Raw genomic sequence first — 56693 nt, 5'->3', positions numbered from 1 at the left:
GCTGACCAAGGGTTCGGTCGTCGCTTCCGATGCCTTCTTCCCCTTCGCCGACGGGCTTGTCTCAGCCATCGAGGCCGGCGCCACGGCGGTCATTCAGCCGGGCGGCTCCATGCGGGACGAGGAGGTGATCGCCGCCGCCAACGAGCATGGCATCGCCATGGTCTTCACCGGCATGCGGCATTTCCGGCATTAACCCCGGTCACTGGCTTCCGCCGCCGGATAGGGCGTTCCTGCAAGGATCACCAGTCCGGCGACAAAGAAGGTGATCAACATGGCCATGCCAAGTCGCGGCGAGCCGCTCAGCGCCGTGACACTCGCCACCAGGAATGGCGCGAGGAAGCTCGTCGCCCGTCCGGCGAGTGCGTAAATGCCGAAATAGCGGCCCGCCTCCTCGGCGCTGACGCTGCGCGCCAGATAGGAGCGCGACGAGGCCTGCACCGGGCCGAAGGCGATGCCGATAAAGAGGCCGAACACCAGATAGGCTTTTTCGGCAGCGGTGGCGAACAGGCCACCATTGTCCTCGCTGGAAAAACGTAGCAAGCCGAAGAGCGTATAGTCCGGCCCCGTGGAAACGATGCCGATAGTCGCGGCGAGGAGCAGGAACAGCGACAGGATCACCACCGTTTTGGAGCCGAAAAGCGTATCGATTCGGCTCGCCGCGAGACATCCGAAGATAGCCACCACGTTGAGGATGATGCCGAAAAGCCCGATCTCGGTAATCGACCAGCCGAACATGGCGGCGGCAAATCCGCCCCCCAGCGCCAGCAATCCGTTGACCCCGTCCTGATAGATCATCCGCGCGATGAGAAAACGGAAGATGTTCGCCCGCTGCCGCACCTCCCCGAGCGTCGCCTTGAGTTCGCCGAGACCCCGTTTCACCGCCGCGCGAAGCGGCAGCCCCTTCACGCCATCCGGCGTGAACAGGAACATCGGCAGGATGAACACAAAATACCACAGCGCCGAAATCGGCCCTGCCGCCCGCGCATCCTCGCCCTTCGCCGGATCCAGCCCGAACAGCGGGTCGAGGCCGATCAGCGTTTTCCCCGTCTGCGGCGAGGCGGCCAGGAAAGCGACGATGAAGATCAGCACAATCATGCCGCCGAGATAGCCGAGCCCCCAGGCAATATTGGAAATCCGACCGATCTCGTCCTTCGAGACGAGCCGCGGCATCATGGAATCGTTGAAGACGATAGAAAATTCCGCCGCCACGGAGGCCATCGAGAAGGCGATCAGCACCCATAAGATATTCGATCCGGGCGCAGCGAACCACAGGAGCGACAGGCTGAAGATCTGGATCACCGCGAAAAAGCCGATCCATGGCTTTCGCGCGCCGGTTTGGTCGGCAATGGCGCCCAACACCGGCGAAAGAACGGCGATGACAAGGCCGCCCAGCGCAATGGCATAGCCCCATGCCGCTTGCCCGACCGCCGGATCAGCTGCCATTCGCGAAATGAAATACGGCCCGAAAATGAATGTCGTAACCACGGTGAAGAAAGGCTGGGCTGCCCAGTCGAACAGCATCCAGCCCCAGATGCCGCGCCTCGGGACACCGGGGTTCGTCGCGCCTCCATGCACCGCTTCGTTGATGGTCATGTCCCCTCCGGTCCTTTGTGACGGAACCGGAGGCTCCCTTCAAGCAGCCAGATCAGACATCAATCCCGCAGCCACGGCAAGCCGCGAAACGGTGAGATCGCCGCCTTCCGCCAGGGCGGTCATGCGCTGGCGTATCGCCTCCACCTGTGGATTGCCGCCGGCGAGCCATGCCGCCGCAGGGTCCTTCTCGCCGCCGAAGCGCGCCAGCGCCGCAATGGTGATCGCCCGCGTGGCCTGAGCGATCGTGTCATTGGCTCGTGCCAGCGCCATCCCGTCATAATAGTCGGTGATGGGAATAGTCCGCGCCGCCTCCTCGATCCGGCCGAGACGGAAGACCTCGGTGATGGTAAAATAGGTCCGCGCCGCGGCCATCAGATCCGATTTTGAGAGATGAGCAATGAGGGCGATGTCGGGCACGACGGACGCGATTTGCAGCCGGGCGAGTCGGGCGGCGAGGTCCGCCGGCGCGCCCTTTGCCGCGAAGCTGGCGGTATCGTCGGCAATGACGCCCGCCATGAAATCCGGCATCAGCTTGCCAAGGCGCGGCTCGAGAATGCGGCGGGCATTGCGGATCGCCTCGACGAATTCGGCAAGCGTCGCATTGGAACTGTCATTGCGAAGCACCCAGGCCGTCGTCCAGTGTAGCATCCGCGAGACCTCGGCATAGAACTCGTTTTGCACCGTGCCGGGCACCTGATTGTCCAGCCTGTCAATGGCGTCGAACACGTCATCGAGTTCGAAGCCGTCGCGCACCGCCACATAGGCGCGCAGAATCTCAGCCGGGAGATTGCCCGTCATGTCCTGCAGCCGGTTGACGAAAGTCGGCCCGCCGCGATTGATCGCGTCATTGCCGAGGAGGGTCGCGATGATGTCGCGTTTCAGCCGATGGCTTGCGATCTCCGGCGCATAGGTCTTTGTCATGCGCTTTGGAAAATAGCCGAACAACTCCGGCTCGAAATAGGGATCGTCGGGAAGGTCGCTTTCAACGATCTGGTTGACCAGCACGATCTTGGCATAAGCGAGAAGCACGCCCAGTTCCGGACGAGTAAGCGCTATCCCGCGCGCCTCCCTTTCGCTGAGTGCCTGATCGTCCGGCAAGGTCTCGACCTTGCGGTCGAGGAGCTTCTGTCTTTCCAGATCGGCCATGAACCGCGCCTGATAAGGCAGATCTGCAAGCCCGCGACGCTCCGCCAGCGAAATCGCCAACGGCTGCAGGTAATTGTTGCGCAGCACCAGCGCGGCGACCTCCTCGGTCATCGCGGCCAGCAGACGATTGCGCGCCGGACGCTCCAGTTGGCCCGTACGCATCGCCGCCGCGAGTGCGATCTTGATATTGACCTCGACGTCGGAGGTGTTGACCCCGGCCGAATTGTCGATCGCGTCGGAATTGCAGCGTCCGCCGGCCAGACTGAACTCGATGCGGCCACGCTGCGTGACGCCGAGATTGGCGCCCTCGCCGATAACCTTGGCGCGCACTTCGCCACCGGTGATGCGGATCGCGTCGTTGGCGCGGTCGCCGACCTGGGCATCGCTTTCGCTGCTGCCACGAATATAGGTGCCAATGCCGCCGAACCACAGGAGATCGACCGGCGCCTTCAAGATGGCATTGATGAGTTCCTGCGGCGTCACATTCGTCTTGCCGATGCCCACCGCCTGCGCGGCCTGCGGCGACAGCGAGATCGTCTTGAGCGTACGCGAATAGATGCCGCCGCCCGCCGACAGCTTGGATCGGTCGTAATCCTGCCAGCTCGAGCGCGGCAGGTCGAACAGGCGCTGGCGCTCGGCTATCGCACCAGCCGGATCGGGCTCCGGATCGATGAAGATATCGCGATGATCGAAGGCGGCGATGAGCTTCGTCTGGCTGGAAAGCAGCATGCCGTTGCCGAAGACGTCGCCCGACATATCGCCGACGCCGGCAACAGTGAACGGCGTCGTCTGGATATCGATATCCATTTCGCGGAAATGCCGCTTCACGGCTTCCCAGGCACCGCGAGCCGTGATGCCCATCTTCTTGTGGTCGTAACCCGCCGATCCGCCCGAGGCGAAGGCGTCGTCCAGCCAGAAATCATGCGCCTGGCTGATGGCGTTCGCCGTATCGGAGAAGGTTGCGGTGCCCTTGTCGGCGGCAACGACGAAATAAGGATCGTCATTATCGTGGCGAATGACATTTTGCGGGGGCACGACCCTGTCCCCGACGATATTGTCGGTGACAGAGAGAAGGGTCGAGATGAAGATGATATAGGCGGCGCGCCCGGCTTCGAAGATCGCATTGCGGTCTCCCACCGGCAGGCGCTTCGGATAGAAGCCGCCCTTCGCGCCGACCGGCACGATCACCGCGTTCTTGACCTGCTGCGCCTTTACCAGACCAAGCACCTCGGTGCGGTAGTCCTGTGCGCGATCCGACCAGCGGATGCCGCCGCGCGCCACGGGGCCAAAGCGCAGGTGCACGCCTTCGACCTCCGGCCCATAAATGAATATCTCGCGCCAGGGCCGCGGTTCGGGCAGACCCTCGACCTCGTGTGGATCGAGCTTGAACGCGAGCGTCACGCGCGGCGAGCCGTCTGCCTCGGGTGCGAACGCATTGGTACGCAGCGTCGCCTCAATGAGATTGAGGAAGCGGCGCACGATCTGGTCGTCGTCGAGGCTCGGGACGGATTGCAATTCCAGATCGACAGCATCGCGAATCCGCTTTTCCGCGCCTGTCTTGGCGTCCTCGCCGGCGCGCGCCGGATCAAACCTCAGATCGAACAGATTGTGGAGATTACGCGCGATATCAGGATAGCGATTGAGTGTCGCGGCGATAAAACCCTGCGAATAGGCGATGCCGGCCTGCTGGAGATAGCGGCCATAGGCCCGCAGGATCATGATCTCGCGCGCCGATAGCCGCGCCGTCTGCACCAGCGCATTGTAGCCGTCATTGTCGGCGGCCCCGTCCCACACCGCGCGGAACGCCTCTTCGAGAAGCGCGCCATCGTCGCTCAGATCGACAGGAACCCCGAACGCATTGACGAGTTGCATGTCATGCACATGCACCTTGATCCCATTGTCTCCGGGCAGTTCGAAGGTCTGCTCGCTGATGACCTGGAATCCCATGTTCTCCAGAAGCGGCACGCGCCGCGACAGCGCCACCGCCGCCCCGTAATGATAGATTTTCAGCGATGCCGCATCCGCTGCGTCGGCACGATGCTTGTAGAAATCGACATAAAGCGGATTGTCCGGCGAAAGCGCGGCGATGCGCTCCGCATCGACCAGGGCCTCGGTGGGCGTAAAGCTTTCGCGGTAGGAATCGGGAAAGCTCGACGCCAGCGCGGCTATATTGACGCCACAAACGACCGGAGTCCCCGAAAACGCCTCAGCCGCTTCCTGGACCGCGTCTTCCCACGTGCGCACGATAGCGCGGATTTCCGCCTCAAGCGTTTCGCGCGCCACCTCGGGCACAGGGCCTTCCGCACGGCGGACGATGAAGTGGATACGCGTCAGCGTTCCCTCGATGAAGGAGGGGTGGAAATCGATGCTCTGTCCGTCATAGACGCGCATCAGATATTGGCTGATCTTCTCGCGAACGATCGAATCGTAACGGTCGCGCGGCACATAGACCAGGACGGAAACGAACCGTCCGAACGGATCGATGCGCGGCAGGGCGCGCACGCGCGGACGCTCGCCCAACGCAAGGATGTTTTCCGCGTTGGCCACCAGCGTATCCACATCGATCTGGAACAGCTCGTCGCGCGGATAATCCTCCAGCACATTGAGCAGGGCTTTGCCCGAATGGTCCTGCGGATTGAACCCGAGTATCTTGATGACCGCATCCACCTTGGGGCGCAGATAGGGTATCTTGGTGACAGAACGCGTATAGGCGGTGGAGGTGAACAGGCCGACAAAGCGCAGTTCTCCCGTGACCTCGCCCTTATCGTCGAAGGTCTTGATGCCAATGTAATCGAGATAGCCGCGCCGGTGCACCCTTGAGCGGGTGTTCGCCTTGGTGACGATGAGGGCTTCCGGCCCCTCGAGAAAGGCCAGCGTCTCGCTCGTTGCCGTCGTGCCGGTGTCGCCGCGGCGCAGCACGCGTACCGAAGGGTCGCTCAGGATGCCCAGTTGCGGTTTATCGGCATGCACGAGCTCTCGCTTCTTGCCCTTGCCGCGGTAGTCATATTCGCGCATGCCGAGAAAGGTGAAATTGTCGTCGCGCAGCCATTCGAGAAACTCGATCGCCTCGGCGACATACTTCTTCTTTCCAGGCGGTGGATTGGTCTTGTAGGCCTCGATCGCCTTGTCGAGGCGCTTCAGCATCGGCTTCCAGTCCCGCACGGCGGCCTGCACCTGACCGAGCACCGTCTTCAACGAAGAGGCCAGATCCTCGCGCGTGGACTCGTCGAGCATCGGCAGATGGATCTGCATGACGCTGACCCGGTCCGTGCCCTTTGCTTCCGGACCGGCCGACGCCTCGCCACGAACACTGACGCCGTTTTCGCCATGCACCACGTCGAGCACCGGATGCAGCACCAAATACACTGTGCTGATCCTCTGGCTGATCTCGCCCATGACCGAATCGAGCAGGAACGGCATGTTGTCGTTGATCAGCGTGACGATTGTCACAGGCCGCCCGGCACGCAGCACTTTGTTTGTGCCATCGACGGAAACTACGCTGTTGCCCTTGCGGTGTCTGGAGAGCTCGGCGAAGGCCAGGCGGGCTGATTCCTCCAGGGCAGCGCTGTCATATTCAGCAAGGTCTTCTGGCGGAGCCCATTCGAACAGCAGAGCCGCGAAATCCTTCAGCCCCTCCTTCTTGTCAACCTTCCTCGCGACTGCCCCAAGTTCCCGTTCCTGCCTGGCTGACACTTCCATACTCCCGTGGGAAAAAATTACGTCGCAAGCCTATCAGATCGGTTTGCGGTTGCGACCACAAACTGCCTCCGCAGAGTGAACTTGCCATGACAAAGCAAGAAAATGAGGCAAAAAATATCGAGAACGAAAGAAAAACTGTGCGAAAAAACGGTTTTTGCCCCGCAATTTCGCCGCGCCTGAATCTCCGGTCAGAGTTCGACCAGATGGTCGTTGAGCTCATTGACCTGGTCGGCTACCGGCGGAAAATGCCTGGCAAGCAGGTCGCCTGATTTTTCGATTGCCGCGACAAAGCCATCAGCCACCTCGGCGCGCGATGCATGGTGGGTGAGGATGGCGACGATGCCGTTCCATTCCTCCTGCTCGACCTTGGCGTTAATGCCCGCGTCGGCAATCACCTCGGCATAATGCTCGGCCAGCGAAACGAACAGGAGAACACCGGTTCGTTGCGACGTGACATGGATATTGCGCGCCAGGAATTGCTGAACCGCGTTAAGATGAGCGCGGCGATAGCGGATGCGGTGCGGCACCAGCACCATGCGCACCGCTGGCGCCAGCCATAGCACAAGCACGACGGAGACGAAGGCCGCCAGAATCGCCAGTCCGAAGACCGGTAGGGAAACATCGAACCAGTACCAATGCGCCAGAAGCGCTACGATAATCGCGGCAATGATGATGCCGCACGCCGCGACAAAACCCGCGGCATAAAAATAATCGTCGCTGCGGCGCGCCAGGACGGCATAGATCTCGCCACTGGTTTTTTCTTCCGCGCTGCGAATCGCCTCCGCGATGCGGGCGTGATCGGAAGCATCAAGAGATTGCTGCATCGACATATTTCTCTCCTACCAGCTTCCGGATGCGCCGCCGCCGCCCGACGAACCGCCGCCGCCGGAAAATCCACCGCCTCCGCCGAAGCCTCCACCACCTCCGAAACCGCCGCCGCCCAACCAGATCCCGCCGGCGCCAAGGCCACCGATTGATCTGCCGGTCTGCATGCCGAGCCATTGATAACGCCCTGGCCCGATCTTGCGGCCGAAGATCGGCGCGAGCAGCGCAAAGCCGAATCCGCCGAAGAAGATGAAAGCCCAGAACGCCATGAAAATCACGGAAACCCAGTCGATCCCCCCGGAGGATTGCGCCTGGATATTGCTCTGCGCCCGCGCCTGTAATTCAGCGGCGTCGCCCCCGAGAACCGTCAATATCCCATCGACCCCCTTGGAGATTCCGCCTGAATAATCGCCCTGCCGGAAGGCGGGAACAATCGCGCTCTGGATGATGACGCTCGACAGCGCATCAGTCATCGTGCCCTCGAGCCCGTAGCCGACCTCAATGCGCACCTTCCGGTCATTCGGCGCAACCACGAGCAGAATGCCGTTGTTCTCTTTCTTCTGCCCCAGTCCCCAACTGCGAAACAGTCGGTTCGAATAGGATTCGATATCCTCGCCCCCGAGGCTCGGCACGGTGACGACAACGACTTGATCCGAAGATTTGGCCTCAAAGGCTGCAAGCTTCTCGTCAAGCGCCGCCCGCGTCTGCGGATCGATGACATTGGCCGCATCGACGACCCGTCCGGTCAGCACGGGCAATGCGGTATCCGCCACCGCGATGGCGACGGATAGGACAAGCGCCATCACGACGCCTATCGCCATGCGCGCCACCATATGAACCCATCGTGCGGAACCCCGGCCGACAGGTATCTCTCGGGTAAATGTCACGGCAGCGCCACCCGTCAGTTGTTGAAGTTGACCTTCGGTGCCTGCTGGGCGGCCTCATCGATGGCGAATGTCGGCATGGGCTGGTTGTTGCGGAACCAGATCCACTTCCAGATCATCGTCGGGAAGGTCTGCAGGGACGTGTTATAAACGCGCACGGCCTCGATATAGTCACGCCGCGCGATCGCGATGCGGTTTTCTGTGCCTTCGAGCTGTGACTGGAGCGCCAGGAAGTTCTGGTTGGCCTTCAGATCGGGATAATTCTCGACCACCGCAAGCAGGCGCGACAGAGCCCCGCTCAGATTGGCCTGGTTCTGCTGGAATTCCTTGAAAAGTTGCGGATTGTTGAGCATCTCGGGCGGCAATTGCACCTGCGTCGCCTTGGCGCGCGCATCGACCACTGCGGTCAGCGTATCCTTTTCATGCGTCGCGTAGCCCTGAACCGTCGCCACAAGATTGGGAATGAGGTCGGTGCGGCGCTGATACTGGTTCAAGACGTCGCTCCAGGCCGCCTTGACTTGCTCCTCCTGGGTCGGAATTGTATTGAAGCCGCATGCTGACAAAAGCGGCACCAACACGGCAAGCAAAAGCGCAGGAAAGAAGCGGCGACCGAATGGCCGCAGATTGGCAACAGCTGACATGCATATCTCCTGATAACGACCCCCGGATTTCGGCCTCCGGATTTCGGCCTTTGACGAAAAAACGCAGCACCATCCCCAACACAGTAGCGCGAGAGTAACCGTATTCGCCGTCAAAGAAAACAGCCAAGTATTTGCCATACCGGCATAAAAATATGCATGGTGACTCCGAGCGAAATATTTATGTCGAATAAGGGGTTATAAGGGAGAAAACGCAGCGATGACTGGACGCCACGAGGGCGACAACGGCAGGGAAACGGAAGCCCGGCACATCCTGGACAGGATCAGCCGCGAATCCACGGCCGATCACGGCATGGTGGCGCGTAATATCAAGCGCACGAAGAAGCACCTGTCCGCTGACGATGCCGATTCGTCCGACAGCATCGAGCTGTGGGGAACGCGCATAGGGCGGGCGCTCGGCCTGCTCCTGATTATGGCTGCAATCGTCTGGATCCTGATCTATCTTGCCCGCACGTCTTGAAATGCCATTTTCTTCCTTCCAGCGTAAAGACGCCACAACACGTCCAGCAGGCCCCATTTGATGAACAATTCCAAAGTGTCGGACGCCAATGCCGTCATTGTCATTTCCAGCCATGTCGTGCGCGGCTCGGTCGGCAACCGCGCCGCCGTCTTCGCGCTGGAAACGCTGGGCCATCCCGTATGGGCTGTTCCGACGGTAATCCTGCCGTGGCACCCCGGACATGGTCCGGCGACGCGCATCATCCCCGACCAGAAGCAATTTGACGCGCTGATCGCCGATCTGGAACGTGCGCCCTGGCTGGGCGAGGTCGGAGCCGTGCTGTCCGGTTATCTCGGCGAGGCTTCGCAGGCGGCAAGCGTCGCCAGGCTAGTTGGCGCGGTCAAGGCAACGAACCCCCGTGCCCGCTATCTCTGCGATCCTGTAATCGGCGACGAAAAAGGGCTCTATGTCCCGGAAGCCACAGCGATCGCCATTCGCGACCGCCTGATGCCACTGGCCGACATGGCGACGCCAAACCGCTTCGAGCTTGCCTGGCTGACGGGCGTACCGCTGGAGGACAACAAGACGATCATGGAAGCGGCGCTTGAGGCAGGCCCCGCAACGATGCTAGTCACATCCGCGGTCCCGATGATGACGGGCAGCACCGGCAACATCCTGTTGACGCCGACTTTGGCGATGATGGCGGAACACCGCCATGTCGATGGACCGACGAATGGTCTGGGCGATCTGACCGCGGCTCTTTTCCTTGCGCGCACCATGGCGGGCCTTTCCCATGAAAAGATCCTGCAGGGAACGACATCGGCCGTTTTCGAAATCATGGCCCGCGCTGCCAAGCGCGGCGCCGACGAATTGATGCTCGAAGCCGACGCCGCGAGCCTGTCGACGCCTATGGCCATGGTGCAGATCCGCCGGCTCATGCATCCGACGAGAGGCCTGAAGACCTAGGCGTTCTAAAAGGAATTGATCTTCTTCTCGACCGGCGCTATTCCACAGACATGACCGATCTTCCCGATAATGATCTTCCCCACGCACTTCTCACTGGTTATCGCAATTTCATGTCAGGGCGCTTCGCGAACGAATCGCTGCGCTACAAGGAATTGGCCGAACAAGGGCAGACGCCGGAGACGATGGTCATCGCCTGCTGTGATTCACGCGCCGCGCCGGAAATCATCTTCGACACCCGCCCGGGCGAGATTTTCGTTGTGCGCAATGTGGCCAATCTGGTGCCCCCCTATGCGCCGGACGGTGAATATCACTCCACATCGTCCGCACTCGAATTTGCCGTGCAGAGCCTCAAGGTCAAGCATATCGTTGTACTCGGCCACGGCCGCTGCGGCGGCATCAAGGCAGCGCTCGATTCCGAAAGCGTGCCTCTCTCGCCGAGCGACTTCATCGGCAAATGGATGAGCCTCGTCGCGCCTGCCGCCGAAACGATCGCGGCAAATACGCTGATGACCTCGGGCGAGCGGCAGACCGCGCTGGAGCGCATCTCCATCCGCTATTCCATAGCCAATTTGCGCAGTTTCCCCTGCGTCGATATTCTGGAGAAGAAAGGCCGCCTCACGCTGCATGGCGCGTGGTTCGACATCTCCACCGGTGAATTGTGGGTCATGGACCGCAAGACCGGGGATTTCATCCGCCCATCCGGGGAGTGACACATCTTCCGGCGCTGAAACGCTGCTTGCCGGATATGCCTATCGCGAGTCTCGCATCGTGATGGACGGGCGCCGCACGGTTCATCGCGCAGCGCCCTATAAAACTCAGCCGTCGATTTCCTTGCCGATGATGGCAATGGCCCGCTGATAGACGCTGGCGTCGTTCCAGCCCTGAAGAGCGCCGAAATTGACCTGTCCCGGCTGATACCCGCCGCCCCGCTGCCAGCCATGGCCGCGCAGGAAGTTCGCCGTCGAGGCAAGGGCATCCGCCTTGGAACGCGCCATGTCGATATGTCCGTTGCCGTCCCCATCGACGCCGAATTTGAGCACGTTGGCCGGCAGGAACTGCGTCTGGCCGATCTCGCCATGTGCGGCGCCGATCGCCGAGGGGCTCAGATCTCCCCTGTCGATGAGTTTGAGCGCGGCATAGAGCTGTTCCGTGAAATAGGCGGAACGGCGGCAGTCATAGGCCAGCGTCGCCACTGCGGAAAGCGTGTTCTGATTGCCCAGGAAGTTGCCGAAACCTGTTTCCATGCCCCAGATCGCGATCAGCGGCCCGGCGGGGACGCCGTAACGCTGCTCCAGGCTGGCAAAGAGCTTGGCGTTCTGCTTTTTAATCGACTTGCCGCGATTGATGATCGCCTGCCCACCACGTTTCTGCATGAACTGGTCGAGCGAGAGCTTGAAGCTCTTCTGGTTGCGGTCGGCGGAGATTGTCTTGGTGGCATAGCGGGTCTCGTCCAGGGCGTTCAAGGCCCGCCCACTGATGCCCCGCGCCGCGGCCTCCTGCTTGAACTGCTGCACCCAGGCAGTATACCCGGCAGCATTGTTGCCGCACGAGGCGGCCTCGGCATTGCCCGTAGCGGCCAACATGCCTGTTGCGAGAATTACTAATGCTACGGCCATTTTCGACCGGCTTTTGGCAAGCAGCGCCATTCTTTTCTCCTTTGGGGGTGATTCGACCTCGACGCGAATTTGCCATTCATCCTGTGAATTGTCACGGTACCCGGAACAGGTTGCAGTCTCCCTATGCCGTGAAAAACCGCTCCACCTGAAGAAAATCCCTTAGACCTATTGCTTATTGCATAGTGGTTAATTTTATTTACCAGCATGTGCAGGCATATACCCGCCTGGATCTGGCGACGACGAGGGAGGACGCTATGTCGAACGGATTTCTTGCACTATTTGCATTTCTGCCAATTCTGGTGGCCGGCTTGATGCTGGTCGGGTTTCGTATCCAGGCGCGGATTGCGATGCCCATTACCTATGTTCTGACCATCATTATCGCCATGACGGTGTGGGGCATGAGCGGTAACCGCGTGATCGCGTCCACGCTCCAGGGACTTATCCAGACGATCGGTCTGCTCTGGATCATTTTCGGGGCGATCCTGCTCCTCAACACGCTCAAGCATTCCGGCGGCATTTCCGCGATCCGTTCCGGCTTCGCACAGATCAGCCCGGACCGCCGCATCCAGGTCTTTCTGATTGCCTGGCTGTTCGGCTCCTTTATTGAGGGTGCATCGGGTTTCGGCACGCCGGCTGCCGTGGTGGCGCCGCTGATGGTCGCCATCGGCTTTCCCGCCCTTGCGGCCGTCACCTTCGGCCTGATGATCCAATCCACGCCGGTGTCTTTCGGCGCGGTCGGCACGCCGCTCATCGTCGGAGTCCAGTCGGGCCTCAATCGCGAGGCGCTGACGGCGCAGTTGCAGGGCATGGGATCGAGCTGGGAACAGTTTTTCCACATCATCACGTCGGAAGTGGCGATCCTGCACGCGATCTGCGGCACCTTCATGCCGCTGTTCCTGGTCGTCATCATGACGCGTTTTTTCGGACATAACCGCTCTTGGACTGAAGGCTTGTCAATCCTGCCTTTCGCGCTTTTTGCGGCCTTTGCCTTCACCATCCCCTATGTGCTGAGCGCGGTTTACCTCGGCGCTGAATTTCCGTCCATGATCGGCGGTCTCGTTGGCCTGACGCTTGCAACGCTCGCGGCACGTGCCGGCTTCCTGATGCCGAAGGACAAATGGGACTTCGCTCCGCCCTCGCAATGGCCTTCGAGCTGGATGGGCAGCGTCGAGATCAAGCTTGATCAATTGACGTCGAAGAAGATTCCGTTGTTTCTGGCATGGACGCCTTACGTGCTTCTGGCGGTTCTCCTCGTAGTCAGCCGAACGGTGCCATCCGTCGGCAATGCGCTGAAGTCGGTAACATTCGCCGCCAAGGATATCATGGGCGAAACCAACATAAGCGGCGATTTCGCTCCGCTCTTCCTGCCCGGTGGGCTTCTGGTCATCGTCTGCCTGATCACCTTCTTCCTGCACCGCATGAATGCCGGACAATTCGCCAAGGCATTTGGCGAAAGCACCAAGACCCTGCTCGGCGCAGGGTTCGTGCTGCTCTTCACCGTGCCTATGGTACGCGTGATGATCAATTCCGGCGTCAATGGCAACGACTTGGCCAGCATGCCGCTGATGGTGGCCGACTGGGTGGCGACGGAAGTGGGCAATGTCTATCCCTTCTTCGCCCCGTCGGTCGGTGCATTGGGCGCATTCCTCGCCGGATCCAATACCGTATCGAACCTGATGCTTAGCCAATTCCAGTATGGCGTAGCGGAAGGGCTTGGTATCTCCGGAGCACTCATGGTGGCCGGTCAGTCGGTGGGCGCCGCAGCTGGCAACATGATCGCCATCCACAATGTCGTGGCAGCCTCGGCGACGGTCGGCCTGCTTGGACGTGAAGGCACGACGATGCGCATGACTATTATTCCGACCATCTATTATGTGGTGCTGGCAGGGACGCTGCTGATGATCGGGCTTTACATGCTCGGCATTGGAGATCCGCTCGCAGGCGCACAGTAATAGAAGAGGAGATTGGCCCGGTGCCGGCGCCGGGCCAATTCGCGGCCGAAATTGCGGGGCTTTGCTTGACTTTGCCGTGCTTTTCCTGTTTAAGCACGCCATTCATCCGCGACGAGCAGAGACTCTCGAAGCAGCCGACCGGGACCCAATTGGTCTAAACAGATCCCGGAGGTCCACACCCGACAGCGCGATGCGCCCTCGGGTGTTGTTTTGCTTTGGCCTGTTCGGGACTATTGGGCTTCGGCGCGGAACGACCTACCTGTTGCGACGGACTTGCCGTTGCACGGGTAAGAAGGAAAACTGATGTTTGAAACTCTACAGGATCGCCTCGGCGCGATATTGAACGGCCTGACCGGCCGCGGCGCCCTGTCCGATCAGGACGTGGCGGCGGCGCTGCGCGAAGTTCGCCGCGCGCTGATCGAGGCCGACGTCGCGCTCGACGTGGTGCGCGGCTTCACGGATCGCGTCCGCGAGAAGGCCGTCGGCGCGGAAATCCTGAAGAGCATCAAGCCCGGACAGATGGTCGTCAAGATCGTTCATGACGAGCTGGTCGAGATGCTCGGCTCCGAAGGCGTCACCATCGATTTGAACGCCCCGGCTCCGGTCGTCATCATGATGGTCGGCCTGCAGGGATCCGGCAAGACCACGACGACGGGCAAGATTGCCAAGCGCCTTGCGGAGCGACAGAAGAAGAAAATTCTGATGGCCTCGCTCGATACGCGCAGGCCCGCCGCGCAGGAGCAGCTTCGCCAGCTTGGCATCCAGACCGGCGTCGATACGCTGCCCATCATCGCCGGCCAGTCGCCTGTCGAGATCGCGGCGCGCGCCGTCCAGGCGGCAAAGCTCGGCGGACACGACGTGGTCATTCTCGACACGGCGGGCCGCACTCATATCGACGAGCCGCTGATGGTCGAGATGGCCGACATCAGGAAGAAGGCCAATCCGCATGAAATCCTGCTCGTCGCAGATGCGCTGACGGGACAAGACGCCGTCAATCTCGCCCGCTCCTTCGACGAGCGCGTCGGCATCACGGGCATCGTTTTGACCCGCATGGACGGCGACGGCCGCGGCGGTGCTGCATTGTCCATGCGTGCCATCACCGGGAAGCCGATCAAGCTCATCGGCACCGGCGAAAAGATGGATGCGCTGGAGGAATTCTATCCCCGCCGGATCGCCGACCGCATCCTCGGAATGGGCGACATCGTCTCGCTCGTCGAGAAGGCCGCTGAAAACATCGACGCCGAAAAAGCGGCCGCGATGGCGAAGAAGATGCAGTCCGGCAAGTTCGACTTGAACGATCTTGCCGACCAGTTGCGCCAGATGCAGAAGCTCGGTGGCATGGGCGGTATCATGGGCATGATGCCCGGTATGGCCAAGATGAAGGATCAGGTCGCCGCGGCGGGCCTCGACGACACCATGTTCAAGCGCCAGCTCGCCATCATCGGCTCGATGACGGCGGCCGAGCGAAGCCATCCTGATATGCTCAAGCACAGCCGCAAGCAGCGCATCGCCAAGGGCTCCGGCACCAACGCCGCTGACATCAACAAGCTCCTGAAGATGCACCGCCAGATGGCCGACATGATGAAAGCCATGGGCGGCAAGGGCAAGGGCGGCGGAATGATGCAGAAGATGATGGGCGGCATGGCCTCCAAGATGGGCCTTGGTGGTATGGGCGGCGGCCTTGGCGGTCTCGGGGGTATGGGCGGCGGAATGCCTGACCTCTCGAAACTCGATCCCAAGCAGCTCGAAGCTTTGCAGAAGCAGGCCGAAGCCTCCGGTTTGGGCAAGGGCGGGCTTCCCGGCCTTGGCGGCGGTTTGCCCGGCCTGCCCGGCGGCCCGCGTCTTCCCGGTCTTGGTGGACTTCCCGGTTTGCCGAAGAAGAAGTGACGGATATGAACGACAAAAGCCTGCCCGAGCTTTCCGCTCTGCGTGCCTCGATCGACAATATCGATGCCGCGCTCATTCACATGCTGGCCGAGCGCTTCCGCTGCACCCAGGCAGTGGGCGTTCTGAAAGCCGAATACGGGCTCGCTCCTGCCGACCCGGCCCGTGAGAAACAGCAGGTCGAGCGGCTGCGCCGTCTGGCGCAGGAGGCGAGCCTCGACCCCGATTTTGCCGAGAAGTTCCTCAACTTCATCGTCAAGGAAGTGATCCGCCATCACGAGAATACCGCTGCTGAACGCAGCGCCAGTTAAAAATGCCACAACCAAGCACCGCCGCAAGGCGGTACATGAACAGACCAACAGGAGAATGAAATGCCTTTGAAAATCCGTCTGGCCCGTGCGGGCTCGAAGAAGCGTCCTTACTACCACATCGTCGTTGCCGACGTCCGTTCGCCGCGCGATGGCCGCTTTATCGAAAAGATCGGCGCCTGGAACCCGACGCTGCCGAAGGATGCCGAGCGCGTCACCCTTGATGCCGACCGCATCACCCATTGGCTCGGCCACGGCGCACAGCCCACCGACCGCGTCCTGCGCTTCCTCGATCAGGCAGGTCTCGCCAAGCGCCCTGCCCGCAGCAACCCTGAAAAGGCACTGCCAGGCAAGAAGGCGGTCGAGCGCATCGCTCTCGCAAAGCAGGCCGAGGAAGATGCAGCAGCCAAGGCTGCCGAAGCCGCTCAGGCAGCCGAAGCTCCAGCCGCGGAAGCCGCAAGCGAGTAATCCGGCACAGGATATCGCGGCGTAAGCAGCTTTATTCCATTCCAAACGAAAAACGGCAGCCTCCCGGCTGCCGTTTTTGTTTCCCGATTCCGGTGATCAGTTCATCGTCGGGATGACGAACTCCGCGCCCTCCTTGACGCCGGACGGCCAGCGCGAGGTGACGGTTTTGGTCTTTGTGTAGAAGCGGAACGCATCCGGACCATGCTGGTTGAGATCGCCGAAGCCGGAAGCTTTCCAGCCGCCGAATGTGTAGTAGGCGATCGGCACCGGGATCGGTACATTGATACCGACCATCCCGACCTGCACGCGCGAAGCGAAATCGCGCGCCGCGTCGCCGTCGCGGGTGAAGATGGCGACGCCGTTGCCATATTCATGCTCATTCGGCAGGGCCAGCGCTTCCTCGTAGTTTTTCGCCCGAACGACCGAGAGGACGGGACCGAAGATCTCTTCCTTGTAGATGCGCATGTCGGGCGTGACGTGATCGAACAGGCAACCACCCATGTAATAGCCGTTCTCATAGCCCTGCATCTTGAAGTTCCGCCCGTCGACGACGAGCTTCGCCCCTTCCTGCACGCCGAGATCGACATAGCCGCGCACCCGATCGAGCGCCTGCTTCGTCACCAGCGGGCCGTAATCGGCGCTCGCATCGGTCGATGGCCCTACCTTAAGGCTTTCAACACGCGAAATGAGCCTTTCGACCAGACGATCCGCCGTCTCCTGACCCACGGGCACGGCCACCGAGATCGCCATGCAGCGCTCTCCCGCCGAACCATAACCGGCGCCGATCAGCGCATCGACCGTCTGGTCCATGTCGGCATCAGGCATGATGATCATGTGGTTCTTGGCGCCGCCGAAGCATTGGACGCGCTTGCCGTTGGCGCAACCGCGCGCATAGATATATTGCGCGATCGGCGTCGAGCCGACGAATCCGATGGCCTTGACATCAGGATCGTCGAGCAGCGCGTCAACCGCATCCTTGTCGCCATTGACGACATTGAAAATTCCGGCGGGAAGCCCTGCTTCAATGAAGAGTTCGGCAAGACGCATCGGAACACCCGGATCGCGCTCGGACGGCTTGAGGATGAAGGCGTTGCCACAGGCGATCGCTGGCGCTGCCTTCCACAGCGGGATCATCGCCGGGAAATTGAACGGTGTGATGCCGGCGACGACACCCAACGGCTGGCGCATCGAGTAAGTATCGATGCCCGGGCCGGCATTATCGGTGAATTCGCCCTTCAGCATATGCGGCGAGCCAAGACACACCTCGACCACTTCGAGGCCGCGCTGAATATCGCCCTTGGCATCGGGAATGGTCTTGCCATGCTCACGGGCGAGCAGTTCGGCCAGCGAGTCGAACTCCGCCTCGACCAGTTCCAGGAACTTGCGCAGCACCCGCGCCCGGCGTTGCGGATTGGTCGCACCCCATTGCGGCTGCGCCGACTTGGCATTCTCGACAGCGGCCCGCACCTCTTCCTTTGTCGCCAGGGCAACCTTGCCCTGGATCGTACCGTCGAGCGGTTGAAAGACGTCGGAGGTACGCCCGCCCTTGCCCTCCACATGCTTTCCCCCGATGAAATGGCCAATATTGCGCATTACGCCTTCTCCCTTGCGGCTCTGATTGTCCGGAATTTATGCGGCTATCATCGCTCTGCAAAATTCATATGGCAAGGCGCGGCAAGGCGTATCCGTTGTGCAGAAACTATAGTAATTATTCACGCATGAACTGGGACGACATCAGAATATTCCTCGCAGTCGCGCGCGCCGGCCAGATCCTGGGTGCGGCGCGCAGGCTCGGCCTCAACCACACCACGGTAGCCCGCCGGCTCACCGCACTTGAAACCGCCCTTAACACCACTTTGCTGACACGGCGGACCAACGGATCGCAGCTGACGCAGGCGGGCGAGGAATTCCTGCTTTCGGCCGAGCGCATGGAAGCGGAGATGCTCACTGCCCGCTCGCATGTCGGCGATGCCGACGTGGCGATCTCCGGCACGGTCAGGATCGGCGCGCCGGATGGTTTCGGCGTGACCTTCCTTGCCCCGCGCCTTGCCTTGCTCACCGCGCGCTATCCCGATCTCACCATCCAGCTCGTGCCGGTGCCGCGCTCCTTTTCGCTGTCGCGGCGCGAAGCCGATATCGCCATCACGGTGGACCGGCCGGACCAGGGCAGGCTCATCGCGCGCAAGCTCGTCGACTATACGCTGGGGCTTTATGCCCACTCGCGCTATCTGGAGGAACGCGGTGTCCCGCAATCGGTGGAGGAACTGACATCGCACCGGCTGGTCGGCTATGTCGAGGATCTCGTCATGAGCCCATCGCTCAATTATGCGTCCGAGATCAGCCGCGACTGGAAACCGGCCTTTGAAGTGTCGAGCGCGCTCGGCCAGGTCGAGGCGGTGAAGGCCGGCGCCGGCATCGGTATTCTCCACTCATTCATCGCACGCGAGCACGCCGATCTCGTGCCTGTCTTACCGGAACGCCTTATCCGGCGCTCTTATTGGCTGGCTTACCATGAATCGGCACGAACGCTTCGTCGCGTCACCGCCGTATCCGGCTTCATTTCCGATCTTGTCGAGAGCGAGAAAACCCAGTTCGTCTAAGCGTAGCGGCGGATCAGACGATGCCGCCGCTGCCGCCCTTCACCGCCGGACGCTCCTTGCCGACCTTCTGGCGATAGCCGCTGGCGCGATAGGTGGCGACCGGATCGATCGCTCCACCGGCACGCCGGCGTGCCTCGGCGAGGATAGGCTCGACATCCGTGCGGTAGGCCCGTTTCAGCGTTTCCGAGGCCATCAGCGCGTCATTGTCATCCTGATAACCGCTCAGCGCCTGGCGATCCACCAGCAGCGCCTGCGCATAGGCCCGGCGGATTTCGTTGGCGCTGGAAATCAGGCTTTCAATCGGGTCGGTGACATTGTGCGATTGGTCGATCATGTGCGCCGGATGGAAGCCTTTCACGCCGCGATGCTCCGCATCCACCAGCTCGTTGAACACCAGGAACAGCCGGTACGGCTCTATCGCTCCGGCGTCGAGATCGTCATCACCATATTTGGAATCGTTGAAATGGAAGCCGCCAAGCTTGCCGAACTGGATCAGCCGCGCGACGATCATCTCGATATTGGTGTTGGGCGCATGATGGCCCAGATCGACCAGGCAGAACGCCTTTTCCCCCAATGTCGAAGCTATGAGATAATTCGTGCCCCAATCCTGCACCACGCTCGAATAGAAGGCCGGCTCATACATCTTGTGCTCGGAGAAGATGCGCCAATTGTCAGGCAAAGCCTTGTAAATATCGCCCATGGAAGCGAGATAACGCTCGAAACTCCTGGTGAAATTCGATTGGCCGGGAAAATTCGATCCATCGCCGACCCAGACCGTCAGCGCCCTGGAGCCGATGGCCTCGCCGATCTCGATGCACTCGATATTGTGCTCGACCGCCTGCGCCCGCACTGCGGCGTCCACATGGCTGAGCGAACCAAATTTGTAGGAATGCTTCTGATCCGGCGTATCTGAAAATGTATTGGAGTTCATCGCGTCGAAGCTGAGCCCCAGCGCCTGCGCCTTGGCCTTCAGCTCCTTCGGGTCCGCCTTGTCCCACGGGATGTGCAATGAGACGGCGGGCGTTGCACGCGTCAATTGCTGGATGACGCCGCAATCGTCGAGCTTGTCGAAGATGCCGCGCGGCTCGCCGATGCCAGGGAAGCGGGCAAAGCGTGTGCCGCCCGTCCCCACGCCCCAGGACGGAACCGCCACGAAGAATTGCGCGACCTTCGCCGTCACAGCCTCGATGTCGATGCCACGACGTACCAGATTTGCGCCCAATGCTTCATAATCGCTTCTCAGCGCATCCCCGCGCCTGGCATTCTCGTCGGCGACGAGATCGCCTGATATTCTCAGTTCGGACATGGTTCCCTCCCGGATAAGCTGCGATTAGCGCGTGAAGCTCTGCGCGTTCCCTGCATCGACATTGATGATGTTGCCGGTCGATTTGGCCGATGCATCGGATGCCAGGAAATAGATCGCCTCGGCAATATCCTCCGGAAAAACGTTCAGCTTGAGAAGCGAGCGATTGCGGTAATGCTCCTCCAGGTCGGTGACCTCGATCCTGGAGGACGCCGCGCGCTGTTCGCGCCATTCGCCGTTCCATATTTTCGAGCCGCGCAGCACCGCATCCGGATTGACCGTGTTGACGCGGATGCCCGCATCCGCACCTTCAAGCGCGAGACAGCGCGCCAGATGGATTTCGGCGGCCTTGGCCGTGCAATAAGCGGATGCGCCTGGCGAAGCGGCAAGGCCGTTCTTCGAGGCGACGAAGATCACATTGCCGCCAAGCTTCTGGCGGCGGAACAGCCGGAAGGCCTCACGCGAAACGAGGAAATAGCCGGTCGCCAGAATATCGATATTGCGGTTCCACATCGAAAGTTCCGTCGCCTCGACAGGCGCAGAAGATGCAATCCCCGCATTCGACACCAGAATATCGAGCCCACCGAACTCCACCACCGTTTCCGCAAAGGACGCGATGACGCCCGTCTCGTCGGTGACATTGAGCACGACGCTGCGCACCACATCGCCGCCGAAGCGCCTGGCGAAATCCTCATGAGCACTTTTGAGCGATTCCGCATCGATATCAGCAAGCACGATGCAGGCGCCCTCGCCTGCCAGCCGCTCTGCCGTTGCCCGGCCAATGCCGCCCGCCCCGCCGGTTACGAGCGCGATCCGGCCAGCCAGGCTCTTCGGCTTCGGCATCCGCTGGAGCTTGGCCTCTTCGAGAAGCCAATATTCGATATCGAAGGCTTCCTGCTCCGGCAGGCCCTGATATTCGGAAACCGACGATGCGCCGCGCATGACATTGATGGCGTTGACGTAGAACTCGCCGGCGATCCGCGCCGTTGCCCTGTCGCGGGCAAAGGACAGCATGCCGACGCCGGGAACGAGGAAGATCACCGGGTTGGGGTCGCGCATCGCAGGTGAATTGGGGTGCTTGCACGCTTCGTAATAGCGCGTGTAGTCCGCGCGGTAGTCTGCAAGCGCCTTTTCCAGTCCCGCCACCACCGCATCCACATCCGGCTTTGCCGGATCGAAATCAATGACCAGCGGACGGATCTTCGTGCGCAGGAAATGGTCCGGACAGCTCGTGCCAAGCGCCGCCAGCGGACGCAGATCGCGCGAGTTGACGAATTCGAGCACGGCGGCCTGATCGTCGAAATGGCCGAGCTTGCGCTCGCCCCTGCCGATCATGCCGCGGATCTCCGGCATCAGTCGTGCGGCAACAGCACGACGCTCGGCAACATTGAGGCTCTCGGCAACGCCGCCACCGAATGCCGCCTTGCCCTCGGACTTTTCCGCCAGCCAGCGGATTGCCTTGTTGATCACATCAAGCGTCAGCTCATAGCAGGCCTTGGCATCGTTGGCCCAGGTGAAGAGACCATGGCTTTCGAGTACCACGCCCTTGGCCTGCGGGTTCGCCCTGACGAAGGCTTCGAGGTCCAAACCGAGCTGAAAGCCCGGACGCCTCCACGGCAGCCAGCCGATCTCGTCACCAAATATCTCCTTCGTAAGCTCGCGGGAGTTCTTCGAAGCAGCAATAGCAATGATGGCATCGGGATGCATGTGGTCCACATGCGCAAAAGGCACAAAGCCGTGCAGCGGCGTGTCGATGGAAGCGGCGCGCGGATTGAGATTGAAGGTGCAATGTGGAAGAAAGCCGACCATGCGGTCCTCATCCTCGACACCCCGGTAAATACCCTTCAACGCTTCAAGCTTGTCCTGATAGAGCGTCGCGAAGCCATCGAGCTTGATCGTGCCGACATCGCCGCCCGAGCCCTTGACCCAGAGCACCTTGACCGGCTCGCCAGTCAGCGGGTCTGTTTCCGTCACCTTGGCGGACGTATTGCCACCGCCATAATTGGTGATGCGCTTGTCGGCACCCAACAGATTGGAGCGATAGAGCAGTTTGCCGGGCTCATCGAGGCCCGCCGCCTGTCCATCATCCCAACGATTATCAAGAAGCCGAATCTGGGCCGCCATGTCATCCTCCCGATCGCATATTGTTCACGCATATTCGCTTGGGCGGAAGCTTGATCCACCCGTCTCGTTGGGCGCAGATATGGCGCAAGCAGACTTTCACTGTCAATCGGAAACAATCAAAAATGATCATGGCGCATCGCAATATGAAAATTCATGATCGAATATGATTGACAAGCTCAACCGAGTTGCGGGATAGAAAAAGCAGGAGGAACCATGCACGAGCGCGAACGCCACCGCATCATCCTGAGCGCTGTTCAGGAAAAGCCGGTCGTCACCATTCAGGATATCGTCGAGCTGACCGAGGCATCGGAAGCGACAATCCGCCGTGACATCGCCGCGCTGCATGTGCAGGGCCGCCTTCGCCGTGTGCGCGGCGGCGCGGAAGCGGTGCATCCGCCCCAGCTGGCGAACCTCGCCGGCCGTCCATTCCGTGTTTCTGAATCCGAGAACATTGACAAGAAGCGCGCGATTGCGCGGGAGGCCGTGGCGCTTTGCGAGGAAGGCGACGCTGTCATCATCAATGGCGGCACGACGACATTCCAGATGGTGCATTATCTTAGCAGCCGCCGCCTGCAGGTGCTCACTAATTCCTTCGCCATCGCCGAGCATCTGGTCAAGCATTCCAAGAGCACGGTCATCGTGCCCGGCGGCGCGATCTATCGCGAGCAGAGCCTGATCCTTTCACCCTTCGACAATGACGTGACGCGCAATTTCTATGCGCGCCGCATGTTCATGGGGTCCCAGGGCATCGGGCCGCTCGGCGTCATGGAATCCGACGCGCTGATCATCCAGAGCGAGCAGAAGCTGATCAACCAGGCGGACGATCTGGTGCTGATGGTCGATTCGACCAAGTTCGCCCGCCGTTCGAGCCTGATCCTGTGCCCGCTCACGCGGGTGACGACAATCATCACCGATGACGGTGTTTCCGACGCCGCGCGGCGCATGGTGGAGGATGCCGGCATCCAGCTGATCGTGGCGCAGACCGCTGCAACGGCGAAGAAGGAGGATTCCTCTTCCGTCGCATGAACGCGACGGAAGAGGTGCGACTAGTTTTTAACCAAGGGAGGAATGCAGACATGAATTTGTTGAAGAAACTGGCGCTCGGCGCTGGCTTGGCCGTGGCGATGATCGCCTCGCAGGCACAGGCCGAACCGATGAAGATCGCCCTCGTCGTCAAATCGCTTGGCAACGGCTTCTTCGAGGCCGCCAACAAGGGCGCACAGGAAGCCGCCAAGGAACTGGGCGATGTCGAGATCATCTATACCGGCCCGACCACCACGACGGCGGAAGGCCAGATCGAGGTCATCAATTCGCTGATTGCGCAGGGCGTCGATGCCATCGCCATTTCCGCCAACGATCCGGACGCCGTCGTGCCGGCGCTTAAAAAAGCGGCCCAGCGCGGCATCAAGGTCATCTCGTGGGATTCCGGCGTCGCGCCTGCGGGCCGCATCATGCACCTGAACCCGTCGTCGAACGAGCTGATCGGCAATATGTGCCTGAAGCTCGCCGCTAGCCATCTGCCTGATGGCAAGGGCGACTTCGCCATTCTTTCGGCCACCACCACCTCGACCAACCAGAACACCTGGATCGAGGAAATGAAGAAGCAGCTGCCGAAATATCCCGGGCTCAATCTCGTCACCACCGTCTATGGCGACGATCTGGCCGACAAGAGCTACCGCGAAGCGCAGGGCCTCCTGACCTCGCATCCGAATGTCAAGGTCATCGTAGCTCCGACGACCGTCGGCGTGCTCGCCGCTGCGCAGGCCGTCAAGGACGCCGGCAAGATCGGCCAGGTCTATGTCACAGGCCTCGGCCTTCCCTCCGAAATGGCGGGCGCGATCAAATCAGGCGCGACCAAGGAATTCGCCATCTGGAACCCGATCGACCTCGGCTATACCACGACCGAGATCGCCTATCATCTCGTCAAGGGCGATGCCGACGGCAAGCCCGGCACCGAAATCGATGCCGGCCGCATGGGCAAGATCAAGATCGGCGAAAACGGCGAAGCCGCTATGTCCGATCCCTTCATCTACAACGCTGAGAACATCGACGAATTTTCGAAGGTGTTTTGATCCAGTCACCCCTGCAGCTTCGGCTGCGGGGGTTTACTCCCCTTCTGTCCGGCTGGACAAGAGGAGAGTGAATCCAATGAAAACCGTTCAGGTCCAGATAATGAACTCAGCCGTCCAGACGCCCGTACAGGAAATGGTCTATCCGGTTTCGCCGGTGGCCCCGCTCCTCGAAATGCGCGGCATCTCGAAATCATTTCCCGGCGTCCGGGCGCTGGATAATGTCAATATCGCGCTTTATCCCGGTACGGTGACGGCGCTCATCGGCGAGAACGGCGCCGGCAAGTCGACGCTCGTTAAGATCCTCACCGGCATCTACCAGTCGGACGAAGGTGAAATCCTTGTAGACGGCAAACCGGTTACCTTCGCCACCGCTCAGGACGCGACCGATCATGGCGTCACCGCCATTCATCAGGAAACCGTGCTTTTCGATGAATTGTCCGTCGCCGAAAACATCTATCTCGGCCATGCGCCGAAAACCAGGCTCGGTTTTGTCGACTGGAAAGCGCTCAATGCGCGCTCGCTGGCGCTCCTGCATTCGCTGGAGACGACGGTCGATGTGCGGGCGAAGCTCAAGGAACTTTCCATCGCGCAGCGCCATCTCGTCGCCATTGCGCGCGCCCTTTCCGTCGATGCGCGCATCGTCATCATGGACGAACCCACCGCCGCCCTGTCGCGCAAGGAGGTGGACGACCTTTTCCAGATCATCGAGCGGCTTAAAAACCAGGGCAAAGCGATCCTTTTCATCAGCCATAAATTTGATGAGGTCTACGAGATCGCGCAGAACTATGCCGTCTTCCGCGATGGCCGCGCTGTCGGCCACGGCGCCCTGACGGATGCGAGCCAGAACGAAATCGTGCGGTTGATGGTCGGCCGTTCGGTCGATAAGGCCTTTCCCAAGGTCGACGTGCCGCTGGGCAAAACCGTGCTCAAGGTCACGAACTATTCGCACCCGACCGAATTTCGCGACATTTCCTTTGAACTGCGGCGCGGCGAGATCCTTGGTATCTACGGCCTCGTCGGCGCGGGTCGTTCCGAATTCTGCCAGTCCCTCTTCGGCGTGACGCGTCCCTCCGGCGGGAGCCTGACGCTCGAAGGCCGCGAGATCACGATCCGCTCGCCCCGCGATGCCATCGCTCACGGCATCGTTTATGTACCGGAAGAGCGCGGGCGCCACGGCACCGTTTCGCAAATGCCGATCTTCCAGAACATTTCGCTGCCCTCTCTCTCACGGACATCCCGCGCGGGCTTTCTGCGCGTCGCCGAGGAATTTGCGCTGGCGCGCCGCTATGCCGAGCGCTTCGACCTGCGCGCCGCCGCCCTCTCCGTTCCCGTCGGAACCTTGTCCGGCGGCAACCAGCAGAAGGTCGTCATCGGAAAATGGCTCGCCACCCAGCCCAAAATCATCATCCTCGATGAGCCCACCAAGGGCATCGACATCGGCTCCAAGGCTGCCGTCCACGCCTTCATCAGCGAGCTTGCGGCGGAAGGGTTGAGCATCATCATGGTTTCATCTGAGCTGCCTGAAATTCTTGGCATGTCCGATCGCGTCCTCGTCATGCGCGAAGGACTGGCTGCAGGCCTCTTCGACAGGCAATCGCTCGACGCCGAGACGCTGGTGCGGGCGGCGACGGGCAATGCGTGAGACCAACATGAACCGAATATTGAAACACCGCGAAATTCTGCTTTTCGGCATCATCGCCATCCTCGTGGCGGGCTTCTCCAGCCGCGCGCCCGGCTTCGCCGCGCCCAGGAACCTCGCCGGCATCTTCAACGACACCTCGATCCTCATCATCCTGGCCCTCGGCCAGATGGCGGTGATCCTGACCAAATCCATCGACCTCTCGGTCGCAGCCAATCTCGCCTTTACCGGCATGGCAGTGGCGATGCTCAACGCCGCCCATCCCGAACTGCCACTGGCCGTGCTCATCGTCATAGCCATCGGCATCGGCGCGTTCCTTGGCGCGATCAACGGCCTGTTCGTCTGGAAGGTCGGCATTCCACCCATCGTCGTCACGCTCGGCACACTCACCATCTATCGCGGCATGGCTTTCGTTCTTTCGGGTGGGGGCTGGGTCAACGCCCATCAGATGACGCCGGTCTTCTTGAACACACCGCGCCATGTATTCCTCGGCCTGCCCATTCTGGGCTGGGCGGCGGTCGTAATCGTGGTCCTCATATACATCATGATGAACCGGACCTTCTTCGGCCGCGCCCTCTATGCCTCGGGCGGCAATCCGACCGCCGCCGTCTATGCCGGCATCGATGTCGGGCGCACCCGCTTCTTCGCCTTCGTGCTCTCCGGTGCTCTGGCCGGGCTCTGTGGCTATCTCTGGGTATCGCGCTATGCCGTCGCCTATGTCGATATCGCCGCCGGCTTCGAACTCGACAGTATCGCGGCCTGTGTCATCGGCGGCATCTCGACGCTCGGCGGTATCGGTACGGTTGTGGGCACTGTGCTCGGCGCGCTGTTCCTTGGTGTCATCAAGAACGCCCTGCCTGTCATCAACATTTCGCCCTTCTGGCAGATGGCGATTTCAGGCGCGGTCATCATCCTCGCCGTCATCTTCAACGCCCGTCAGGAAAAGCGGCGAGGCCGCATCATCCTGCGCGACAAGGCGGCCAAGACCTATCAGGAGGCCACGGTATGAGCGCCGTACAGGAAAAGCGTCACATTCCCGACCGGCTCGGAACCTCGTTCACCCGGCTGTTTTCGAGCTGGGAAGTGCTCCTGCTCGCTGTAGCAATTGCAATCTTCATCGCCAATTCCTTCGCCTCCCCCTATTTCCTCAATGTCTGGAATCTGTCGGACGCCACCTTCAACTTCACAGAAAAGGCGATGATCGCCTTCGCCATGGCGCTGCTGATCATATCGGGCGAGATCGACCTGTCGGTCGCCGCCATCATCGCGCTCGCCTCCACCGCGATGGGCGCCGCCGCCCAGATCGGCATCGACACGCCAGGCCTCGTCTGCATTGGAATCAGCGTCGGGCTCCTTGCCGGCGCCTTCAACGGCTTTCTGGTGGCAGGGCTGGGGCTGCCCTCCATCGTCGTCACGATCGGCACGATGAGCCTTTTCCGCGGCATCTCCTATATCGTGCTGGGCGATCAGGCCTATGGCAATTACCCTGAGAGTTTCGCCTATTTCGGCCAGGGCTATGTGTTCTGGGTCTTCTCCTTCGAGTTCGTGCTGTTTATCCTCTGCGCGATTGCCTTCGCCGTCCTGCTGCATGCCACCAGCTTCGGGCGGCGCGTCTATGCCATCGGCAATAATGCGTTCGCCGCGCGCTTTTCCGGCATCCCAGTCGAGCGCGTGAAGTTCATCCTGTTCCTGCTGACCGGCTTGATGAGCGGCGTCGCTGCCGTCTGCCTCACCTCGCGGCTCGGCTCCACCCGCCCGTCGATTGCACAGGGCTGGGAGCTTGAAATCGTCACCATGGTCGTGTTGGGCGGTGTCTCGATTCTGGGCGGCTCCGGCACCATCGGCGGCGTGGTCATCGCCGCCTTCGTCATGGGTCTCGTCACTTTTGGCTTGGGACTTCTCAACGTGCCGGGCATAGTCATGTCGATCTTTATCGGCCTGCTGCTGATCATCACCATCTCGCTGCCGATCATCATCCGGCGTATCAAACCCGGTAAAAGTGCATGAAGACAGAAAAATATGCCTTCAAGATGCGGCTCAACCCAGGCATGGAAGCCGAGTACAAGCGCCGCCACGACGCGATCTGGCCGGAGTTGGTGGACCTCCTGCACGATGCGGGCGTATCTGACTATTCCATCCATCTCGATCCGGAGACCAACACGCTTTTCGGCGTGCTGACGCGCCCAACCGACCACCGCATGGCGGCGCTCCCCGATCATCCCGTGATGAAGAAATGGTGGGCGCACATGGCCGACATCATGGCGACGAACCCGGACAATTCGCCCGTTCAATCCGAGCTCGTGACGCTATTCCATCTTGCTTGAGTAGGGTTGTTGATGAAATCGCTAGGCGCGCCAGTGTTTCCATTATGAATTCCCCCTCGCATATCGCCGTCCTCGATATCGGCAAGACCAACGCCAAAGCCGTCATCGTCGACGCATCGACCGGCAGCGAAATCGCCGTGCGCACCACGCCGAACCGCGTGCTGTCAGGCCCGCCCTACCCCCATTACAATATCGACGGCCTATGGCGCTTCTTCCTGGATAGCCTCGCCGAATTCGCCCGCAGCCCCGGCTTCGAGGCTATCTCGATCACCACCCACGGAGCATCAGCGGCCCTTCTTGGCGAAAATGGCCTCGCCATGCCGGTTCTGGACTATGAGCACATCTATCCAGACGATATTCGCGAATACTATGCCGCGCTTCGTCCCGGCTTCGATGAAACTGCGTCGCCTTCACTCTCAGGCGGCCTCAATCTCGGCGCGCAGTTGCACTATCAGAAGACCGCATTTCCCGATCTCTTCGCCAAGGTGCAAACCATCCTCACCTATCCGCAATATTGGGCGTGGCGGCTGACGGGCGTCGCCGCCTGCGAGGCGACCTCGCTTGGGTGCCACACCGATCTCTGGAACCCGCACACCGGCTCCTTATCCTCGCTTGTCGATAGGCTGGAAATCGGGGCTCTATTGGCCCCGTTGCGCTCCGCCTTCGACCCGCTCGGCTCCATCTTGCCGGAAATCACCTTGGAGATCGGTCTCAACACACCAGTCGCCGTCCATTGCGGAATCCATGATTCCAACGCCTCGCTCCTGCCGCATCTCATAAGGCGCAAGCCGCCCTTCGCGGTCGTCTCGACCGGAACATGGGTGGTGATCTTCGGCGTCGGCGGTCACGCGGGCAAGCTCGATCCCGACCGCGATACGCTCGTCAATGTCGATGCTTACAGCCGCCCCGTTCCCTCCGCCCGCTTTATGGGCGGGCGCGAGTTCGAACTGTTAGTGGAGGGCTGTGGGCCGCTCGATTCTGGACAAGCTGAGAAAGCGCTGCCGGATATCCTGCAGAACCGGCTCATGGTGCTGCCAAGCGTGGTTAGGGGATCTGGCCCCTTCGCTAGCCGCGAGATGGCTTGGCTGAGCACGGAAAACCTCACACCCGCCCGACGCCACGCGGCCGCTTCGCTCTACGCCGCGCTGATGACAGATGTGAGCCTCGGCCTCGTCGGCGCCGATGGACCAATCCTTGTCGAAGGTCCTTTCGCCCGCAACCGCATTTACCTGGCCGCACTCGGCCGCCTCACGGGGCGCGACGTGCTGGCGCTGCCCGGCTCGACAGGCACCAGTCTCGGTGCAGCCATGCTCGCCGGTATGCAACCGGAAGCAAGCGCGCCCGAGCCCAATGATTTCACCATGCCCGAAACATTCGCCTCCTATGCACGGGAATGGCGGAACCTCGTCAGCGGATAGCGCTTACTCCGCCCCGCGCCACTGATACTGCTCGATGGTTGCGGGCTTCATCTCAATCGAAAAGCCGGGCAGCGACGGCGGCATATAGGCCGCGTCGCGGATCACGCAGGGATCGATGAAATGCTCGTGCAGATGATCGACATATTCGATTACCCGGCCATCTTTCGTGCCCGAAACGGCGATATAATCGATCATCGAGAGATGCTGCACATATTCGCAAAGGCCGACGCCGCCCGCGTGCGGCCAGACCGGCAGGCCATACTTGGCGGCGATCAGCAGCACGGCCAGCACCTCGTTCAATCCGCCCATGCGGCATGAATCGATCTGCACGATATCGATCGCGCCTTCGGCAATAAACTGCTTGAACATGATGCGGTTCTGGCACATTTCGCCGGTGGCGACCTTTACCGGATGGATCGCCTCGCGGATCTTGCGGTGGCCGGCGATATCGTCGGGGCTGGTCGGCTCCTCGATGAAATAGGGATTGCAGAAGGCGAGCTTCTTCACCCAGTCGATCGCCTGATCAACTTCCCACACCTGGTTGGCGTCGATCATCAGGAAACGATCGGGGCCGATCGTCTCGCGGGCGATGGTGAGACGGCGAATATCGTCTTCGAGATCGCGCCCGACCTTCATCTTCACATGGTTGAAGCCGGCATCGATGGCTTCCTGGCAAAGTCTCTTCAGTTTCTCGTCGGAATAGCCGAGCCAGCCGGCCGAAGTGGTATAGCAGGGATAGCCCTCCCGCTCGAGCTCGGCGATCCGCTCCGCCTTCCCGGCCTCGGCCTTCTCCAGGATGGCGAGCGCCTCTTCCGGCGTCAGCACATCGGTCAGATAGCGGAAATCGACGATCTTGACGATCTCCTCCGGCGTCATCTCAGCTACCAGCCGCCAGACCGGTTTTCCCGCCTGCTTGGCCAGCAAGTCCCATACGGCATTGACCACGGCGCCCGTTGCCAGATGCATCGCGCCCTTGTCCGGTCCGATCCAGCGCAACTGGCTGTCACCCGTCAGATGATGCCAGAACCGGCCGGGATTCCTGCGGATGCTTTCCAGATCCTGCCCGACGACGAGATGCTTCATCGCATTGATGGCGAGGCAGCATATTTCATTGCCGCGCCCTATGGTGAAGGTGAGCCCATGGCCCGCCAGCCCATCCTGGTCGGTATCGAGGATGACATAGGCTGCGGAATAATCGGGATCCGGATTCATCGCGTCCGATCCGTCGAGACTTTGCGATGTCGGAAAACGCAGATCGAAAACGCGAAGATCTGTAATGCGGGTCACGGGAGAACCTCTTTACGTGAATATATTGGTTTTTCACCCCCCTGCCCTGCAGGACCAAGGGGGTGCTATCGCTGAAGCGCTAAATATCAGCCTTCACATTCTGCTTCTGGCTGCCGAGCCCTTCGATACCGAGCTCGACCACATCGCCTGCCTTGAGATAGCGGGGCGGCTTCATGCCCATGCCGACGCCTGGCGGCGTGCCAGTGGAGATGATGTCGCCGGGATGAAGCGACATGAACTGGCTGAGATAGGAAACCAGATGGCGCACGCCATAGACCATGGTCTTCGTCGAGCCATCCTGCATGGTCTCGCCATTGACCTTGAGCCACATCGCCAGATTCTGCGGGTCAGCCACTTCGTCCTTGGTGACGAGCCACGGGCCGGTCGGGCCGAAAGTGTCACAGGATTTGCCCTTGGTCCACTGCCCAGCGCGCTCCGTCTGGAAGGCGCGCTCGCTGACATCATGCAGCACGCAATAGCCGGCGACGTAATCCAGCGCGTGCGCCTCGCTCACATATTTGGCGGTCTTGCCGATGACGATGCCGAGTTCGACCTCCCAGTCAGTCTTTTCGGAACCCCGAGGAATGACGAGATCGTCATTCGGGCCAACGATGGCCGAGGTCGCCTTCATGAAGATGACGGGCTCCGGCGGCACTGCCAACCCGGATTCGGCGGCATGGTCGGCATAGTTGAGACCGATGCAGATGAATTTGCCGGTCCCGGCGACGCAGGGGCCGAGGCGCGGATTGCCGAAGACGAGCGGCAGGCTTTCCGCATCGATCTCGCCAAGCTTGGCCAGCGCATCAGGCGCAAGCGCTGCTCCGGCAATCTCGTTCACGTGTCCCGAAAGATCACGCAGCTTGCCGTCTTTGTCCAGAAGGCCCGGCTTTTCGTTTCCAGCTTCGCCGTATCGCAGCAGCTTCATGTCATGTCTCCTCGGATGGGTTTCTTTCTGTATGGGAATGTTCAGGACATGCCTGACGAGCAGACCTAGTTGGTCCAACCGCCGTCGATGACATAAGCCTGGCCTGTCGTATAGGTCGCGCCGGCAAGATAAACAGCGAGATCGGCGATTTCTTCCGGCGTTCCGAGCCGCCCCATGGGCTGGCGGGATATGAAGGCGGCGCGGGCCGCCTCATAGTCGCCTTGCGAGCGCATGCGCTCTTCCAGCGACGGGCTCTCGACCGTGCCCGGGCAGATCGCCATGCAGCGTATGCCCTGCCCGACATAGTCGGCGGCCACGGATTTCGTGAGCCCGATAACCGCCGCCTTGGTGACGCTATAGGCAAAGCGGTTCGGCACGCCCTTGATGCTGCTCGCCACAGAAGCCATGTTAATGATCGCCCCACCGCCATTGGCGATCATGCCCGGCAACACGGCGCGGATGGTGCGCACCATCGAGCGCACATTGAGATCGACCGCGAAATCGAGATCCTCATCCTTCATCTCCAGGATGGAGCCGGAATGAACGAATCCGGCGCAGTTGAACAATATATCCACCGTCCCGATCTCTGCTGCAGCCAGCGTTACAGCAGCCGTATCCAGCACATCCAGCCTACGCGTCGAAATACTGGGCTCGTTGGCAAGCGCGTCGAGCGCCTTCTCGTTGATGTCTGTGGCATGCACCGTTGCGCCTGCACGCGCGAAGGCAAGCGCCGTCGCCTTGCCGATACCCTGCCCGGCAGCCGTTATCAAAACCGTCTTGCCCTTGAATTTGTCGCTCATTTCAATTCTCCGCAAACTTTCATCATGCCTTGTCCCTTCGCTCGACCACCAGGATATGATCGGCGGCAAGAACCACCTCGCCGCGCTGGTTGATCACCTCACACCGCTCGACGACACGGCCCGCCCCCGAACGCTTGGGATCATCCCCCTTGGCGGCAATGGTGATGCAGGTGTGGATCGTGTCGCCGATGAAAACCGGCCGTACAAAGCGCAGGCGATCATATCCATAGGAGAAAGCCACCGGATTGATAAGGCTCGCAGTCAATCCTACGCCGATCGAAAAAACCATGGTGCCATGTGCCACACGCTGGCCGAACGGCGTCGTTTTGGCGAATTCCGCGTCCATGTGATGCGGAAAGAAATCCCCGGTATGTCCGGCATGAACGATGAAATCCGTCTCCGTGATGGTGCGGCCCGTAGTGGTGCGCACGGACCCAAGCTCATAATCTTCGAAATAGATCGATTGTTCCGCCATTCTATGCCTCACGGTCTGGGGTCGAGCAAGGTTGCAGGCAGCGCACTCGACCGATAAGCGCTTTCTACGAGTGCCATAGTATTCCAGGCATCTTCCACGGAACTGACCAGTTCCTGGTCCTCGCCGGCGGCAAAGCGCTGCAGGTTGGCCATGCGTCCGACGAAGGCGTCTGGGAACCAGGCGCCATGGAGTGGCACCGCCCTCCAGCTCTCACCGCCCTTGGGATAAATTTCCAGTACGTCCGGCTCGCCGCGCGGATAATCGAGATTGACGCCGAGCTTCACATAAGCCGCGCCCTCGGTGCCGCAAATACGGAACTCGCAAGCCTGGTATTTGCGGCCGAACTTGTGGTCGTGATTGATCGAAAGCGAGCAGCGCACCGTATCGCCATAGTCGAGGATAGCGCTGGTGCGCGTCTGCGCCACTTTATGGTTCGGATGTCCTAGCGTCTTGGCGTGAACACCCTTGGGATCGCCGAGAAGCTGGCGGACCAGATCGAGGTAATGGATCGAGTGCATGGCGATCTCGACACGCGGCAGACCGTTGAGAAACGGCCAGAGCTGCCACGGCGTATCCAGCGCCAGCCAGGCGTCGAAATCGATAATCTCACCTAGCCAACCCTGATGAATAGCATCCTTCAGCGCCAGCATCATCGGCGCGAAGCGCAGCTGGAAGTTGACCGCCGCGATGAGCTTCTTTTCACGGCAGACCGACAGTATCTCCCTTGCCTCGTCCAGCGTGTTGCCCATCGGCTTCTGGATGAGCACCGTCGCGCCATCAGGCAATGCTCTTAGAGCCTCGGCGTGACGCCCCGGCGGTGTCGCCAAGTCGAACACGGCATTCTCCACGGCCGCCGCATCGGCAAGCGAGGAAAACGCTTTCACATTCCAGGCATCGGCCAGCCTGCGCGCCTTTTCCAGGTCGGGATCGAAAAGGCCGGCAATCGGAAAGCCGCCCTTCCGATAAGCCGGATAATGCGCATCGCCGACGATGGAGCCGGCGCCGAACGTCACGATCGGGCGCAGGTTGGCCGGCAGTGGCCAGAACTGAACGAGGGCTGTGGGATCAAAGGTCATCGAAACGTCCGATCATCAATCAAGATGAAAAACCTCGTCCATCATAGCCCACCATTCCCCCTCTTTGCGGGTCGAAAACGGTACTTGGCAGGGCATGCAGACCGACCACCATTCTTGGTTCTTCGGATCGGCAGCCATCTTCGCCATGTCGGCGGCAAAATCGGTTCCATGGTATTCCCAATAGCCGAAGAGCAGGTTCTCCGGTTCTCGCAGGAAGATCGAATAATTGCGGATGTTACACTTCGATACCAGCGCCAGAACCTCTGGCCAGACCGCCGTGTGAAGGCGCTTGTATTCGGCGATCTTCTCCGCATTAAGACCGATGACCATCCCCATTCGCTGCATGATGACCTCAAGCCCTCATTTCTGTCGTGAACTCGGGAATGCTGCGTTTGTTCAGCGCCTCCCAGTCCCAATCGATGCCGATACCCGGCGCATCCGGCGCGACCGCATGGCCGTTCTCGATACGCATCGAACTCTGCGTCAGATCGTCGAGCTGCGGGATATATTCGACATATTTCCCGTTTGGCACGGCGCAGGCAAGGCTCACATGCAGCTCCATCAGGAAGTGCGGGCAGACCGGAATATCGAAGCTTTCCGCCAGATGGGCCACCTTCAACCAAGGCGTGATGCCGCCGATGCGCGCGACATCCACCTGCACAATGGAGCACGCGCCCTTCTGCATATATTCGCGGAAATGCCGGATCGAATAGAGCGATTCGCCCACCGCGACCGGTGTGTTCGTCGTCCGCGAAAGCCTGATATGTCCGTCGATATCATCGGCGGGAAGCGGCTCCTCCAGCCAGGCGAGATCGATATCGCGCAAGACATGCGCGCGCCGGATCGCTTCGTCGAGCGTGAAGCCCTGATTGGCGTCGGTCATGATTTCGAAGCCGGAACCAAGCGCATCGCGCATGGCTGAAAGCCGGTCGAGATCTTCCGAACCATGCGGACGGCCGATCTTCACCTTGGCGCCGCGAAAGCCCTTTTCCCTGGCCGCAAGCGCATCCTCGACCAAGGCCTGCTTCTCGATATGCAGCCAGCCGCCCTCCGTCGTGTAAAGCGGGCAGCGGTCTTTCGCTCCGCCGGCAAGCTTCCACAAAGGCAGGTTTTGCTTCTTCGCGCGCAAATCCCACAGCGCCGTATCGATGGCCGCCAGCGCCAGCGCGGTGATCGCGCCGACCGTCGTGGCGTGCGTAGCGAATTCCAGCTTGCGCCAGATCGCCTCGATCCGGTCCGCATCCTCATTCAGGATCCGTGGCACAAGATGGTCGGACAACAGCCGCATGACGGACGAGCCACCCGTGCCGATCGTATAGCTATAGCCGGTCCCCGTCGCACCATCGGAATCAGTGATCGTGACGATGGGTGTTTCCTGGCTGACAAAGCGCTGGATGGCGTCCGTGCGCAACGTCTTGGGCGGCAGATCCACCATGCGCAATTCGACTTTTTCAATTCTAGCCATGTCAGCCCCGCAAGGTCCGGCCCGTCTCGGTAGAGAACAGATGCGCCTGCGACAGGTCGAGGCTCATCGTCACTTTTTCTCCCATGGCCAGAGGTCTGGGGTTGAGCATTCGGGACATCCATTCTTGGCTGTTGAATTCGACCGTCACCAGCGTCTCGTTGCCCATCGGTTCGGTAACAGAAACCGGCAGGTCAAGCCGCTGAATATTGGCGGCATCGGACGAGGAAAGACCGTGCCCGGTCGGGTAGAAATCATCCGGCCTGAGCCCGAAAACCACCCTCTGCCCCGCCGTCACCTTATCGCGAAACTGCACTGGCAGCGGCAGGCTCTCGCCAGAGGCGAAGACGAGCTTGCCGTCATCGACCGTTGCCTCATCGAGATTCATCGGCGGCGAACCGATGAAGCCTGCGACGAAGCGCGTGGCGGGAAAGCGGAACACGTCGTCGGGTGTGCCAATCTGCTCGATATGGCCGTCGCGCATGATGACGATGCGATCGGAAAGCGTCATCGCCTCCACCTGGTCATGCGTCACATAGATGGTGGTCGCTTTCACCTTGGCGTGCAGCTTCTTGATCTCGGTGCGCATCTGGGTGCGAAGCTTGGCGTCGAGATTGGAAAGCGGCTCATCGAAAAGGAAAACTTCTGGCTGGCGCACGATTGCGCGCCCCATGGCGACGCGCTGGCGCTGACCACCGGAAAGCTGCGAAGGGCGGCGCTCCAGCAGCGGCGTCATATCGAGAATGGTCGCCGCAGCCTGGACGCGCTCGTCGATTTCCTTTTGCGGGCGCTTGGCGATCTTCAGCGAGAAGCCCATGTTCTCGCGCACCGTCATATGCGGGTAGAGCGCATAGGACTGGAACACCATCGAGATATTGCGCGCCCTGGGCGGAAGGTCGTTGACCACTTTACCGCCGATTTCCAGCGCGCCGCCGCTGATGTCCTCGAGGCCTGCGATCATGCGCAGCGTGGTCGATTTTCCGCAGCCGGACGGGCCGACCAGCGCCACGAATTCTCCGTCGCGCACATCGAGATCGATGCCATGCACGACTTCGACGGTGCCGTAACGTTTGACGATTTTCCTAAGCGATACGGTGGCCATATGACTATCCTTTTACCGCACCGAAGGTGAGGCCGGAGACCAGATGTTTCTGGATGATGAAGGTGAGGATCAGCGCCGGCACGATCATGACGACGGCAAGAGCGCACATGCCGCGCCAGTCGATGGTGAACTCAGCGGTGTAATCGAGAAGCCCGACGGGCAATGTCTTGGAGTTGACCGACCGGGTAAGCTGCGATGCGAGCGCATATTCGTTCCACGAGGTGAGAAAAGCGAAGATGCCCGCAGACGCGATGCCTGGACCCGCCAGCGGGAACTCCACCTGCCAGAAGGCCTGCCAACGGGTGCAGCCATCGATCTGCGCTGCTTCCGCCAGATCCTTCGGTACCTGCCGGAAGAAGCCGTCGATCAGCCAGATGGTGAAGGGCACGTTGAGCGCGACATAGGTCAGGATCAGCCCGAAATGCGTGTCGATAATGCCGATACGCGCATAGATCATGAACAGCGGCAGCGACAGGGCGATGCCCGGCACCGCGCGTGTCAGCATGAAGCCGAGGAAGACCGCCGATTTCGCCTTGAAGCGGTAGCGCGCGAAGGCATAGCCGCCCGCCATTCCGATGGCGAGCGCAATTACCGTCGAGGTGACGGAGACAATGATGGAATTGCGGAAATAATCCCATACCGGCACGCCGCCCTGCCCCATGCCGCTGAACATGGCGCGATACGCGTCGAGTGACAATTGCGTCGGAATCCACACTGGCGGCTTCGCCATGATCTCTACCGTGGGGCGCAATGAACTGAGAATGATCCAGATGCCCGGCAGGCAGATCACCAGCATCGCCAGAAAGAGACCGAGGAGATGAATGACGCTCAAGGCCCGGCGCTTGACGCGGTAGAAGCTATTGCTGCCTTCCATCTTACCACTCCGCTCCGATTTGCTGGCGCGCGGCGGCCAGTTTTCTGAAAAAATACACGGTGAAAAGGATGGACAGCAGGATCGAGACATAGGCCATGGCATTGGCCATGCCCATCCGCGCATCGCTATAGGCCGTCCGGCCGATCAGGGTCCACAAAAGCTCGGTGCGCCCCGCCGGACCGCCATCCGTCATGATTTTGACGATGTCATAGGCCCGCGCCACGTCGAGCGAGCGGATCGTCATGGCGATGAACGCGAACGGCATGACAAATGGCCAGGTAACGTAGCGGAAGGTCTGCCACGGCGTGCACCCATCGACCCGCGCCGCCTCCACCGGCTCCTGCGGCATGGCGAGCAGCCCGGCGAGGATGAGGATCGCGAAGACGGAGGTGGACGACCAGACCTCGGCGACGATGATGGAGAACATCGCCAGATTGCCGTTGATCAGCCACGGAATTGCCTGGTCTGTGAGGCCCAGCGACTGCAGCGCGTTGTTGACGAGGCCGATATTGTCGTTGAAGAGAAACTTGAACTGGAAGCCGACGAGAACGGGCGAGAACATCATCGGAAACATCATCAGCGTGCGCAAGAGCCGCTGCCCCTGTGTCGCCTTGTTGACCAGCATCGCCAGTCCCAGCCCCAGCAGCATTTCGGCATTGAGTGCGATGGTGAGAAGCAGGACGGTGCGCCCGAACGCCACCCAGAAATCCCAATTACTCAGCACGCTGACGTAGTTGCGGATGCCGATAAACGTCCATAGCGTATCGGGCCGCGTCAGCCGAAATGGCGTGAAGCTTGAATAGAAGGAAAACAGCAGCGGCACTACGATGACCGCAACAAGCACGATGATCGCGGGCAGAAGGAGAAGAACGGGAGCGGGAAGTCTGGATTTCATCGAATACACTGCCTGCGGATACTCTGGATTTAAATAGAAACGTCGGCGGGACAGCGCCCCCTCTGTCCTGTCGGACATCTCCCCCCGCAAGGGGGAGATCAGCTATCAGTTCCGCTTTCGCAAATCGTCCACCGCTGCAGGACAAGCCGTCATCAATGTCAGCCGATCTCCCCCCTTTGCGGGGGAGATGTCCGGCAGGACAGAGGGGGGCGCGCCCCGTGTTCCGTCAAAAGAGGAACTGCTCCTACAGCTTCCCGGCATCCTCGAGGATAGCCGTGGCCTTCTTGGCGGCATCGTCGAGCGCCTCTTTCGAGGTCTTATCGCCCAGGATCGCCGCCTGTAGTTCCGGATAGACCGCATTGGAAATCTCGATCCATTCGGCCAGCGGAGGCACCGGGAAGGCGTATTTCGCCGCTTCCTGGAATGTCTGGAGCACATCGGTGCGATAGGGATCGCCCTTTGCCTGTTCGATATTATACTCCCAAACGGCGATGCGGGTTGGCAGCGGGCCAGCGGCAGATTCAAGTTTCTGGCTATCCTCATTGGTCAGCCACCAGACGAGCGAGGCCGCCGCTTCCTTGTTCTTGCAGGCTTCCGTCACGGAGAAACCGTGGAAGCCGGACCAACCCGTGCGCTTGCCTGAGGAGCCTTTCGGTTGCACCTTGACGGCGACATTGCCGGCGACCTTCGAGGTCTTGGGGTCGTTGAAGAAGCTCGCCCAGCCCGGCCAGTCGAGATTGAGCGCTATCGAGCCCGAGGCAAATCCTTGTCCGAGATCGTCCCAGAGATAATTGGTGGTCCCTGCCGGAACAGCTTTCGCCTTGTAGAGATTGACGAACCAGTCGAGCGCCCGCACACCGGCCTCGGAATTGAAGGCTGGCTTGCCGTCGGCGTCGATATATTCACCGCCATCGGCAACCAGCATTTCATAGAACCGGCCGTTGATCGCCTCTTCCTTGCCCGCGAATTGCGTGCCGTAGAATGTCGGCGGGTTGCTGAAGAATTCGGCCTGCTTCGCTACCTCGTCCCACGTATCCGGCGGCACCAGATCCTCGCCATACTTCTCCTTGTATGCCTTCTTCTTTGCCTCGTCCTGATAGAGGCTTTTCTGGTAATAAAGCGCCGAGACGTCGAACTGCGCACGCGGCAGCATGACGAGCTTGCCGTCGAGCGTCGCCGCCTTGATGACAGAAGGAACGAAGCCGTCGATCTCCCCTTTCGGGATATAGGCCGTCAGATCAGCGTAAATACCTGGATATTGCGGGGCGAAGGATGAGTGGTTCGACCCCACACACCAACTCAGGCTGTTGGCCGCGATGTCGGACTTAATTTCCTTGTCGAGCTCGAAATGGTTTTTCTTGGAAAGAATGTTGACCTTGGCGCCGGTCAGCTTTTCCCATTCGCCGATGCGCTGGTAGAGCGCCTCATATTGCTGACCGCCAATCAGCTTGGCATCAATGGTTTCTCCCTCGAACTTGCCGGGCAAATCCTGAGCCGATGCGCCCATACCGGTCGCGATAACAACGGCTGCTGCCGAAGCGGCAGTAAGCAATCTCTTCATGATTTCCTCCCTTGGGCGAGACCGCTCCCTGATCCCCGCCAGCGTTCTTGCAAACCTTCATTCATATGCAAACATTTAATTTATCAATCGTCAAGCAACGAAATTGCTTTTCGCGAAAAGCTCCCTTCGTATATGAGTGAGTAAATTTACAGGAGAGAGAGCATGACCGATGACGAGGACAGCGAGCGATACCGTGCGCCGGCGCTTGACAAGGGGCTGGATATCCTGGAACTGCTCGCCGGCATTGATGGTGGCCTGACGCAGGCCGAGATCGCCAAGGAGCTCGGCCGCAGCCCGAACGAATTCTATCGCATGCTCGACCGGCTGGTGCGCCGCGGTTACGTCACACGGCTTGACGGCGACCGTTTCTCGCTCACCCTGAAGCTGTTCGGCCTGGCGCAGTTGCACGCGCCGGTTCGCCGCCTTGCCTCCTATGCCACACCGATCATGCGCGAACTGGCGATGAAGACCCGTCAGGCCAACCAGCTGGCGGTATTCGACCGCGGCGCGGCCGTGGTTATTGCCCAGCAGGAAGCGCCCGACTATTGGGGCATCTCGATCCGGGTCGGCTCCCATATCGGCCTTTTCAACACCGGCTCCGGTCACGTGCTCCTCGCCTTCCGGTCACCGGAGGAACGCGCCATGATGATCTCGGAATATGAACGTCAGGCGGATGACACAGTTCAGCCGTCGGATTTCGATGCGCGCCTCGATACGATCCGCGAGCGCGGCTATGAAATTATGGCCAGCGCCCAGACAGCGGGGGTCTATAATCTTTCAGCCCCGATCCTGGCGCCCGACGGGCGAGCGCTGGCCGCTCTCACCTGCCCCTACATCACCCTCGTCAACGCACCGAGCGCACCCGATATCGGACAGACAACCGAGCTCCTGGTAAAGGCGGCAAAAGCGCTTTCGGAGCTCGCGGGCACGCAGACATCCTGAATAAATACAGGAAATTTTGGGAGGAGCGACCATGTTCATAGACACACATCTGCATATCATCGACCGGCAGGCGCTCGCCTATCCCTGGCTCGCCGGCGTCCCGGCTCTCGATCGGGATTTCCTTTACAGCCAATATGCACAGGAAGCCGAACGGGTCGGCATCAAGGCTGCGCTCCACATGGAGGTCGATGTCACCCCTGGAGAAATCGCTGCCGAGACCAACTATATCCGCGGCCTTTCAGCCGCACCGGGCAACCTGATCATCGGCGCGATCTCCTCCTGCCGTCCGGAAGAAGAGAATTTCCCGGCTTTTCTTGAGCGCTGCAAGGCCGATCCCTTTATCAAGGGGTTTCGCCGCGTACTGCATGTCATGCCCGACGATCTTTCCGAGCAGGCGCTGTTTCGCGAGAATGTGAAGCGGCTCGACGGCAGCGGATTTACCTTCGATCTCTGCGTCCTACCGCACCAGATCCCGCGTGCCGCTACACTTGCCGATCTGGCCCAGGGAACACAATTCGTGCTCGATCATTGCGGCGTTCCGGCCATCGCCGCGCATGAACAACACCCGTGGCGCGAAAATATCGCCGAAATCGCCCGGCGCCCCAATGTCATCGCCAAAATCTCCGGTGTCGTCGCCTATGCCGATGCGGAAAGCTGGAAGATCGACACGCTCGCGCCCTATGTCGAACATGTCGTCGGCTGTTTCGGGTGGGACCGCGTCGTCTGGGGCAGCGATTGGCCCGTCTGCACACTCGGCGGCGGGCTTTCCACATGGGTCGCCGCTACCCACGCGCTCTTCGCTGGCGCCAGCGAAGACGAGCGGCGCCGGCTCTTTTCGGAAAATGCGCAAAAACTCTGGAAACTGGAATTGCCGGCCTGAATTATCCCGCCAGATGCCGGAACGTTGCGACGACTTTTTCATAAAGGCCCCGTTTGAAGGGCACGATCAGCGACGGCAATTCCTCCATCGGCTTCCAGGCCCATTCATCGAATTCCGCCGTGTGCCCTTGCGGCGGCGGATTGATGGCAATCTCGCTTTCATCGCCCTCGAAACGATAGGCGAACCATTTCTGCGTCTGGCCCCGATATTTGCCCTTCAGCGCCAAGCCGACGAGATGCGCCGGCAAATCATAATGAATCCAGTCCGGCGCTTCGGCGAGAAGCGACACCGTGCGCATTCCGGTTTCCTCATAGAGTTCGCGCCGCGCTGCCGGCTCCGCATTCTCTCCCTCATCGATTCCCCCTTGCGGCATCTGCCAGAGCTGCATCGCCCCGTCCATCTCGTCGCCCGGGATGATGATACGCCGCCCGGCCCAGACGAGGCCATCGCGGTTCAGCACCATGACACCGACACAGGGACGGTAAGGCAGTGTCTCGGGATCTACCACACCCTTGTTCTTCTTCATTCAAAATCTCCACCGCCAAATCAGAGCCTGTGCTATTCCCTTTCAGGATCGCGGACAAGCGCCGAAACAGGGACGATCTCGATACCCCGCGCCTTGGCCTCGTTCGCCCATACCGCCACTGCCTCGACAGTGACGGGAAAGGCCGAACCGGTGCCGATGGCGCTGCCCTTGGCACGGGCGATGCGTTCCAGTTCGTCCAGTTTCTTCAGGATGGCGCCGCGTTCCTGCACCGCATCGATCGACAGATCGGCGGCGGCGAAGGGCGTCGCCTGTTCCCGAGCCGCTACATCAGCATGGCTGCGCGCCGAAGTCCCATCGTCGAGATAAAGAAGGCCGCGCCTGCCGATCTCTTGCATCACCGGTGTCAAAGCGCCCGCATCCGCAGTGAACCGCGCGCCCATATAGTTCATGACGCCTGTATAATTGCTGATGCGCGATAATGCCCAGAGCAGGTCCGCCCTGTTCTTCTCGGCCCCGCCCTCGACAGTCAGTGTGTGGCGGCCGGGATCGATACGCGGATAGTCGAAAGGCTCAAGCGGTACTTGCATGAGTATTTCATACCCCCGTTGGCGCGCCGCCTGCATCCAGCGCTGCAGGCTGTTACCCTGCGGCGCAAACGCAAGCGTCACCTCCACAGGAAGCTGGCGGATGGCGTTCTGCGTTCCGGTCTGCGACAGGCCCAGCCCGCCAACGACAATGGCGATACGCGCGCCACGCGCCCCCGACCATCCCCTGGCGTAGACATCGAGAGGTCGGCGACCGTCGGGACCGCGTATCGGCAGCGGTCCCATCGCGGAGTTCTCTATCAGTTCAGGATCGGGAAGATGCGCCACGCGAAAATTCTGCCCCACCTTCGAGGGATCGTGCACCACGATGGTACCCGGCAATGCTGGCATTTCGGGCGTCACCTTGATGATTGCCGGACCGGACGAGGAAATGTTGCTGCCGGAGGGGGACCTGACCTGCTGCGAATTCACGCCAATCTCAGTCGCAGACCCTTGCGGCTGCGCAACGATGGTTTCGGCCTCCAGTGGCCGGGGCGGAGGATTGCGAAACAGATCGCTATCGCCGATGGAGAAGACGCTGGCGGTAGCAAGGATCACGGCCACGACAGCCGCTGGCCCTAACCAACGAAAAGCGCGGGACCGGCCGGTCCCGCGCTTCGTCTGCTTTTTGTTCTGCCCCAACGGGCTATGGATGTCCGACATGTCCTCAGCCAACCGCCCCCTGCGGCTGAATGGAAGCACGGCGGCTAAGCCATGCTTCCGGTGTCATTTGCCGAAACCGGGCAGATGATCAGTTCGGCACGCCCTTGTTCGGGTTGGGCGGGAAGGCCGCATTGGCCATTTCGCCGCGCAGAAGCTTCAAGGCCTCGTTGAGCTGGACATCGTCCTTCGGATCCTGCGGCACATAGGCCGGCGAACCTGAACCCTTGTCGTCTTCCTGGACGCCCTTGATATGGCCCTTGAGCGCCGATTCGCCCCGCGTCACGTCCTCACCCTTGAACTCGGCCGGCAATGGCTGCTCGACAACGATGTCGGGCGTGATGCCCTTACCCTGGATCGACTTGCCCGACGGCGTGTAATAGAGCGCCGTTGTCAATCGCAACGATCCATTTTCGCCGAGCGGGATGATCGTCTGGACCGAGCCCTTGCCGAAGGACTGGGTGCCAAGAACCGTGGCACGCCGGTGATCCTGCAAGGCGCCAGCGACAATTTCCGACGCGCTGGCCGAACCGCCATTGACCAGGACGATCAGCGGCTTGCCGCTGGTCAGGTCGCCCGGACGAGCATCGAAACGGGTCACGTCCTGCGGATCGCGGCCGCGTGTCGAGACGATTTCGCCCTTGTTGAGGAAGGCATCGGAAACCGCCACCGCCTGATCGAGCAGGCCGCCCGGATTGAGGCGCAGATCGAGCACATAGCCCCTCAGCTTGTCCGCCGGGACCTTCGACTGGATGTCCTTGATCGCCTTCTGCAGGTCCTCATAGGTCTGCTCGGTGAACGAGATCACGCGGATATAGCCGACGTCGTTTTCCACCCGGTAGCGAACCGCCCGCACCTTGACGATGTCGCGGGTGATCTTGAGCTTGATAGGCTTGTCGACGCCCTGGCGCACCAGCGTCAGCTCGATCGGCGTATTCACCGGACCGCGCATCTTGTCGACCGCGTCAGTGAGGCTCATGCCGCGCACTTCGGTTCCGTCGATCTGGGTGATCAGATCGCCGGCCAGCACCCCGGCCTTGGAGGCGGGCGTGTCGTCGATCGGTGCGATTACCTTGACGAGATCATTCTCCATCGTCACTTCGATGCCGAGACCGCCGAACTCGCCCTTCGTCTGCACGCGCATATCCTGCGCCGCTTCAGGGTTCAGATATGACGAGTGCGGATCGAGCGAGGTCAACATACCGTTGATGGCGCTTTCGACAAGCTTCTTGTCATCCGGCGGCGTGACATACTGGGCGCGCACGCGCTCGAAGATATCGCCGAAGATCGCGAGTTGCTTGTAGGTGTCGCTGCCCGCTGCGTTGGCCGAAGAAGCCGGGGCTCCCTGCACCACAACCATCGCCGACGCTCCCAGAAGGGCACCTGCGAAAAGAAGCGATAGTTTACGTATCATTTTGGGTCCTTCCAGAAAGCCGCACCGTCCACCACGGGGCCGGATCGACAGGTTTTCCATCTTTTCTAAATTCTATGTAGAGCATCGGCGCGCCATTTCCCACATCCATTGAAGCAGCACTCGCCAAAAGCTTTTCTCCCATCGCGCCGACCGGTTCGCCTGCCAACACGAACTGCCCCTGCGATACGTCAATTCGCTTCATTCCCGCCAGAACGACATGATAGCCGCCCCCGGCGTCCAGGATCAAGAGTTGTCCGTAAGAACGAAATGCCCCAGCATAAAGTACAACGCCATCGGAAGGTGACGTAATCGTGGCATTCGCCGCAGTCTCCAGCATTTCTCCCATGCTGCTGCCGGTAATCTCGTCCTTGTCGCCGAACTTTCTGCTGATACTGCCTGCCGCCGGCAACACCAGGCGCCCACGCAACGAGCCGAAATCAGTCTGCGCCATGAGCCTGTCGGCGTCGGGCGGGCGCTGCTCCGCACGTTCCTGTCCATCGGCCAGCCGCTTCTCCTCCGCCCGCCGCGCCGCTTCCGCAGCTTCGCGCACGGCGTTCATCTGGTTGTCGAGCGAGGCAATCAGATCTTTGAGACTGGTCGCCTTTTGCGCCAGTTCTTCAGCATGCCTGCGCTCGGCGGCAAGCTGCTCCTCCGATTGAACATGGAGCTTCTTCTTTTCCTCCAGCAGCAGCGAAAGCCGGCGCTGTTCCTCGACCTGCGCCTTTTGTGTGTCGGCAAGCCGCGCCTGCTCCTGTGCGATCGAGGCGGTGACGCGGTTCATTTCCTTGAGATCGCCCATCAGTTCTTCTGTCTGCTGGCGCATTTCGGGCACAACGGCGCCGAGAAGCACCGCGCTTCGCACTGACGCAAGCGCATCGTCGGGTCGCACCAGGATGGCGGGCGGCGGATTGAGCCCCATGCGCTGCAAAGCGGCGAGAACTTCCGCCAGAATGCCACGGCGCTCCTTCAGCGAAAGCCTGATTCCATCTTCCTGCTCGCGTAGCGACGTCAGCTTTTCGCCGATATCCTCGATATCCTGCGCCAGCTTCTTCTCGGTCTTGGCGGACTGGATCAGCGCGGCGGTGATCGTCACCTGATCCTTCTTCAACGCACCGATTTCATTGTCGAGCTTGGCAAGCTTCTCCTGCGAAAGCGAAAGCTCGCCGGTGACCCGGCCCAGTTCGCTGTCGGTTTCGGCGCGCCGCACCTGCAGCGGCGCATCCTGCGCCAGCGTCGGGAGCACGAGTCCTAGCCATCCTGCCCAGAGCAACGCCATGCCGGCCACGCTCTTTCGCAAGGCGTGTTTCCCGGAAGCCGTCCTGCATCGGTTAGGCAAATGGCAATTCATCTATCGTCTTGCCGCCCATCAAAGGGACGGCCCGGTCATGGTTCGTGGCAAACATTATGCCCTGTTTCGTTAAGGAAGCATCAACCATAATGCTCTGCGGCGATAATTTGCGAGCCAGCGAAATTCTGCGCTCGAAAGCGCCGCGCGGATGCTCCATCCGCTTTCATGCGCCAGCCTCTCTTGGCTGAGGATTCCGGCGGAAATGCGTAGCTTCAAGCCCTGTGATAGGGATGTCCGGAAAGAATCGTCGCGGCGCGGTAAAGCTGCTCGGCGACCAGGATGCGGGCAATCTGGTGCGGCCATGTCATGGCGCCAAGTCCGAGGACCAGGTCGGCGCGAGCCCGCAGGCGCGTATCATGCCCATCAGGACCGCCAATGGCCAAAATGAGTTGCCGCTGGCCCTCGTCGCGCATCCGGCCAATGCGTCCAGCAAAATCCTCCGAGCCCAGCATCTTGCCGCGCTCGTCGAGCAGGATGAGCCTAGCGCCGCCGTCCAGCGCCTCGAACAGCCTCGCCGCCTCCTCCTGCTTGCGCTGGTCCGCGGTCGCCGCACGGCTTTCGACGATCTCACTCACGCCAGAAAATTCCAGGCCGAGCGAAGATCCCGCCTTGGCGAAACGGTCGAAATAGCGGTCGGCCAACTCCCGTTCGGGGCCGGCCTTCATCCGGCCCACGGCAAAAATAGTGATACGCATGGCCTTCCCAACTGATCCGGACCGGCACTATAGGCGTCAAGCCTCAAAAAACGCTGCACCTATCGAGCCCGCGCACCGCACGTTCGAACACCGATCCCGGTTCCCGGGCTGATGCGCAGGCGCCGGCTGCGTATCAGTGCACGGTTTCCGCCTCAAACTCTCCATCAAGGTCCGGCGCGAGCCACATCTTTTCGATGTTATAGAACTCACGTACTTCCGGACGGAAAAGATGGATGATGATGTCGCCGGTATCGATCAGAACCCAGTCGCCATTCGTCAAACCCTCGACCTTGGCATTGCCGTATCCGGCATCCCTGAGGGTACGCAGGAGATGATCGGCTACAGCCGCAACATGACGATGCGAACGTCCCGACGCGATTACCATGTAATCGCCGAGTGCCGATTTCCCTTGAATGTCGATGGAAACGATGGATTCCGCCTTGGAGTCTTCGAGACTGGCGAGGACCATTTCGAGAGCATGGGATACGGACGTAAGCCCGCTGACCCCAGCTGGTGAAGGCGCAAAAGCGTCCTTCTTCTGAATTGCTGTTCTCAGTGTCTTTCCTTTCCAACAAGAACAACGCCGCACGGCCACTACAGACACCGCGCCTGTCTAAGATAGGCAGAGTCCCGTGACAGTTTCAAGACCTGTCGCCCGCCAGCGTTACTTTCTGCTTATCTTATGCCGGCCGTTGCGGATCGCGGTAGAGGACAGCGACGAACGGGGGCCGTGAATGAACGTCCAGGCCGGAGCGCGAAAGCGCGCCAGAAGCGGCGCATCGGCCTCGTCGATCCGGGCATAGGAGAAGGTCTTGGCCAGGCGTGACGAGAGATAGGCAAGCGTCGAGCCCGGACGATCGACGACGGCGATCGGAAATGTCATGGCGATCTGCCGCCAGCGCTGCCAATGGTGAAAGCCGGCCAGGCTGTCGGCGCCCATGATCCAGACGAAATCAACGCCCGGATTGCGCGCCTTGATCAGCGCCAGCGTATCGGCGGTATAACGCACACTGTAGGCCGCCTCGAACGCCGTCACCTTGATGCGCGGATCCTTGGCTATTTTTTCGCTTTCGGCCAGGCGCTCGGCCAGCGGCGCAAGTTCGCTCACATCCTTCAGCGGATTGCCGGGGGTGACCATCCACCAGAGCTGGTCGAGATGGAGCTGGCGCAGCGAGATTTCCGCAACCAGCGAATGCCCGGCATGCGGCGGGTTGAACGATCCGCCGAACAGGCCCACCGCCATGCCCTTCTCGACATGCGGCATCCGGAGATAGGCTTGATCTATGCCGGGATACTGCCGATGCAGCGGCAACGATTGAGTCACGGGCGCGTCTGGCCGTTGCCGCGCACGCGGTATTTGAACGAGGTGAGTTGTTCGACACCGACGGGCCCGCGCGCATGCATCTTGCCTGTAGCGATGCCGATTTCCGCGCCCATGCCAAACTCACCGCCATCGGCGAACTGCGTCGAGGCATTGTGCAGGAGAATGGCCGAATCGATCTCGTTGAAGAAGCGCTCTACCGCCGCAGCGTCTTCCGCGATGATCGCCTCCGTATGATGCGAGGAATAACGGCCGATATGCCCGATCGCGCCGCCGATGCCATCGACCAGCGCCACGGAGATGATGGCGTCGAGATATTCGGTCGACCAGTCATCTTCGCTGGCAGAACTGGCGTCGGGAAATAAGGTCCGGACTTCTGCGCTGCCGCGGATTTCGCAGCCGGCGTCGCGCAGATCCTCAAGGATCGGCACCAGATGCGTCGAAGCCACGGCCCGATCCACCAGAAGCGTCTCCGCCGCACCGCAGATACCGGTCCGCCGCATCTTGGCGTTGACGGCGATGCGCCGCGCCATGGCGAGATCGGCTGAGCCGTCGATATAGAGATGACAGAGACCTTCTAGATGCGCGAAGACCGGCACCCGCGCTTCCGACTGGACGCGCGCGACAAGGCTCTTTCCTCCACGCGGGATGATCACATCCAGATTGCCGCCAAGGCCTTTCAGCATTTCGCCGACCGCGGCACGATCCGTCACCGGCACGATCTGGATCGCATCTTCGGGCAACCCCGCCGCAGTAAGGCCCTCAATGAGCGCCGCATGGATGACCGCCGTCGACTGCGCCGAATCCGAGCCGCCGCGCAGGATCACCGCATTGCCGGATTTCAGGCATAGCGCTCCGGCATCCGCCGTCACGTTCGGGCGGCTTTCATAGATGACGCCGATAATACCGAGTGGCGTGCGCACGCGCTCGATATGCAATCCGTTCGGGCGATCCCATTCCGTGATGATCTTGCCGATCGGATCCTCCAGTTCGGCAATGGCCCGCACGCCCTCGGCCATGGCGCGAATCCGACCATCGTCGAGCTTGAGCCTGTCCAGCAGAGACGCCGCCAGTCCCGCTTCCTCGGCATTGGTCATATCGATCGCATTGGCCGCAAGGATTTCGTTCTTACGCCGAATCAGCGCGTCCGCCATGGCGACAAGGGCGGCGTGCTTACGCTCCGACGAGGCGATGGCGAGCGGCCCTGATGCGGCGCGCGCTTTCGCCCCGATCTCCGCCATCAGGCTTGCGATATCCATTCCGGCCTCGGCTTTCGTCAGCATCATCCTGTCCCTCTGCCCTACCCATCAGCCATGCGCGGTTCATCGTGCATCTTCATTCCCCGCACCACAAGGTCATTGCGATGGATCATTGCGGCGCGCGCATCATAGCCGAGGATCGCCGTTATCTCATTGCTCTTGTGTCCTGCGATTCTCACGGCATCGGCCGCATCATAGGCAACGAGACCGCGCGCGACCTCGCGCCCCTCAAGGCTCATGACGGCGACAGTATCGCCGCGTTGGAAATTGCCCTGCACCTCTCGCACACCCGCCGGAAGCAGCGACTTGCCGGAGCGCAGCGCAGCAAGCGCACCGTCATCCACGACAAGCCGGCCCGCTGGCTCCAGATTGCCCGAGATCCAGGTCTTCCAGGCACTGACTGGCTCCGTGCTAGGCTTGAACAGCGTCGAGCGTTCGCCCCGATCTATTGCCGCGAGCGGGCTGAGTCGCGTTCCGGACGCGATGATCATCGCCGTTCCCGCCGCATTGGCGATCTTGCCCGCATCGAGCTTGGTCTTCATGCCGCCGCGCGAAAGCTCTGAAGCAGCTGCCCCCGCCATCGCCTCGATTTCAGGTGTAATCGCCTCGACCAGAGGCAGGAAACGCGCGTTGGGATCAAGATGCGGCGAAGCGCTATAGAGCCCATCTATGTCGGACAAGAGGATCAGCAGATCGGCGCCCATCATTGTCGCCACCCGCGCCGCGAGACGGTCATTGTCGCCATAGCGAATTTCGCTGGTCGCCACCGTGTCGTTTTCATTGATGATCGGAACAGCGCCTAACTTCACTAGGGTTTCGATCGTAGCGCGCGCGTTCAAATAGCGGCGGCGCTCTTCCGTATCGGAAAGCGTCAGCAATATTTGCCCCGCGCGCAGATTGCGGCGCTCCAGAACGTCGGAATAAGCTCTGGCGAGTGTGATCTGGCCGGTAGCGGCGGCGGCCTGACTTTCCTCGAGTTTCAGCGCGCCTTTCGGCATGGCAAGAACGGTGCGCCCAAGCGCTATCGCCCCTGAGGAAACCACGAGAACCTCGACCCCGGCGGTGGCAAGCACCGCGATATCGTCCCCGAGGCTTTCCAGCCATGCCCGTTTGAGCCCGCTCGCGCGATCGACAAGGAGCGCCGAACCGATCTTCACCACAATCCGGCGATATTGCTTCAGCGCCTTCAATGCCATGGTTGCCGCTTACTCCCCTGTCGCGCCTTCTGCAGCCGCTGTGCCGCCTGCTTCGACGGCCCTGGCCTCCTCGATGATCGCGGCAAGCGCGCGAAGCGCCTGCTCCAGCCCCTCGCGGCTGACGGCGGAGAGCAGCAACGGCACCCGTCCGCAGGCCTTCTCCAGAGCTGCCGCCTTCTCCTTGCGCGCATCCTGGTCGAGCGTATCGATCTGCGACAGGGCGACGATCTCGGTCTTGTCGATCAGGCCGTGGCCGTAGGCCTCCAACTCGCCGCGCACTGTCTTGTATGCCTTGGCTACATCCTCCTCCTGCGCAGAGACCAGATGCAGCAGCACCCGGGTTCGCTCGACATGGCCGAGGAAACGGTCGCCGATGCCGACGCCCTCGTGCGCACCCTCGATGAGACCTGGAATATCAGCGATGACGAACTCGCGTCCATCGATCCGCGCCACGCCGAGATTGGGATGGAGCGTGGTGAAGGGGTAGCCCGCAATTTTCGGCTTGGCTGCCGTCACGCTCGCCAGAAACGTCGATTTGCCGGCATTGGGCAGCCCAACCACGCCGGCATCGGCGATAAGCTTGAGCCGAAGCCAGATGGTCCGCTCCTCGCCCTCCAGGCCGGGATTGGCGCGGCGCGGCGCGCGATTGGTCGACGTGGTGAAATGCAGATTGCCGAAGCCGCCATTGCCGCCCTTGGCGATCCGGAAGCGCTGGCCCACCTCGGTCATATCGCAGATCAGCGTCTCATTATCTTCCTCGAAGATTTGCGTGCCGGCCGGCACCTTCAATATAACATCGGAGCCTTTGGCGCCCGTCATATTGCGGCCCATGCCGTGCATGCCGGTCTTGGCCTTGAAATGTTGCTGGAAGCGATAGTCGATCAGCGTGTTGAGCCCGTTGACCACCTCGACCCAGACATCACCGCCGCGACCGCCATCGCCGCCATCCGGGCCGCCGAATTCGAGAAACTTCTCGCGGCGGAAAGACACCGCCCCCGCCCCGCCATCGCCGGAGCGGATGTAAATCTTTGCCTGATCGAGAAATTTCATCAAACTAACCTTCTTAAGCGCACAGTTGCAATTACAGCAAAACCCGCTTCCTGCAAACCATTGAGGAAGCGGGTTTTCAGCCTAATTCGGCTTCCATGCGGGATCGGTAAAGTCGATCTGGATCAACTCTTGATCCAGATACTCTCCCTGCACGAGAAGCGATTTTCGCTCCACGCCATAAGCCTTGAACCCAAGCGCGTGATAAATTCGCTTGGCGGCCTTATTTACCGCAACCACCCTCGCCTCCAGCACGACGACGTGTTGCGCGGCATGGTCGATGACTTTCTGCACCAACGCCTTGCCCAGTTCCAACCCGCGCGCCTCCGGCACGACATAGACGCTGACCAGCGTGCCGCGATGGCGCTCCGTCCTGCGCTCACGCCGGTGGAGGGCGGCAATGCCAAGCAGGTTTTCGCCGTCGAAGGCGCCAAAAACCACATTGCCGTCCACCTGCTCCATACGACGCGCAAAGACGGCATCCGAGTAAGCATTTTCTTCCTCGAATGTGGACCCGAAAGCCATCGGCGCACGCTGCAACGCGCTCAATCTCATGGCGCGATAACGATGCAGGTCCTCTATGCCAAGCGCCCGTACAAGGATTGCATCGCGTACGATCGTATCGATCTCTGTCATCTTCTCACTCATGTTTACCGGACCACGCTGGCCCTCGCCGCGTCACTTGTGCCAGCTTCTCAAGCCAACCCATGTCCGCCGGTCGAGCGTGTAACGTTCCGTCGGCACATTGCCGGCGGCGAGCGAATCCATCATCCCTGTGCCGGCATACTGGAAGCCGCTCTTGTGAATCACCCGGCGCGAGGCGGCATTACTTACCCGACAGGAAACATGCAGCCGTTCGATGTCGGTGGCGCGAAAGGCCAGGTCGATCAGCGCATGCGCCGCTTCGGTGGCATAGCCCCTCCCCCAGAAAGGCTCGCCCAGCCAATAGCCGATCTCCAGACCTTCGCCGTGCTTGCAGTCATGGATGCCGCAGCAGCCCATGGAGATGCCGGTTTCCGCCTGCGTAATGGTATAGACGCATTTGCCGATATCGCCCGATTTGGCGCGTTTGACGAAGTCCATTGCATGGGCCCGCATGTAGGGATGCGGCATACGCGAAAGCATCTCAGCCACGCGGATATTGTCGGCGAGATCGGCAATTGCGTCCACGTCCTCATCGTGCGGAGGCCGCAGGATGAGCCTCTCGGTGACAAGGACGGGACAATCGATCCGACCTGAACTTTCTTCTTCTTCGTCTAGTATCTCGGCAACCATTTTCAGTCCTCCAGATGCGAAAAGGGGAGATGGTGGCGTCCCATCTCCCCTTTTGATCTTTTGGCTGTATGCCAAACGCCGGGTCCGATGGGACGCCGGTGCTTGGGTGGAGCGCTACCGGCTTACTCAGCTGCCTCCGCAATCGGGTTTACCGATACGAAGGTACGTCCGTTGGCTTTCGTGCGGAAGGAAACCGAGCCGGTCGACAGAGCGAACAGCGTATGGTCCTTGCCAACGCCAACATTGTCGCCGGCGTGCCACTTGGTGCCGCGCTGACGCACGAGAATGTTGCCGGCGAGAACCTTCTCGCCGCCGAACTTCTTCACGCCAAGGCGCTTGGATTCTGAATCGCGACCGTTGCGCGACGAACCGCCAGCTTTCTTATGTGCCATCGGTGTTCTCCTTTAAACCTGTGTTACTCGGCCGATGCGGCCTTGGCTGCGGCCTTCTTCGGCGCTGCCTTGGCTTTCGGGGCGGCTTCGGTGGCCTCGACGGCTTCCGCCTTCACGGCATCGTCCTTCTTGGCGGCGGGCTTCGCGGCTGCCTTTTTCGACGGCTTGGCGCCACCGGTGAGGATTTCCGAGATGCGGATCGTCGTCAGTTCCTGGCGATGCCCGCGGGTACGCTTAGAATTCTGCCGGCGACGCTTCTTGAAGGCGATGACCTTGCGGGCACGGCCCTGTTCAACGACCTCAGCCGTCACCATGGCGCCTTCGACGACAGGCACGCCGATGGTGGCGGAAGCGCCTTCGCCGACCATCAACACTTCGGCGAATTCAACGATGTCACCGGCCGCGCCGGAAACTTTTTCGACCTTCAGGAGGTCATTGGCGGCAACGCGATACTGCTTGCCCCCCGTTTTGATGACTGCGAACATTTTTTATCCTTTCGGGTCGTTCGGTCCAGCTCTCATGTGAAACCACATGGGCCGTCTTTTTGTCAGTCGTGACAGATTGTTCGGAAAGGCCCGGGATTCCGCACACGGAGCCCCTGATAACCCGCTAAAAACGATCGGCGCGGATTCACCAACACCTAAAGTCGCGCGCTTATAAAAAGGAAACGGGCAGCGAGTCAAGAAATTTCCCCGCAGCGGGCGCAGATTAGCACTTGTATATCCCGCCCATGCCCGCTATCTAGCGCACCGCACATTCAGCAGTCGCGTAAAACTGCCTGAGCGGACAAGAAGGGAACCAATTGTTCCAAAAAGGTCCGCAGCACCGCGGAGAGGTGGCTGAGTGGTTGAAAGCACCGCACTCGAAATGCGGCATAGGGGCAACTCTATCGGGGGTTCGAATCCCTCCCTCTCCGCCAAGTTCTTTGATTTCATTGTGTTTTTTGGCATTCTGTACCCGATGCCATAACTGTGGAAAACCCCGCCGAAGCGAGGTTTTCTGTGAGGTGCCGTTTGATGGTTAGGCGATGACGGGCAACTTTATCTGCTCTATCACTGCCAACAAGAAGTCTTCGGCGCTCTCATAATGAGAATTGAACCCAATATCTTCAAGCGCACGCTTATATGCCTGCGTCTCCGACGCTGCTCCATCGATCTCGCCGAGTGTCACCGTGAACTCCCTCAACACGTCCTCGTCGGTATCATCATTTCGGAAGAGCACTTCTAGGTTCTCGACTTCCTTCGCTGCCGCCTCATTTCGAGCAGCATATTCAGGAAACTCTGATGCCTGCTCATAGAGATGGTGCGCTTGGAATCCGAGGTTATCAGCGATTACAAGATTCATGTTCATATCATTTCTCCTCTCGCCGCCCACGCGGGGCAAACGTTTCAACATGCCTGCCAAAGGGCAAGCGGTTAAGTTCACCCGTAAGGGTGCATTCGTTGCGTTGAAAAGTCTCGCCAGATGGGCTGGCCCGAAGGCTGCGAGTGCGAGATTTAGGCCTTCCTGATGGGAAGGCGAATATTCCGAAGAACGCTGGCACTATCACGGATTCGGCATACCAATGTCAATCTGTTTCAACGTTTTCGAATAGATGGTGCCCGTGGCGCGATTCGAACGCGCATTGATCCTGTTACGGCTCACGCTTTAGAAGAGCGCGCCGGTACACGGGCAAACTGTTACTCCGCGACCATGCGTCGGCCCTTCTCTGCGTTTAGCTCCGCCCCAAGAGCAATAAACGCCTCCTCGGCATCCGCGGCCCATGTCCACCTCTGTGCGTTGGTTTCCTTCGTTGTCTTCCAGTATTCCCAAAACGCTGGCGACGGCGGAGATATCCCCCAAGGCACAACCTAAACGATCCTCGGTGCTCAGTGCGTGATTTGCGTGAACGTTGCTCATGCTGCCCTCTTGGTACGGAAGTCGGTCTCTAGCGCAGAATAGTAGTCGTTCGACATGTTGCCGACCGCAGCGCTGGCCTGGTTCAATGCAAAGCAAATCATATTTTCTTCGTCACGATCCAACGCGTCTGGATGCAGACTGCGTATCGATGACATCATTGCCTCAACCAGTTTTTGAACAATCTGGACTGCACACACGGAATCACAGACTTTAGGCTCCAAGCGTCCGAAATCTGATAGTTCTGGTAACGGTTTGGTAAGCATGCTGCTGGGCTCCTCGTTGCCAATCATTGTTAGCAGATGTATATCATCGACTAACATTGTCAACTAGCAAATGCTAACATTTACCATCTTTTTGGAGCCAGTTATGGTGCGCACCGCGAGTATCGGAATTCGAGTTGAACCAGTGGTCAAAGAAGCCCTAGAGCGCGCCGCGAAAGCCGATCGAAGATCCGTCGCCGGATACCTGGAAAAGCTGATTTTGGATGATCTCGAGGCGAAAGGCTTTTTGGCACAAGGCGCTCCAGAATGACCGACAACATCGCCTTCACACCTGAAACTCTCGGCCGGCGCTGGCAATGCAGTCATCAGCACATCAGAGACTTGGTGAACAAAGGGAAGCTCCCAGCCTTCCGCGTTGGACGTCTGTACCGCATTCCGTATGATGCAGTCATCGCTTTCGAGAACCCTAAGGAAGCTGAAGATGTCGATGTGAAGCCGGTCATAAAAGCCCCGCTAATCGTGATGACGCCACAGCTCGTGAGGCCGATAGAATAAGCTTGCCGTCACCGCTGGCTCCAATTATTCGTGGGCCAGGGGGCAAAGAAAATGAAAAAGATTATTATCGGCGCAATAGCTGCGGTCGTTTTAATACTCGGCGCCAATGCCGTGTATGTAGGCATTCCATCATGGTCGGCTA

At 60.5% G+C, this 56693-nt stretch carries 56 protein-coding genes and 2 tRNA genes (1 of these 58 running past the window's edge); 21 read left to right on the top strand and 37 right to left on the bottom strand.

Annotated elements, in window-relative coordinates; translation table 11 throughout:
• On the top strand, window positions 1-193 hold the end of the coding sequence (gene purH / locus DUT91_RS09935; RefSeq protein WP_114440259.1) for a bifunctional phosphoribosylaminoimidazolecarboxamide formyltransferase/IMP cyclohydrolase. It extends 1424 nt beyond the left edge of the window; the window shows 193 of its 1617 coding nt (coding positions 1425-1617); its start codon lies beyond the left edge, outside the window; the stop codon is at window positions 191-193.
• On the opposite strand, the gene DUT91_RS09930 is transcribed toward purH, so the two are convergent.
• From DUT91_RS09930 to DUT91_RS09910, 5 genes are all read right to left on the bottom strand, one after another.
• Entirely contained in the window at window positions 190-1593 is a 1404-nt protein-coding gene (locus tag DUT91_RS09930; RefSeq protein ID WP_114440258.1) for an MFS transporter, read from the bottom strand. The two genes, purH and DUT91_RS09930, sit on opposite strands and share 4 nt — an antisense overlap.
• Before the next feature lie 39 nt (window positions 1594-1632).
• Window positions 1633-6432, bottom strand: a complete 4800-nt coding sequence (locus tag DUT91_RS09925) for an NAD-glutamate dehydrogenase (protein WP_425373774.1) — start codon at window positions 6430-6432, stop codon at window positions 1633-1635.
• Window positions 6433-6626: 194 nt separating this feature from the next.
• Entirely contained in the window at window positions 6627-7268 is a 642-nt protein-coding gene (locus DUT91_RS09920; RefSeq protein WP_114440256.1) for a TPM domain-containing protein, read from the bottom strand.
• A 9-nt stretch (window positions 7269-7277) separates the two neighbouring features.
• Window positions 7278-8066, bottom strand: a complete 789-nt coding sequence (locus DUT91_RS09915) for a TPM domain-containing protein (protein ID WP_147272178.1) — start codon at window positions 8064-8066, stop codon at window positions 7278-7280.
• 98 nt (window positions 8067-8164) lie between these two features.
• Window positions 8165-8788 carry a LemA family protein gene (locus tag DUT91_RS09910; protein ID WP_114440254.1) on the bottom strand — a complete coding sequence of 208 codons (624 nt, stop codon included), beginning with the start codon at window positions 8786-8788 and terminating at the stop codon, window positions 8165-8167.
• 217 nt (window positions 8789-9005) lie between these two features.
• On the opposite strand from DUT91_RS09910, the gene DUT91_RS09905 reads away from it, so the two are divergent.
• From DUT91_RS09905 to DUT91_RS09895, 3 genes are read left to right on the top strand one after another with little or no spacing between them, the layout of a single operon-like run.
• Window positions 9006-9266, top strand: coding sequence for a hypothetical protein (locus DUT91_RS09905; RefSeq protein ID WP_114440253.1), 261 nt, complete (start codon window positions 9006-9008; stop codon window positions 9264-9266).
• 60 nt (window positions 9267-9326) lie between these two features.
• Window positions 9327-10211, top strand: coding sequence for a pyridoxal kinase PdxY (pdxY, locus tag DUT91_RS09900; RefSeq protein ID WP_114440252.1), 885 nt, complete (start codon window positions 9327-9329; stop codon window positions 10209-10211).
• A gap of 50 nt (window positions 10212-10261) precedes the next feature.
• A complete protein-coding gene (locus DUT91_RS09895) occupies window positions 10262-10921 on the top strand; it encodes a carbonic anhydrase (RefSeq protein ID WP_114440251.1) in 660 nt (219 codons plus the stop codon).
• A gap of 105 nt (window positions 10922-11026) precedes the next feature.
• Here the strand turns inward: DUT91_RS09895 and DUT91_RS09890 are convergent, their stop codons facing one another.
• A complete protein-coding gene (locus tag DUT91_RS09890; RefSeq protein WP_114440250.1) occupies window positions 11027-11857 on the bottom strand; it encodes a lytic murein transglycosylase in 831 nt (276 codons plus the stop codon).
• Between the two features lie 224 nt (window positions 11858-12081).
• Between DUT91_RS09890 and DUT91_RS09885 the strand changes: the two genes are divergently transcribed.
• The 4 genes from DUT91_RS09885 to rpsP all read left to right on the top strand — a co-directional run bounded on the left by DUT91_RS09885 (window position 12082) and on the right by rpsP (window position 16439).
• The gene (locus DUT91_RS09885; protein WP_114440249.1) at window positions 12082-13779 is read left to right on the top strand and encodes an L-lactate permease; all 1698 of its coding nucleotides are present in this window, start codon (window positions 12082-12084) and stop codon (window positions 13777-13779) included.
• 303 nt (window positions 13780-14082) lie between these two features.
• The gene (gene ffh, locus DUT91_RS09880; RefSeq protein WP_114440248.1) at window positions 14083-15666 is read left to right on the top strand and encodes a signal recognition particle protein; all 1584 of its coding nucleotides are present in this window, start codon (window positions 14083-14085) and stop codon (window positions 15664-15666) included.
• Window positions 15667-15671: 5 nt separating this feature from the next.
• A complete protein-coding gene (locus tag DUT91_RS09875; RefSeq protein WP_114440659.1) occupies window positions 15672-15974 on the top strand; it encodes a chorismate mutase in 303 nt (100 codons plus the stop codon).
• Between the two features lie 60 nt (window positions 15975-16034).
• Window positions 16035-16439: a 30S ribosomal protein S16 gene (gene rpsP, locus DUT91_RS09870; protein WP_114440247.1), complete on the top strand. Its 405-nt coding sequence runs from the start codon at window positions 16035-16037 to the stop codon at window positions 16437-16439.
• 96 nt (window positions 16440-16535) lie between these two features.
• On the opposite strand, the gene DUT91_RS09865 is transcribed toward rpsP, so the two are convergent.
• Window positions 16536-18032 (bottom strand): CoA-acylating methylmalonate-semialdehyde dehydrogenase, encoded by a 1497-nt coding sequence (locus tag DUT91_RS09865; RefSeq protein WP_114440246.1) that lies wholly within the window; start codon window positions 18030-18032, stop codon window positions 16536-16538.
• A gap of 125 nt (window positions 18033-18157) precedes the next feature.
• On the opposite strand from DUT91_RS09865, the gene DUT91_RS09860 reads away from it, so the two are divergent.
• Window positions 18158-19039 (top strand): LysR family transcriptional regulator, encoded by an 882-nt coding sequence (locus DUT91_RS09860; protein ID WP_114440245.1) that lies wholly within the window; start codon window positions 18158-18160, stop codon window positions 19037-19039.
• A gap of 13 nt (window positions 19040-19052) precedes the next feature.
• Here DUT91_RS09860 and rhaI read toward each other — a convergent pair whose 3' ends face one another.
• Window positions 19053-20345 carry an L-rhamnose catabolism isomerase gene (gene rhaI, locus DUT91_RS09855; RefSeq protein WP_114440244.1) on the bottom strand — a complete coding sequence of 431 codons (1293 nt, stop codon included), beginning with the start codon at window positions 20343-20345 and terminating at the stop codon, window positions 19053-19055.
• A gap of 24 nt (window positions 20346-20369) precedes the next feature.
• Entirely contained in the window at window positions 20370-22466 is a 2097-nt protein-coding gene (locus tag DUT91_RS09850) for a bifunctional rhamnulose-1-phosphate aldolase/short-chain dehydrogenase (RefSeq protein ID WP_114440243.1), read from the bottom strand.
• A 213-nt stretch (window positions 22467-22679) separates the two neighbouring features.
• Between DUT91_RS09850 and DUT91_RS09845 the strand changes: the two genes are divergently transcribed.
• From DUT91_RS09845 to DUT91_RS09815, 7 genes are all read left to right on the top strand, one after another.
• A complete protein-coding gene (locus tag DUT91_RS09845; protein ID WP_114440242.1) occupies window positions 22680-23492 on the top strand; it encodes a DeoR/GlpR family DNA-binding transcription regulator in 813 nt (270 codons plus the stop codon).
• 50 nt (window positions 23493-23542) lie between these two features.
• The gene (gene rhaS, locus DUT91_RS09840; RefSeq protein WP_114440241.1) at window positions 23543-24538 is read left to right on the top strand and encodes a rhamnose ABC transporter substrate-binding protein; all 996 of its coding nucleotides are present in this window, start codon (window positions 23543-23545) and stop codon (window positions 24536-24538) included.
• Between the two features lie 100 nt (window positions 24539-24638).
• Window positions 24639-26180: a sugar ABC transporter ATP-binding protein gene (locus DUT91_RS09835; protein WP_200834951.1), complete on the top strand. Its 1542-nt coding sequence runs from the start codon at window positions 24639-24641 to the stop codon at window positions 26178-26180.
• A gap of 7 nt (window positions 26181-26187) precedes the next feature.
• Window positions 26188-27186: an ABC transporter permease gene (locus DUT91_RS09830; protein WP_114440657.1), complete on the top strand. Its 999-nt coding sequence runs from the start codon at window positions 26188-26190 to the stop codon at window positions 27184-27186.
• Entirely contained in the window at window positions 27183-28184 is a 1002-nt protein-coding gene (locus tag DUT91_RS09825; protein WP_114440240.1) for an ABC transporter permease, read from the top strand. Before DUT91_RS09830 ends, DUT91_RS09825 begins: the two co-directional genes overlap by 4 nt.
• Window positions 28181-28501: an L-rhamnose mutarotase gene (gene rhaM, locus DUT91_RS09820; protein WP_114440239.1), complete on the top strand. Its 321-nt coding sequence runs from the start codon at window positions 28181-28183 to the stop codon at window positions 28499-28501. The genes DUT91_RS09825 and rhaM overlap by 4 nt, the downstream gene beginning before the upstream one ends.
• A 44-nt stretch (window positions 28502-28545) precedes the next feature.
• Window positions 28546-29919: an FGGY-family carbohydrate kinase gene (locus DUT91_RS09815; RefSeq protein ID WP_114440238.1), complete on the top strand. Its 1374-nt coding sequence runs from the start codon at window positions 28546-28548 to the stop codon at window positions 29917-29919.
• A gap of 3 nt (window positions 29920-29922) precedes the next feature.
• Here DUT91_RS09815 and DUT91_RS09810 read toward each other — a convergent pair whose 3' ends face one another.
• The 11 genes from DUT91_RS09810 to DUT91_RS09755 form a co-directional block, all read right to left on the bottom strand.
• Window positions 29923-31206, bottom strand: coding sequence for an L-fuconate dehydratase (locus DUT91_RS09810; RefSeq protein ID WP_114440237.1), 1284 nt, complete (start codon window positions 31204-31206; stop codon window positions 29923-29925).
• A 79-nt stretch (window positions 31207-31285) separates the two neighbouring features.
• The gene (locus DUT91_RS09805) at window positions 31286-32131 is read right to left on the bottom strand and encodes a fumarylacetoacetate hydrolase family protein (protein ID WP_114440236.1); all 846 of its coding nucleotides are present in this window, start codon (window positions 32129-32131) and stop codon (window positions 31286-31288) included.
• Window positions 32132-32196: 65 nt separating this feature from the next.
• Window positions 32197-32931 (bottom strand): SDR family oxidoreductase, encoded by a 735-nt coding sequence (locus DUT91_RS09800; RefSeq protein WP_114440235.1) that lies wholly within the window; start codon window positions 32929-32931, stop codon window positions 32197-32199.
• A gap of 22 nt (window positions 32932-32953) precedes the next feature.
• A complete protein-coding gene (locus DUT91_RS09795) occupies window positions 32954-33406 on the bottom strand; it encodes a MaoC family dehydratase (RefSeq protein WP_114440234.1) in 453 nt (150 codons plus the stop codon).
• Between the two features lie 8 nt (window positions 33407-33414).
• Entirely contained in the window at window positions 33415-34482 is a 1068-nt protein-coding gene (locus DUT91_RS09790; RefSeq protein WP_114440233.1) for a Gfo/Idh/MocA family protein, read from the bottom strand.
• Window positions 34483-34497: 15 nt separating this feature from the next.
• Window positions 34498-34827, bottom strand: a complete 330-nt coding sequence (locus tag DUT91_RS09785; RefSeq protein WP_114440232.1) for an L-rhamnose mutarotase — start codon at window positions 34825-34827, stop codon at window positions 34498-34500.
• 7 nt (window positions 34828-34834) lie between these two features.
• Entirely contained in the window at window positions 34835-35947 is a 1113-nt protein-coding gene (locus tag DUT91_RS09780) for a mandelate racemase/muconate lactonizing enzyme family protein (RefSeq protein WP_114440231.1), read from the bottom strand.
• 1 nt (window position 35948) lies between these two features.
• Window positions 35949-37046, bottom strand: coding sequence for an ABC transporter ATP-binding protein (locus DUT91_RS09775; protein WP_114440230.1), 1098 nt, complete (start codon window positions 37044-37046; stop codon window positions 35949-35951).
• A 4-nt stretch (window positions 37047-37050) separates the two neighbouring features.
• Complete coding sequence (locus DUT91_RS09770; RefSeq protein ID WP_114440229.1) at window positions 37051-37920, bottom strand: carbohydrate ABC transporter permease; 870 nt, start codon at window positions 37918-37920, stop codon at window positions 37051-37053.
• 1 nt (window position 37921) lies between these two features.
• Window positions 37922-38815, bottom strand: coding sequence for a carbohydrate ABC transporter permease (locus DUT91_RS09765; protein ID WP_114440228.1), 894 nt, complete (start codon window positions 38813-38815; stop codon window positions 37922-37924).
• 244 nt (window positions 38816-39059) lie between these two features.
• Window positions 39060-40376, bottom strand: a complete 1317-nt coding sequence (locus DUT91_RS09755) for an ABC transporter substrate-binding protein (protein WP_114440227.1) — start codon at window positions 40374-40376, stop codon at window positions 39060-39062.
• Between the two features lie 162 nt (window positions 40377-40538).
• Here DUT91_RS09755 and DUT91_RS09750 point away from each other — a divergent pair, with 162 nt between their 5' ends.
• Together DUT91_RS09750 and DUT91_RS09745 are read left to right on the top strand one after the other, a co-directional pair.
• Window positions 40539-41318: an IclR family transcriptional regulator gene (locus DUT91_RS09750; protein WP_114440226.1), complete on the top strand. Its 780-nt coding sequence runs from the start codon at window positions 40539-40541 to the stop codon at window positions 41316-41318.
• Between the two features lie 31 nt (window positions 41319-41349).
• Window positions 41350-42198 carry an amidohydrolase family protein gene (locus DUT91_RS09745; RefSeq protein ID WP_114440225.1) on the top strand — a complete coding sequence of 283 codons (849 nt, stop codon included), beginning with the start codon at window positions 41350-41352 and terminating at the stop codon, window positions 42196-42198.
• A 1-nt stretch (window position 42199) separates the two neighbouring features.
• Here the strand turns inward: DUT91_RS09745 and DUT91_RS09740 are convergent, their stop codons facing one another.
• The 14 genes from DUT91_RS09740 to rplU form a co-directional block, all read right to left on the bottom strand.
• Window positions 42200-42724, bottom strand: a complete 525-nt coding sequence (locus DUT91_RS09740; RefSeq protein ID WP_114440224.1) for an RNA pyrophosphohydrolase — start codon at window positions 42722-42724, stop codon at window positions 42200-42202.
• 32 nt (window positions 42725-42756) lie between these two features.
• Window positions 42757-43932, bottom strand: a complete 1176-nt coding sequence (locus tag DUT91_RS09735) for a divergent polysaccharide deacetylase family protein (protein ID WP_114440223.1) — start codon at window positions 43930-43932, stop codon at window positions 42757-42759.
• Window positions 43933-44020: 88 nt separating this feature from the next.
• The gene (locus DUT91_RS09730) at window positions 44021-45343 is read right to left on the bottom strand and encodes a S41 family peptidase (protein WP_114440222.1); all 1323 of its coding nucleotides are present in this window, start codon (window positions 45341-45343) and stop codon (window positions 44021-44023) included.
• On the bottom strand, window positions 45333-46619 hold the full coding sequence (locus tag DUT91_RS09725) for a murein hydrolase activator EnvC family protein (protein WP_425373785.1): 1287 nt from the start codon (window positions 46617-46619) through the stop codon (window positions 45333-45335). The genes DUT91_RS09730 and DUT91_RS09725 overlap by 11 nt, the downstream gene beginning before the upstream one ends.
• A gap of 284 nt (window positions 46620-46903) precedes the next feature.
• Window positions 46904-47386 (bottom strand): 23S rRNA (pseudouridine(1915)-N(3))-methyltransferase RlmH, encoded by a 483-nt coding sequence (rlmH, locus tag DUT91_RS09720; protein WP_114440220.1) that lies wholly within the window; start codon window positions 47384-47386, stop codon window positions 46904-46906.
• Window positions 47387-47519: 133 nt separating this feature from the next.
• Window positions 47520-47855, bottom strand: coding sequence for a ribosome silencing factor (rsfS, locus tag DUT91_RS09715; RefSeq protein ID WP_114440219.1), 336 nt, complete (start codon window positions 47853-47855; stop codon window positions 47520-47522).
• 195 nt (window positions 47856-48050) lie between these two features.
• Window positions 48051-48650 (bottom strand): nicotinate-nucleotide adenylyltransferase, encoded by a 600-nt coding sequence (locus tag DUT91_RS09710; RefSeq protein WP_114440656.1) that lies wholly within the window; start codon window positions 48648-48650, stop codon window positions 48051-48053.
• Window positions 48651-48706: 56 nt separating this feature from the next.
• Window positions 48707-49990 carry a glutamate-5-semialdehyde dehydrogenase gene (locus DUT91_RS09705; protein WP_114440655.1) on the bottom strand — a complete coding sequence of 428 codons (1284 nt, stop codon included), beginning with the start codon at window positions 49988-49990 and terminating at the stop codon, window positions 48707-48709.
• Window positions 49991-50007: 17 nt separating this feature from the next.
• Window positions 50008-51162 carry a glutamate 5-kinase gene (gene proB / locus DUT91_RS09700; RefSeq protein ID WP_114440218.1) on the bottom strand — a complete coding sequence of 385 codons (1155 nt, stop codon included), beginning with the start codon at window positions 51160-51162 and terminating at the stop codon, window positions 50008-50010.
• A gap of 9 nt (window positions 51163-51171) precedes the next feature.
• Window positions 51172-52212, bottom strand: coding sequence for a GTPase ObgE (gene obgE / locus DUT91_RS09695; protein WP_114440217.1), 1041 nt, complete (start codon window positions 52210-52212; stop codon window positions 51172-51174).
• 81 nt (window positions 52213-52293) lie between these two features.
• Window positions 52294-52845, bottom strand: a complete 552-nt coding sequence (locus tag DUT91_RS09690; RefSeq protein WP_114440216.1) for a GNAT family N-acetyltransferase — start codon at window positions 52843-52845, stop codon at window positions 52294-52296.
• Between the two features lie 42 nt (window positions 52846-52887).
• Window positions 52888-53484: a GNAT family N-acetyltransferase gene (locus tag DUT91_RS09685; protein WP_114440215.1), complete on the bottom strand. Its 597-nt coding sequence runs from the start codon at window positions 53482-53484 to the stop codon at window positions 52888-52890.
• Window positions 53485-53606: 122 nt separating this feature from the next.
• Window positions 53607-53876, bottom strand: a complete 270-nt coding sequence (gene rpmA / locus DUT91_RS09680) for a 50S ribosomal protein L27 (RefSeq protein WP_114440214.1) — start codon at window positions 53874-53876, stop codon at window positions 53607-53609.
• A 23-nt stretch (window positions 53877-53899) separates the two neighbouring features.
• Window positions 53900-54361, bottom strand: coding sequence for a 50S ribosomal protein L21 (gene rplU / locus DUT91_RS09675; RefSeq protein WP_114440213.1), 462 nt, complete (start codon window positions 54359-54361; stop codon window positions 53900-53902).
• Between the two features lie 344 nt (window positions 54362-54705).
• Here rplU and DUT91_RS09670 point away from each other — a divergent pair.
• Window positions 54706-54795 (top strand) — tRNA-Ser (locus tag DUT91_RS09670).
• 101 nt (window positions 54796-54896) lie between these two features.
• Here the strand turns inward: DUT91_RS09670 and DUT91_RS09665 are convergent.
• The 3 genes from DUT91_RS09665 to DUT91_RS09660 form a co-directional block, all read right to left on the bottom strand.
• Window positions 54897-55226, bottom strand: a complete 330-nt coding sequence (locus tag DUT91_RS09665) for a hypothetical protein (protein ID WP_114440212.1) — start codon at window positions 55224-55226, stop codon at window positions 54897-54899.
• Window positions 55227-55471: 245 nt separating this feature from the next.
• A tRNA-OTHER gene (locus tag DUT91_RS25770) sits at window positions 55472-55549 on the bottom strand.
• Between the two features lie 222 nt (window positions 55550-55771).
• A complete protein-coding gene (locus tag DUT91_RS09660) occupies window positions 55772-56038 on the bottom strand; it encodes a hypothetical protein (protein ID WP_147272171.1) in 267 nt (88 codons plus the stop codon).
• Window positions 56039-56141: 103 nt separating this feature from the next.
• Here DUT91_RS09660 and DUT91_RS26150 point away from each other — a divergent pair, with 103 nt between their 5' ends.
• Both DUT91_RS26150 and DUT91_RS09650 read left to right on the top strand, forming a co-directional pair.
• Complete coding sequence (locus DUT91_RS26150) at window positions 56142-56306, top strand: hypothetical protein (protein ID WP_200834941.1); 165 nt, start codon at window positions 56142-56144, stop codon at window positions 56304-56306.
• A complete protein-coding gene (locus DUT91_RS09650) occupies window positions 56303-56551 on the top strand; it encodes an excisionase family DNA-binding protein (RefSeq protein ID WP_114440209.1) in 249 nt (82 codons plus the stop codon). The genes DUT91_RS26150 and DUT91_RS09650 overlap by 4 nt, the downstream gene beginning before the upstream one ends.
• The last annotated feature ends 142 nt before the right edge of the window (window positions 56552-56693 follow it).

It is taken from the genome of Paramesorhizobium salinisoli, from assembly GCF_003335045.1.
GTDB lineage: Bacteria > Pseudomonadota > Alphaproteobacteria > Rhizobiales > Rhizobiaceae > Paramesorhizobium > Paramesorhizobium salinisoli.
This window is presented reverse-complemented; position numbering and strand designations above follow the sequence as displayed.

Coding starts and splice junctions, on each gene's coding strand:
- DUT91_RS09930 (WP_114440258.1), bottom strand. CDS start 1,593: ATGACCATCAACGAAGCGGTGCATGGAGGCGCGACGAACCCCGGTGTC.
- DUT91_RS09920 (WP_114440256.1), bottom strand. CDS start 7,268: ATGTCGATGCAGCAATCTCTTGATGCTTCCGATCACGCCCGCATCGCG.
- DUT91_RS09915 (WP_147272178.1), bottom strand. CDS start 8,066: ATGGCGCTTGTCCTATCCGTCGCCATCGCGGTGGCGGATACCGCATTG.
- DUT91_RS09910 (WP_114440254.1), bottom strand. CDS start 8,788: ATGTCAGCTGTTGCCAATCTGCGGCCATTCGGTCGCCGCTTCTTTCCT.
- DUT91_RS09905 (WP_114440253.1), top strand. CDS start 9,006: ATGACTGGACGCCACGAGGGCGACAACGGCAGGGAAACGGAAGCCCGG.
- pdxY (WP_114440252.1), top strand. CDS start 9,327: ATGAACAATTCCAAAGTGTCGGACGCCAATGCCGTCATTGTCATTTCC.
- DUT91_RS09895 (WP_114440251.1), top strand. CDS start 10,262: ATGACCGATCTTCCCGATAATGATCTTCCCCACGCACTTCTCACTGGT.
- DUT91_RS09890 (WP_114440250.1), bottom strand. CDS start 11,857: ATGGCGCTGCTTGCCAAAAGCCGGTCGAAAATGGCCGTAGCATTAGTA.
- DUT91_RS09885 (WP_114440249.1), top strand. CDS start 12,082: ATGTCGAACGGATTTCTTGCACTATTTGCATTTCTGCCAATTCTGGTG.
- ffh (WP_114440248.1), top strand. CDS start 14,083: ATGTTTGAAACTCTACAGGATCGCCTCGGCGCGATATTGAACGGCCTG.
- DUT91_RS09875 (WP_114440659.1), top strand. CDS start 15,672: ATGAACGACAAAAGCCTGCCCGAGCTTTCCGCTCTGCGTGCCTCGATC.
- rpsP (WP_114440247.1), top strand. CDS start 16,035: ATGCCTTTGAAAATCCGTCTGGCCCGTGCGGGCTCGAAGAAGCGTCCT.
- DUT91_RS09865 (WP_114440246.1), bottom strand. CDS start 18,032: ATGCGCAATATTGGCCATTTCATCGGGGGAAAGCATGTGGAGGGCAAG.
- DUT91_RS09860 (WP_114440245.1), top strand. CDS start 18,158: ATGAACTGGGACGACATCAGAATATTCCTCGCAGTCGCGCGCGCCGGC.
- rhaI (WP_114440244.1), bottom strand. CDS start 20,345: ATGTCCGAACTGAGAATATCAGGCGATCTCGTCGCCGACGAGAATGCC.
- DUT91_RS09850 (WP_114440243.1), bottom strand. CDS start 22,466: ATGGCGGCCCAGATTCGGCTTCTTGATAATCGTTGGGATGATGGACAG.
- DUT91_RS09845 (WP_114440242.1), top strand. CDS start 22,680: ATGCACGAGCGCGAACGCCACCGCATCATCCTGAGCGCTGTTCAGGAA.
- rhaS (WP_114440241.1), top strand. CDS start 23,543: ATGAATTTGTTGAAGAAACTGGCGCTCGGCGCTGGCTTGGCCGTGGCG.
- DUT91_RS09835 (WP_200834951.1), top strand. CDS start 24,639: ATGAACTCAGCCGTCCAGACGCCCGTACAGGAAATGGTCTATCCGGTT.
- DUT91_RS09830 (WP_114440657.1), top strand. CDS start 26,188: ATGAACCGAATATTGAAACACCGCGAAATTCTGCTTTTCGGCATCATC.
- DUT91_RS09825 (WP_114440240.1), top strand. CDS start 27,183: ATGAGCGCCGTACAGGAAAAGCGTCACATTCCCGACCGGCTCGGAACC.
- rhaM (WP_114440239.1), top strand. CDS start 28,181: ATGAAGACAGAAAAATATGCCTTCAAGATGCGGCTCAACCCAGGCATG.
- DUT91_RS09815 (WP_114440238.1), top strand. CDS start 28,546: ATGAATTCCCCCTCGCATATCGCCGTCCTCGATATCGGCAAGACCAAC.
- DUT91_RS09805 (WP_114440236.1), bottom strand. CDS start 32,131: ATGAAGCTGCTGCGATACGGCGAAGCTGGAAACGAAAAGCCGGGCCTT.
- DUT91_RS09800 (WP_114440235.1), bottom strand. CDS start 32,931: ATGAGCGACAAATTCAAGGGCAAGACGGTTTTGATAACGGCTGCCGGG.
- DUT91_RS09795 (WP_114440234.1), bottom strand. CDS start 33,406: ATGGCGGAACAATCGATCTATTTCGAAGATTATGAGCTTGGGTCCGTG.
- DUT91_RS09790 (WP_114440233.1), bottom strand. CDS start 34,482: ATGACCTTTGATCCCACAGCCCTCGTTCAGTTCTGGCCACTGCCGGCC.
- DUT91_RS09785 (WP_114440232.1), bottom strand. CDS start 34,827: ATGCAGCGAATGGGGATGGTCATCGGTCTTAATGCGGAGAAGATCGCC.
- DUT91_RS09780 (WP_114440231.1), bottom strand. CDS start 35,947: ATGGCTAGAATTGAAAAAGTCGAATTGCGCATGGTGGATCTGCCGCCC.
- DUT91_RS09775 (WP_114440230.1), bottom strand. CDS start 37,046: ATGGCCACCGTATCGCTTAGGAAAATCGTCAAACGTTACGGCACCGTC.
- DUT91_RS09770 (WP_114440229.1), bottom strand. CDS start 37,920: ATGGAAGGCAGCAATAGCTTCTACCGCGTCAAGCGCCGGGCCTTGAGC.
- DUT91_RS09765 (WP_114440228.1), bottom strand. CDS start 38,815: ATGAAATCCAGACTTCCCGCTCCCGTTCTTCTCCTTCTGCCCGCGATC.
- DUT91_RS09755 (WP_114440227.1), bottom strand. CDS start 40,376: ATGAAGAGATTGCTTACTGCCGCTTCGGCAGCAGCCGTTGTTATCGCG.
- DUT91_RS09750 (WP_114440226.1), top strand. CDS start 40,539: ATGACCGATGACGAGGACAGCGAGCGATACCGTGCGCCGGCGCTTGAC.
- DUT91_RS09745 (WP_114440225.1), top strand. CDS start 41,350: ATGTTCATAGACACACATCTGCATATCATCGACCGGCAGGCGCTCGCC.
- DUT91_RS09740 (WP_114440224.1), bottom strand. CDS start 42,724: ATGAAGAAGAACAAGGGTGTGGTAGATCCCGAGACACTGCCTTACCGT.
- DUT91_RS09735 (WP_114440223.1), bottom strand. CDS start 43,932: ATGTCGGACATCCATAGCCCGTTGGGGCAGAACAAAAAGCAGACGAAG.
- DUT91_RS09730 (WP_114440222.1), bottom strand. CDS start 45,343: ATGATACGTAAACTATCGCTTCTTTTCGCAGGTGCCCTTCTGGGAGCG.
- DUT91_RS09725 (WP_425373785.1), bottom strand. CDS start 46,619: ATGGCGTTGCTCTGGGCAGGATGGCTAGGACTCGTGCTCCCGACGCTG.
- rlmH (WP_114440220.1), bottom strand. CDS start 47,386: ATGCGTATCACTATTTTTGCCGTGGGCCGGATGAAGGCCGGCCCCGAA.
- rsfS (WP_114440219.1), bottom strand. CDS start 47,855: ATGGTCCTCGCCAGTCTCGAAGACTCCAAGGCGGAATCCATCGTTTCC.
- DUT91_RS09710 (WP_114440656.1), bottom strand. CDS start 48,650: ATGCCGCATGTCGAGAAGGGCATGGCGGTGGGCCTGTTCGGCGGATCG.
- DUT91_RS09705 (WP_114440655.1), bottom strand. CDS start 49,990: ATGCTGACGAAAGCCGAGGCCGGAATGGATATCGCAAGCCTGATGGCG.
- proB (WP_114440218.1), bottom strand. CDS start 51,162: ATGGCATTGAAGGCGCTGAAGCAATATCGCCGGATTGTGGTGAAGATC.
- obgE (WP_114440217.1), bottom strand. CDS start 52,212: ATGAAATTTCTCGATCAGGCAAAGATTTACATCCGCTCCGGCGATGGC.
- DUT91_RS09690 (WP_114440216.1), bottom strand. CDS start 52,845: ATGACAGAGATCGATACGATCGTACGCGATGCAATCCTTGTACGGGCG.
- DUT91_RS09685 (WP_114440215.1), bottom strand. CDS start 53,484: ATGGTTGCCGAGATACTAGACGAAGAAGAAGAAAGTTCAGGTCGGATC.
- rpmA (WP_114440214.1), bottom strand. CDS start 53,876: ATGGCACATAAGAAAGCTGGCGGTTCGTCGCGCAACGGTCGCGATTCA.
- rplU (WP_114440213.1), bottom strand. CDS start 54,361: ATGTTCGCAGTCATCAAAACGGGGGGCAAGCAGTATCGCGTTGCCGCC.
- DUT91_RS09665 (WP_114440212.1), bottom strand. CDS start 55,226: ATGAACATGAATCTTGTAATCGCTGATAACCTCGGATTCCAAGCGCAC.
- DUT91_RS09660 (WP_147272171.1), bottom strand. CDS start 56,038: ATGCTTACCAAACCGTTACCAGAACTATCAGATTTCGGACGCTTGGAG.
- DUT91_RS26150 (WP_200834941.1), top strand. CDS start 56,142: ATGGTGCGCACCGCGAGTATCGGAATTCGAGTTGAACCAGTGGTCAAA.
- DUT91_RS09650 (WP_114440209.1), top strand. CDS start 56,303: ATGACCGACAACATCGCCTTCACACCTGAAACTCTCGGCCGGCGCTGG.